The sequence below is a fragment of the Algoriphagus sp. CAU 1675 genome (assembly GCF_029222925.1).
Taxonomy (GTDB): domain Bacteria; phylum Bacteroidota; class Bacteroidia; order Cytophagales; family Cyclobacteriaceae; genus Algoriphagus.
Map to the genome: position 1 here is coordinate 577,749 of NZ_JARHUI010000003.1, position 57,671 is coordinate 635,419.

General features: G+C 40.9%; 46 protein-coding genes and 1 tRNA gene (2 of these 47 cut by a window edge). 23 read left to right on the forward strand and 24 right to left on the reverse strand.

Annotated features, from left to right (window positions below; all coding sequences use genetic code 11):
• Window positions 1-117, reverse strand: partial view of an HAD family phosphatase gene (locus tag P2G54_RS09670; RefSeq protein ID WP_275870554.1) — the start only. Its footprint begins 513 nt before the window's first position; the window shows 117 of its 630 coding nt (coding positions 1-117); its start codon is at window positions 115-117; the stop codon falls past the left edge of the window.
• A gap of 101 nt (window positions 118-218) precedes the next feature.
• Between P2G54_RS09670 and P2G54_RS09675 the strand changes: the two genes are divergently transcribed.
• Both P2G54_RS09675 and P2G54_RS09680 read left to right on the forward strand, forming a co-directional pair.
• Window positions 219-292 (forward strand) — tRNA-Ile (locus P2G54_RS09675).
• 152 nt (window positions 293-444) lie between these two features.
• Window positions 445-1,356, forward strand: coding sequence for a cation diffusion facilitator family transporter (locus P2G54_RS09680; RefSeq protein WP_275870556.1), 912 nt, complete (start codon window positions 445-447; stop codon window positions 1,354-1,356).
• On the opposite strand, the gene P2G54_RS09685 is transcribed toward P2G54_RS09680, so the two are convergent.
• Window positions 1,344-1,925: a uracil-DNA glycosylase family protein gene (locus tag P2G54_RS09685; RefSeq protein WP_275870558.1), complete on the reverse strand. Its 582-nt coding sequence runs from the start codon at window positions 1,923-1,925 to the stop codon at window positions 1,344-1,346. The genes P2G54_RS09680 and P2G54_RS09685 overlap by 13 nt on opposite strands.
• Window positions 1,926-2,210: 285 nt before the next feature.
• On the opposite strand from P2G54_RS09685, the gene P2G54_RS09690 reads away from it, so the two are divergent.
• Window positions 2,211-2,795 carry a DUF4136 domain-containing protein gene (locus P2G54_RS09690; RefSeq protein ID WP_275870560.1) on the forward strand — a complete coding sequence of 195 codons (585 nt, stop codon included), beginning with the start codon at window positions 2,211-2,213 and terminating at the stop codon, window positions 2,793-2,795.
• Window positions 2,796-2,857: 62 nt separating this feature from the next.
• Here P2G54_RS09690 and P2G54_RS09695 read toward each other — a convergent pair whose 3' ends face one another.
• The 7 genes from P2G54_RS09695 to P2G54_RS09725 all read right to left on the reverse strand — a co-directional run bounded on the left by P2G54_RS09695 (window position 2,858) and on the right by P2G54_RS09725 (window position 14,617).
• Window positions 2,858-4,198: a TolC family protein gene (locus P2G54_RS09695; RefSeq protein WP_275870562.1), complete on the reverse strand. Its 1,341-nt coding sequence runs from the start codon at window positions 4,196-4,198 to the stop codon at window positions 2,858-2,860.
• On the reverse strand, window positions 4,185-4,859 hold the full coding sequence (locus P2G54_RS09700) for an ABC transporter ATP-binding protein (RefSeq protein ID WP_275870564.1): 675 nt from the start codon (window positions 4,857-4,859) through the stop codon (window positions 4,185-4,187). The genes P2G54_RS09695 and P2G54_RS09700 overlap by 14 nt, the downstream gene beginning before the upstream one ends.
• A gap of 14 nt (window positions 4,860-4,873) precedes the next feature.
• The gene (locus P2G54_RS09705; RefSeq protein WP_275870565.1) at window positions 4,874-7,273 is read right to left on the reverse strand and encodes an FtsX-like permease family protein; all 2,400 of its coding nucleotides are present in this window, start codon (window positions 7,271-7,273) and stop codon (window positions 4,874-4,876) included.
• A gap of 188 nt (window positions 7,274-7,461) precedes the next feature.
• Window positions 7,462-8,814 (reverse strand): Gfo/Idh/MocA family oxidoreductase, encoded by a 1,353-nt coding sequence (locus tag P2G54_RS09710; protein WP_275870567.1) that lies wholly within the window; start codon window positions 8,812-8,814, stop codon window positions 7,462-7,464.
• 11 nt (window positions 8,815-8,825) lie between these two features.
• Window positions 8,826-9,500, reverse strand: a complete 675-nt coding sequence (locus P2G54_RS09715; RefSeq protein ID WP_275870568.1) for a DUF1080 domain-containing protein — start codon at window positions 9,498-9,500, stop codon at window positions 8,826-8,828.
• A 207-nt stretch (window positions 9,501-9,707) separates the two neighbouring features.
• Complete coding sequence (locus P2G54_RS09720) at window positions 9,708-12,119, reverse strand: ABC transporter permease (protein ID WP_275870570.1); 2,412 nt, start codon at window positions 12,117-12,119, stop codon at window positions 9,708-9,710.
• Between the two features lie 53 nt (window positions 12,120-12,172).
• On the reverse strand, window positions 12,173-14,617 hold the full coding sequence (locus P2G54_RS09725) for an ABC transporter permease (RefSeq protein WP_275870572.1): 2,445 nt from the start codon (window positions 14,615-14,617) through the stop codon (window positions 12,173-12,175).
• 204 nt (window positions 14,618-14,821) lie between these two features.
• Here P2G54_RS09725 and P2G54_RS09730 point away from each other — a divergent pair, with 204 nt between their 5' ends.
• Complete coding sequence (locus P2G54_RS09730) at window positions 14,822-15,808, forward strand: bestrophin family ion channel (protein WP_275870574.1); 987 nt, start codon at window positions 14,822-14,824, stop codon at window positions 15,806-15,808.
• Window positions 15,809-15,864: 56 nt separating this feature from the next.
• On the opposite strand, the gene P2G54_RS09735 is transcribed toward P2G54_RS09730, so the two are convergent.
• The 6 genes from P2G54_RS09735 to P2G54_RS09760 form a co-directional block, all read right to left on the reverse strand.
• Entirely contained in the window at window positions 15,865-18,291 is a 2,427-nt protein-coding gene (locus P2G54_RS09735; protein WP_275870576.1) for an ABC transporter permease, read from the reverse strand.
• 160 nt (window positions 18,292-18,451) lie between these two features.
• Window positions 18,452-19,144: a head GIN domain-containing protein gene (locus P2G54_RS09740; protein WP_275870578.1), complete on the reverse strand. Its 693-nt coding sequence runs from the start codon at window positions 19,142-19,144 to the stop codon at window positions 18,452-18,454.
• 329 nt (window positions 19,145-19,473) lie between these two features.
• Window positions 19,474-21,924, reverse strand: a complete 2,451-nt coding sequence (locus P2G54_RS09745; RefSeq protein WP_275870579.1) for an ABC transporter permease — start codon at window positions 21,922-21,924, stop codon at window positions 19,474-19,476.
• A gap of 125 nt (window positions 21,925-22,049) precedes the next feature.
• Window positions 22,050-24,410 carry an ABC transporter permease gene (locus P2G54_RS09750; protein WP_275870581.1) on the reverse strand — a complete coding sequence of 787 codons (2,361 nt, stop codon included), beginning with the start codon at window positions 24,408-24,410 and terminating at the stop codon, window positions 22,050-22,052.
• A 252-nt stretch (window positions 24,411-24,662) separates the two neighbouring features.
• Window positions 24,663-25,361 carry an ABC transporter ATP-binding protein gene (locus P2G54_RS09755; RefSeq protein ID WP_275870582.1) on the reverse strand — a complete coding sequence of 233 codons (699 nt, stop codon included), beginning with the start codon at window positions 25,359-25,361 and terminating at the stop codon, window positions 24,663-24,665.
• Between the two features lie 18 nt (window positions 25,362-25,379).
• The gene (locus P2G54_RS09760; protein ID WP_275870584.1) at window positions 25,380-26,630 is read right to left on the reverse strand and encodes an efflux RND transporter periplasmic adaptor subunit; all 1,251 of its coding nucleotides are present in this window, start codon (window positions 26,628-26,630) and stop codon (window positions 25,380-25,382) included.
• Between the two features lie 329 nt (window positions 26,631-26,959).
• Here P2G54_RS09760 and P2G54_RS09765 point away from each other — a divergent pair, with 329 nt between their 5' ends.
• The 3 genes from P2G54_RS09765 (at window position 26,960) to P2G54_RS09775 (ending at window position 30,331) form a co-directional block, all read left to right on the forward strand.
• On the forward strand, window positions 26,960-28,348 hold the full coding sequence (locus tag P2G54_RS09765; protein ID WP_275870585.1) for a sigma-54 dependent transcriptional regulator: 1,389 nt from the start codon (window positions 26,960-26,962) through the stop codon (window positions 28,346-28,348).
• Window positions 28,338-29,690: an ATP-binding protein gene (locus P2G54_RS09770; protein ID WP_275870587.1), complete on the forward strand. Its 1,353-nt coding sequence runs from the start codon at window positions 28,338-28,340 to the stop codon at window positions 29,688-29,690. Before P2G54_RS09765 ends, P2G54_RS09770 begins: the two co-directional genes overlap by 11 nt.
• A gap of 122 nt (window positions 29,691-29,812) precedes the next feature.
• Window positions 29,813-30,331: a hypothetical protein gene (locus tag P2G54_RS09775; RefSeq protein ID WP_275870589.1), complete on the forward strand. Its 519-nt coding sequence runs from the start codon at window positions 29,813-29,815 to the stop codon at window positions 30,329-30,331.
• A gap of 60 nt (window positions 30,332-30,391) precedes the next feature.
• On the opposite strand, the gene P2G54_RS09780 is transcribed toward P2G54_RS09775, so the two are convergent.
• From P2G54_RS09780 to P2G54_RS09800, 5 genes are all read right to left on the reverse strand, one after another.
• A complete protein-coding gene (locus P2G54_RS09780; protein ID WP_275870591.1) occupies window positions 30,392-32,803 on the reverse strand; it encodes a TonB-dependent receptor in 2,412 nt (803 codons plus the stop codon).
• Between the two features lie 95 nt (window positions 32,804-32,898).
• Window positions 32,899-33,465, reverse strand: a complete 567-nt coding sequence (locus tag P2G54_RS09785) for a hypothetical protein (protein ID WP_275870592.1) — start codon at window positions 33,463-33,465, stop codon at window positions 32,899-32,901.
• A gap of 86 nt (window positions 33,466-33,551) precedes the next feature.
• A complete protein-coding gene (gene bglX / locus P2G54_RS09790; RefSeq protein WP_275870594.1) occupies window positions 33,552-35,837 on the reverse strand; it encodes a beta-glucosidase BglX in 2,286 nt (761 codons plus the stop codon).
• A 144-nt stretch (window positions 35,838-35,981) separates the two neighbouring features.
• Entirely contained in the window at window positions 35,982-38,159 is a 2,178-nt protein-coding gene (locus tag P2G54_RS09795; RefSeq protein WP_275870596.1) for an acylase, read from the reverse strand.
• 78 nt (window positions 38,160-38,237) lie between these two features.
• Entirely contained in the window at window positions 38,238-39,128 is an 891-nt protein-coding gene (locus P2G54_RS09800) for an aldo/keto reductase (RefSeq protein ID WP_275870598.1), read from the reverse strand.
• Between the two features lie 132 nt (window positions 39,129-39,260).
• Between P2G54_RS09800 and pfkA the strand changes: the two genes are divergently transcribed.
• Window positions 39,261-40,235, forward strand: a complete 975-nt coding sequence (gene pfkA / locus P2G54_RS09805; protein ID WP_275870600.1) for a 6-phosphofructokinase — start codon at window positions 39,261-39,263, stop codon at window positions 40,233-40,235.
• 1 nt (window position 40,236) lies between these two features.
• Window positions 40,237-40,572, forward strand: coding sequence for a hypothetical protein (locus P2G54_RS09810; protein ID WP_275870602.1), 336 nt, complete (start codon window positions 40,237-40,239; stop codon window positions 40,570-40,572).
• On the opposite strand, the gene miaA is transcribed toward P2G54_RS09810, so the two are convergent.
• The gene (gene miaA, locus P2G54_RS09815) at window positions 40,560-41,468 is read right to left on the reverse strand and encodes a tRNA (adenosine(37)-N6)-dimethylallyltransferase MiaA (protein ID WP_275870604.1); all 909 of its coding nucleotides are present in this window, start codon (window positions 41,466-41,468) and stop codon (window positions 40,560-40,562) included. The genes P2G54_RS09810 and miaA overlap by 13 nt on opposite strands.
• Window positions 41,469-41,512: 44 nt before the next feature.
• Between miaA and P2G54_RS09820 the strand changes: the two genes are divergently transcribed.
• From P2G54_RS09820 to P2G54_RS09840, 5 genes are read left to right on the forward strand one after another with little or no spacing between them, the layout of a single operon-like run.
• Window positions 41,513-42,274: a hybrid sensor histidine kinase/response regulator gene (locus P2G54_RS09820; protein WP_275870606.1), complete on the forward strand. Its 762-nt coding sequence runs from the start codon at window positions 41,513-41,515 to the stop codon at window positions 42,272-42,274.
• The gene (locus tag P2G54_RS09825; RefSeq protein ID WP_275870607.1) at window positions 42,271-42,648 is read left to right on the forward strand and encodes a response regulator; all 378 of its coding nucleotides are present in this window, start codon (window positions 42,271-42,273) and stop codon (window positions 42,646-42,648) included. The genes P2G54_RS09820 and P2G54_RS09825 overlap by 4 nt, the downstream gene beginning before the upstream one ends.
• Before the next feature lies 1 nt (window position 42,649).
• Complete coding sequence (locus P2G54_RS09830) at window positions 42,650-42,928, forward strand: hypothetical protein (RefSeq protein ID WP_275870609.1); 279 nt, start codon at window positions 42,650-42,652, stop codon at window positions 42,926-42,928.
• Window positions 42,925-43,689 carry an MBL fold metallo-hydrolase gene (locus P2G54_RS09835; protein ID WP_275870610.1) on the forward strand — a complete coding sequence of 255 codons (765 nt, stop codon included), beginning with the start codon at window positions 42,925-42,927 and terminating at the stop codon, window positions 43,687-43,689. Before P2G54_RS09830 ends, P2G54_RS09835 begins: the two co-directional genes overlap by 4 nt.
• Window positions 43,689-45,272, forward strand: a complete 1,584-nt coding sequence (locus P2G54_RS09840) for an NFACT RNA binding domain-containing protein (protein WP_275870612.1) — start codon at window positions 43,689-43,691, stop codon at window positions 45,270-45,272. The genes P2G54_RS09835 and P2G54_RS09840 overlap by 1 nt, the downstream gene beginning before the upstream one ends.
• Before the next feature lie 64 nt (window positions 45,273-45,336).
• Here P2G54_RS09840 and pyk read toward each other — a convergent pair whose 3' ends face one another.
• Together pyk and P2G54_RS09850 are read right to left on the reverse strand one after the other, a co-directional pair.
• A complete protein-coding gene (gene pyk / locus P2G54_RS09845; RefSeq protein WP_275870615.1) occupies window positions 45,337-46,761 on the reverse strand; it encodes a pyruvate kinase in 1,425 nt (474 codons plus the stop codon).
• Window positions 46,762-46,764: 3 nt separating this feature from the next.
• Window positions 46,765-47,193 (reverse strand): IPExxxVDY family protein, encoded by a 429-nt coding sequence (locus P2G54_RS09850; RefSeq protein WP_275870616.1) that lies wholly within the window; start codon window positions 47,191-47,193, stop codon window positions 46,765-46,767.
• Between the two features lie 152 nt (window positions 47,194-47,345).
• On the opposite strand from P2G54_RS09850, the gene P2G54_RS09855 reads away from it, so the two are divergent.
• Genes P2G54_RS09855 through P2G54_RS09875 form a run of 5 tightly spaced genes read left to right on the forward strand, consistent with a single transcriptional unit; the run spans window position 47,346 to window position 52,579 of the window.
• A complete protein-coding gene (locus P2G54_RS09855) occupies window positions 47,346-47,582 on the forward strand; it encodes an acyl carrier protein (RefSeq protein ID WP_275870618.1) in 237 nt (78 codons plus the stop codon).
• Window positions 47,583-47,600: 18 nt separating this feature from the next.
• Window positions 47,601-48,851: a beta-ketoacyl-ACP synthase II gene (gene fabF, locus P2G54_RS09860; protein WP_275870620.1), complete on the forward strand. Its 1,251-nt coding sequence runs from the start codon at window positions 47,601-47,603 to the stop codon at window positions 48,849-48,851.
• A gap of 8 nt (window positions 48,852-48,859) precedes the next feature.
• Window positions 48,860-49,600, forward strand: coding sequence for a ribonuclease III (rnc, locus tag P2G54_RS09865; RefSeq protein ID WP_275870622.1), 741 nt, complete (start codon window positions 48,860-48,862; stop codon window positions 49,598-49,600).
• A 26-nt stretch (window positions 49,601-49,626) separates the two neighbouring features.
• Complete coding sequence (nadE, locus tag P2G54_RS09870; RefSeq protein ID WP_275870623.1) at window positions 49,627-51,465, forward strand: NAD(+) synthase; 1,839 nt, start codon at window positions 49,627-49,629, stop codon at window positions 51,463-51,465.
• A gap of 10 nt (window positions 51,466-51,475) precedes the next feature.
• Entirely contained in the window at window positions 51,476-52,579 is a 1,104-nt protein-coding gene (locus tag P2G54_RS09875) for a prolipoprotein diacylglyceryl transferase (RefSeq protein ID WP_275870625.1), read from the forward strand.
• Here the strand turns inward: P2G54_RS09875 and yidD are convergent.
• Entirely contained in the window at window positions 52,576-52,800 is a 225-nt protein-coding gene (yidD, locus tag P2G54_RS09880) for a membrane protein insertion efficiency factor YidD (RefSeq protein WP_275870627.1), read from the reverse strand. The two genes, P2G54_RS09875 and yidD, sit on opposite strands and share 4 nt — an antisense overlap.
• A 60-nt stretch (window positions 52,801-52,860) precedes the next feature.
• Here yidD and P2G54_RS09885 point away from each other — a divergent pair, with 60 nt between their 5' ends.
• From P2G54_RS09885 to P2G54_RS09900, 4 genes are all read left to right on the forward strand, one after another.
• Window positions 52,861-54,306, forward strand: a complete 1,446-nt coding sequence (locus tag P2G54_RS09885; RefSeq protein WP_275870629.1) for a BamA/TamA family outer membrane protein — start codon at window positions 52,861-52,863, stop codon at window positions 54,304-54,306.
• 81 nt (window positions 54,307-54,387) lie between these two features.
• Complete coding sequence (locus tag P2G54_RS09890; RefSeq protein ID WP_275870631.1) at window positions 54,388-55,209, forward strand: hypothetical protein; 822 nt, start codon at window positions 54,388-54,390, stop codon at window positions 55,207-55,209.
• A 44-nt stretch (window positions 55,210-55,253) separates the two neighbouring features.
• The gene (locus tag P2G54_RS09895) at window positions 55,254-57,299 is read left to right on the forward strand and encodes a helix-hairpin-helix domain-containing protein (RefSeq protein WP_275870633.1); all 2,046 of its coding nucleotides are present in this window, start codon (window positions 55,254-55,256) and stop codon (window positions 57,297-57,299) included.
• 62 nt (window positions 57,300-57,361) lie between these two features.
• Window positions 57,362-57,671 carry the beginning of a zinc-dependent metalloprotease gene (locus P2G54_RS09900; RefSeq protein WP_275870635.1) on the forward strand. Its footprint extends 2,126 nt past the window's final position, so the window shows 310 of its 2,436 coding nt (coding positions 1-310); it begins with the start codon at window positions 57,362-57,364; the stop codon falls past the right edge of the window.

The following is a 57,671-nucleotide window of genomic DNA, read 5'->3' on the forward strand; positions in this document are numbered from 1 at the left end:
ATGAATATGAAGTGGTAGCTCCGCTTTGATTAAATCCAAAGCCCGCTGATAATCAATATCTACGATTACGTTTCCAAGGTCAAAAATTAAAAAGTCAACATCTGGTGATTTTTTCATCCGAAAGATTGGTTGTGAATATGCCTTCAAATATGTAACATTGCACTCCCAAAACCAAGATTTAAAGTCATTAGAGGATAAAGATCGAAGTTTTACCCCCCGGGCCTATAGCTCAGCCGGTTAGAGCATCTGACTCATAATCAGGGGGTCCCTGGTTCGAGCCCAGGTGGGCCCACAGAGCCATCCATATTTATGGATGGCTTATTTTTTTAAAGAAAACCATCAAACTTGATTTTTTTAGCGGACAGGGTCAGATTCCTTTTCACTTCCTAACCATGGATGTCAGTCTTTTCGTAATTTGAGCCTAAGATTTTCCTATTTTCCAAAATGGCTCATCACCATAACCACCACCATCATTCGTCTGAAAAGGGCTTAAAGACGGCCTTCTTCCTAAATCTGGCATTTACGATACTGGAGATATTCGGCGGAATTTGGGTGAATTCCATCGCCATTCTTTCGGATGCCATCCATGATTTAGGTGATTCCATTTCCTTAGGATTGGCCTGGTTTCTGGACAGAAAATCAAAACAGGAAGCAAATGCAAGCTTTTCATTTGGCTACGGAAGATTTTCTCTTTTAGGTGCTCTGATCAATTCCTTACTATTGATTGGTGGATCAATTTTTATTATTTCTGAAGCCATACAACGATTTGCCAACCCGGAACCAAGCAATGCCCCCGGAATGATAGGTTTTGCAATCCTTGGAATTACAATCAATGCCTATGCAGCTTGGAAGGTAAGTCGTGGAAATTCCCAAAACGAAAAAGTAATCAGTTGGCATTTGATAGAGGATGTGCTGGGGTGGGCTGCAGTATTTATTGCCGGAATTGTCATGTACTTTTATGAAGTTCCTTGGCTGGATCCTGCATTGTCTTTGGCAATTTCAATTTTCATCCTTTGGAATGTATTCAAAAACCTCAGAGAAACGACATATATCTTTTTGCAGGCTGTACCCGAAAATATTTCACTGGAAGAGTTGAAAGCAAAAATCTGTGCACTTCCCCATGTAGAATCCATGCATCACACCCATTTATGGTCACTTGAAGGCTCCAACCACGTGTTTACTGCTCATATTCGTATGCAAAACATCCATACCTTAGAGGAGCTTAGAAATGCAAAAGAAGAAGTCAAATCCATTTTAAAGACCTACCCTTTCAGCCATTATACAGTGGAATGGGAACTTGAAAATGAACCTTGCAGCATGATGGAGGAAAGCCATCATCACCATCAGGACAAATAATCCAAAACCACCTTTCGCAACTCGGGAACAAGTTCCTCTTCAAACCAGGGATTTCTCCTCTGCCAGAGTCTGTTTCTCGGAGAAGGATGGACTAATGGAAAAAACTCGGGCAAATAAGTTGCAAAGGATTTTACTGTTTCAGTTAAGGTCCTTTTTTTATTTTTTTCCAAATAATGTGTCTGGGCATAAGAACCAATCAAAAGAGTAAGTTTGACCTCTGGCATCGTTTGGCGCAAAACTTCGTGCCATGTAGATGCGCATTCCGATCTGGGTGGCAAATCCCCGCTTTTTCCCCGCCCTGGATAACAAAATCCCATAGGCATAATGCCGAATACCTCCGGATCATAGAAAGTCTCTCGATCCACATCCAACCAGCGTCTCAACTCCTCTCCGCTGGGATCATTCCAAGGAATTCCAGTTGCATGAACCTTAGTCCCAGGAGCCTGCCCAATGACCAAAATTTTACTTTTTGGACTGATGGATAAAACCGGTCTGGGGCCCAAAGGCAGATGCTTTTCGCACAGCCTACAATCCCGAACTGCCTTGAGCAAATTTTCTGAATGTTGCATATTCATCGATTACCCTGAATACAAAATTATCAACATTGAAGTTCAGCTAACCGTATTTCAGCTCAATATTGAGAGTTCATCAAATCATTTTTAAAAACTCATCAACCTTTTTTCTAATCCAAACATGATAAAATCAGGCTGATCCACAAACAGAGAATTTAGAGGTATTTGGTAAATTGATAGAAAGTCCATTGAAAATCAGGATGATAAAACAATTGATATTGTTCTAGGTTTCAAATAGACAAGTTCTCCAGTCACGTTCTTCATAATTTATCCTAGTATCCTATGAAAAACACAACTACTTTTCTTTTGCTTCAATTGTTTATACTCACTGGATGTTTTACTCAAAGAGACTACATCACCGAGTATGATTACAATTACCAGGGTGCTTTCAAGCGGTATAAAACCTTTGCATTTGTAGAGCCAACTGAAAAAGACACCAGTCTTATCTCACCTGTATTGAACGCAACAATAGGTGCAAGATTGGGCTCCCAAGGCTTCCGGGAGAACAAGGCAAAACCAGATTTATTGGTCAGTTACAAGGTTTTTATGGATTCCATTCGATACAGAGGATATGTGCAACCTGAGTTTGATTATTGGCTGAAAAGAAGAGGCGTTGAAACCCTAGAAGATGAGCCTAAACCCATAGAAGATCTTGAAAAAGATGAAACCTACAACCAAGTCAAATACAAAGAAAATAACGGGATGTTGGTCATCTTTGTGATCGACTCTAAACGTGATAATACCATTTGGCAGGGATATACAGCTGCTAAATTTGACTTAGATTCTCCCAATATACAGTCCGAAATAACCCGTGCAGCCTACAGAGTTATGAATGAATTCAAGGTGGTCAATCGGTTTTTAGAATAAAGCCAACTAAAACAAAAAAATCCGGGCTAGTCCGGATTTTTTTGTTTTTAAAGTTCCAATATCTATCCATCTACTTCCAATGTACCTAGCGCAAACTTCATCAATACTTCTTGGAAATACAGTCTATACACTGCCTGAGCTTGATCCGCCTGTGCACTCACCAATTGCTGATTTGCGGTAGATAGATCCACAAAATTAGATAAACCCAAACGGAAACGTTCCTGGACTGAATTTTTAGCCTCTTGGGCAGCTAATACCTGAATACCGGTATTCTCCGCCTTTTGAACTGCAGCCTGATAATTTTGCCAGGCAAGCCTTACCTCCTGATATACTTTCCTATCCAACGCCTTTTCCTGCAGCTGTTGATTTTGATAGGCAACTTTGGCCCTACTATAGTTCAAACGACTCTGGAAATTGGAAAAAATAGGAATAGTTAGAGTCAGACCAACTGTATTCTGTGGGTAAATTTGAAACAACTGCTCACTAAAGCTTCTATTGTCCAAGGAAGTAAAAAAGGTACTGTAATTGTAAAAGGCATTAACTCTGGGGAAATACATGGCTTTCATTCCCTGCATGTTCTTTTTCGTGGAATTGACTAAAAGCTCTTGTTGCTTCAGGTCTTTTCTATTCGAAACAGCTAAATCATAAAGTTCCCCCAATGGCGTTTCTTTAAACAATTGCTCGGAACCACCTAGATCAACCGCTTCCAATTGAGGAACCACTTGAGGATCCAGCTGCAAATATTCTGAAAGACTCCATAGGTCATTTTCCAACTGAAGTTGAGCGTCAACCTTTACAGATTGAACTCTGGCTACTTCTGATCTTTGGTTGTACAAATCGGATACAGTTCTTAACCCTGCATCCACAAAGCCTTCAATTTGGGCCAATTGCTGCATTTGGTTTTCCAGGTTTTCACTGGCTATGCGCAAAAGCTCCTGATCCAGTAAGACCTGAAGATATCGCTGAGCCACATCAAAAACCACTTGTTGTCTCGCTCTTTCCAACCCATTTTCACCTGCCTCAAATGCCATTTTTGCTGATTGGGTATCCAATATTCTTTTTCCAGCATTAAAAACCGGCATGTTGAGACTCAAACCACCTGAAACAATTTCATTGGTCACGTTGGTCACTACGATCTCCCCTTCTATCTGTTGGAACTGCTGTCCGGTCTGTCGGGCAAGGTTGGAATTAATTCCTACAGAAGGCAAATGAGACAAAACCGCTACTTGTTTGGTTTTCTTCAGAATCTCAATATTATTCTGCTGGATCTGGTAGTCCAAATTGGCTTTCAGTCCCAACTCAACAGCTTCACCAAAATTCAACATCAGAGTTTCCTGGGCATAAATCGAATTCCCCAAAAAAGCATTTACACTAATGATTATTAACAATTTATATAATTTCATCTCTTTCAATTCTTCCATCCAATAAATTAATCAACCTAGTACCATAGTCGGCATTTTCCCGGGCATGAGTGGCCTGAATGATAGTAGTTCCTTCTTTATGTAATTCCTGAAAGACTTCCATGATTTCTTTAGCCTGAGCAGAATGTAAATTACCTGTCGGCTCATCCGCCAACAAAACCCTTGGCCTCCCAGCTATTGCTCTGGCAATTCCAACCAACTGTTGTTGTCCTCCAGAAAGTTGGGCAGGAAACAGGTCTTTTTTTGCGACCATGTTAAACCTATCCAATAAATCAGCTATAATACTTTTCCGCTCGGCTGAGGAAACATTTCTATAAAGCAAAGGAGTCTCTATATTTTCATAGACCGTCAACTCATCAATCAGGTGATAAGCTTGAAAAATATACCCAAACTCGCTTTTATGAAGCTTGGATAGATCCTTATCGCGCATTTTCCTGATGTTTTGGGTTCCATATAAATAACTGCCCTCATAATCTGAATCCAGTAGTCCGAGGATATTCAGTAAAGTAGATTTTCCGGCACCACTAGGTCCCATTAAGGTGATGAATTCACCTTCAGAGATGGTTAAATTGATCCCCTTCAGGATAAAAACCCGCTGAAAACGGGATTCTATAAATTTGTCAATTTCATTTAACTGAATCATTGCATTGATCGGTTTTAATCATTTTTAAGTGTCTCTGATGGGTTCAGGCTATAAACTTTCCAGCTTCGGTAAGCAATGGTTCCAAAAGCCAATACCAAAACGATCAGAATTGCCAATAAGTAAGGGATTACTCCAACCTCAGCCTGATTTGCAAATTCAGATAGCCAAGAGTCTGTAAACCAAATCCCAAATCCTACAGCAAGTAAAGCGGAAATGCCCAATAGCTTCAAAAAGTCGGCTGAAAGAGCAGTCAGTACATCTCCTTGGGTAGCCCCAAGAACTTTCCGAATTGAAATCTCGCGTGTTCTCCTTAAAGCCACATAACTAACCAGACCAAAAAGCCCCATACAAGCTATCAAAACCACGATCCCCGAGAACACTCCAAATATCAATCCTGAGCGTTGCTCTGATTGGTATTGCTGCTCATAGGCTTGGTCCACAAACTGGAAAGTGAAGGGTCTATCTGGCCAAATACCTTCCCAGGTCGCTTTAAGTTTATTGAGGTTACTTTGTACATCTCCCTCTGGTAATTTTACCAAAAAGACATTGGCTTGATTAGGGTCCAGAAAAACTGCTAAGGGATTGACTTCATAATGTAAAGAATTGAAATAAAAATTCTTTACAACTCCTTTGATCCTTGCCATGCTGCCTCCAAAATTCACCCGCTTCCCGATTGCTTCTTCAGCTGACCACCCCGTGGCTTTCAAAGCAGATTCATTTATTAAAACCGGAAAATCCACTCCCTCTTCATAGGCTTGACTTCTATTCAAGTCATTTCGATTTAAATCTACTCCAGCCAACAATTCCAATCCGATGGTCTTTGAAAGATCCTGGTCAACTGAGTATCCGGTAATCATGAATTCTCCCTGAAAGTCTCCTCCAGGAAAAACTTTATATCCTGCTTTAATGAAAACAGGCATGTCTGAAGCTATTGATGCTGAAACCGCGGCTCCGCTTCTGATCATTTCCTGCTTTGCGACCTCCACAGAGCCTTCCATTGAATTAGTATAATTTAAAGCGATTAAGTGCTCCTTCTCATACCCCAAGTTTACATCTTGCATAAAATTCAATTGGCTTTTCACTACAAAGGTGGCAATCAATAAACCTGTAGAAACAAAAAACTGAAATACAACCAAGCTCTTTCTTACCCATGCAGTTCCTCCGGTTTTCACTTTATTTCCAAGAGCTTTAATCGGTTGCATTCCCGCTAATAACAATGAAGGATAGAATCCGGCCAATATTCCGATAATCAGAACCAAGAAAATTAAAAATAAAATTCCCCCAGGAGTCAATAGCAAATCCGTTTTTAACTGAAATCCAACCAAATCAGATAAGCGGCTTCCCAACATAAAAACACACAGAATACTCAAACCCGTAGCTAAAAAACTCAAGATCATAGACTCTGAAACAAACTGCCCAAATAACTGCACCCGCTCAGCCCCCATCACTTTTCTCAAACCCACTTCCTTGTTCCGCTCGGTTGCTTCGGCTGTAGCCAGATTCACATAATTGATTACACCAATTGCGATAAGTAAAATGGCAACCACTCCAAATATGTATAAATATCGAACGTCTGACCCAGGTTTAATTGAACTCAAAGATTGATCCCCCAAATGGATTTCTGTCACTGGTTGGGTTAGAAAAGAGGTCTTAAAGCCATATTCCTCTTGAATATCCCCCAGATACTTTTCTACCATTTGAGGAAGCTTCGTTTCAAATTCAGCTCTATTGGAACCTTCTTTCAATTTGACATAGGAATAGTAATTACTGGGAGACCACTCTGGATTTTTCCCATGCCGATGAGTTTTAAAGGAAGCTAGAAAATCAAAATCCAAATGGCTATTACTTGGAAAATCTTCCATTACACCTGTCACTAAATATTCCTTTCCGTCAATTTTAAGTGCATTTTGAAAGGCAGCTTGAGCAAATCCAAAATACCGCTTAGCTGTAGATTCAGTAAGTACTAGTTGGTTTGGCTCATCCAATACTTTTGCCCCATCTCCTACCAAAAGTTCAAAATCAAATACCCTGAAAAAATTTTCGTCCACAAATGCAAAACTTTTTTCTTCTTGGCTTCCCTGTCCCCCATCCACAACCACGGATGAAAAAATCCCCAAATCAAAGACCAGTGTTCCCGTCTCTACTTCTGGAAATTCATCAATCAAAACCGGAATTAAAGAAGAAGGCGTACTTCCAACCAACTGCGTTTCTCCATTGGCAGCAAACTCCTGATTGAGTTTGTATATTCTCTCAGCCCCTGAATACATTCTGTCATAGTTCCACTCATGATGAATAAAGAGTGAAATGGATAAAAAACCGACAATGGCTATTGTCAATCCCAATAAATTTATTCCAGTATAAAGCTTCCGCTTTTTTAGGTTTCTATAAGATATCTTCAAATAATTTTTCCACATAAGAAAAAGGAATAAGCATCAAATGATCCTCGATCTAAATTTTACAAATCGAATTCGTAACAGTTATCCCTACTTTCGTGCCATAAAAAAAGCCCCTATTTTTCACATAGGGGCTGTTTTTCATAATATTCTCTAGAAATAACTCGAACATTTTCGTCCGCAAGCGGACGAAAGACATCTGGTCTTATTTAGAATTTTCTGTATTTACCATGCAGGTATTGATTGGCCTCTTTTTCCTCAAACTTTGCTTTTTTGCTATCCCAATGAAGGGTTTGATTAGGAAATCTTCCTGCAATCACCCCCAACAGAATGGTCTCTGTCAATCTAGAAGCATAGGAAAATGGTGCGGAGGTTTCATCCTTACCCAAAATCGCATCCACAAATTGATGGTAATGCTTCTTACTCTCAGAATCATAATCTTTAACAGGCTTGCCCAAGTTAAATTTCTCAATGTCCATTTCCTTATATTCCCCATCTACGATCAAGCGAGGAAGTTGCTGGAAATGAGGCAATAACAACCTTCCCTTTTCACCCATAAACATCGCACCCTGATCAGGAAGCTGGTCTCCATTTGGCAATTTCAAATCCTCATGCTCAGCAGGAGCACCTGACCCATCATACCACACCCATTTCAATGTTTCAGCAGTATAAGGAGTACTTGGAAACTCATAGGTTACAATATTATGCTCTGGGAATCCATATCCTGTCGGTTGGCGACATTCATTGACAATGGTTCTTGGCACATCCAATTGTAAGGCATTGTATGGGGTATCAAAAATATGAACCCCCATATCACCCAAGGTTCCACAACCAAAGTCCAACACCTTTCTCCAGTTACCCGGATGATATTCCCCTTCCTTGTAAGGCCGCTCTGGAGCAGTACCCAACCAAAGGTTCCAATCCAAGTTTGAAGGAACTGGATCACTTCCTACTGGAGTTGGCTCATCAGTTCCCCAATTTTTTGGAGACCAAGCACGAACAGTATGTACTTTCCCGATGATTCCCGACTGAATCAAAAGGGTCGCCAGTTTATAGTCATAAAAAGAATGAACCTGGATTCCCATTTGAGTGACCAATTTTTTCTTCTCGGCTAATCTTTTCATTTCCCTAGCCTCTGACACGTGATGGGTCAATGGCTTCTGGCAATACACCGGTTTATCCATGTGCATGGCCATTAAGGAAGCAGGAGCATGGGTGTGATCTGGGGTAGAAACCACCACAGCATCAATCTCATCTTCCATTTCTTTCAGCATTTCCCTGTAATCTGCATAGGTTTTTGCATTCGGGAACAAAGCTTTTGCTTTGGCAACCATATTGGAATCAACATCACAAAGAGCCACTACATCAACTGCCTCATGGGATGAAATGGCATCCAAATCAGCCATTCCCATCATTCCTAAGCCAATGTGGGCAGTTCTGATTCTACCGTTTGCCGTTTTGATTTCAGATAAAAGAGATGGTGCCAAAGCGGCACCAAGCAAACCAATACCACTTCTTTTAACAAAGTCTCTCCGGTTTATGCTGACTATTTTCTTGCTCATTTTTGGATCTATTATTTTGACGTTAATTCTTTAATTCTGATGTTTTTAAATCGGACCACATCCCCATGACCCAGGAAACCGATATGACCAGTGGATCTTTCGAGGCCAGGATGATCTTTCCCATCCAAAGTCCCATTTTTTGATGCTTCCAAATAGTCTCCTTCCAAAATAGTCTCACCATTGAGAATGATCTTGATTTTTGGATGCTCAACGATGACTTCCTCTTGGTTCCATTCCCCAACTGGTTTCAAGTATCCTTTTTTAGCGGCAATAACCCCATAAACAGAACCATGGTATTGATATTCGTGAAGCTGGGAATATTTTTCCGCCGTATTATCCAAAATCTGGAGCTCCTTGCCTTCATAGGCCGCATCCCCTTCCAAAGGAGCATGGATTCCTAATCCATTATTGGCTCCTGGTGTCAATTGGAACTCAAAACGAAGAACAAAATTCCCATATTCCTTTTCTGTATAGAGGTTACCTCCGCCCGTCCCTTTGGGATCAATGACAATCATCCCGTTTTCGGCCCTATAGGAAGTTTTGTTTCCTACCCAACCATCCAAATTAGTTCCGTTAAACAACTGGGTAAAACCTTGCTCACTGCCAAGACTTTGAGCAGAAACGCTAAAAGTGGGAATGACAAAAACCGCAAGGATAATTACGGCATTAACCAATTTTTTCAGCATAGAAAAAGGTCGTTTTAATAGTATTCAGAAAATAAACTTTCAGACAAGATAAGGCTCTCATCGGAATTTTACAGTATCTGACTTATTAAAAAAAATTTATTATTTGGTCAGTCTTTTCTGTTTTTTTCAAAATTCGAAAAATAAAAATACCACCAACCAAGCCTCCATTTTCTTCAATAGAATGTTCATGAATGGATCGGCACATTGCTATTCATCCTTCAAGACCTTTGCTGGGTTTTTCTTGGCCGCAGCTAAAGAATGTACTCCGACAATTACCAAACATAGAATCAATACACTCAAACCTCCAATTACAAAAAGTAGATACGGCATATCAATCTTGTAATTGAATCCATTTAGGTATTCCCGGGAAAGATAATAAGTAGGAATACTGGCCAATAAAAAGGAAATACCGATCAATAGAATATAATCTTTGGAAATCAGACTAAGAATTTGAAAAAGACTAGCTCCCAAAACTTTCCTAACGCTGATCTCTTTCATACGCTGGGTAATCGTAAAGGAGGATAATCCAAACAAGCCCATTCCTGAAATGAGCAAGGCCAAAAAGCAGGCAAAGCCCAATACATTTCGAATCCTAAAATCCTCCTCATAAAATCTATTCATTTCCAGGTCTAAAAATTTGAAGTCAGGTGTTTCGTAAGGATAAACTGCCAAGTATTCTGCTTTCAGGCTCTCAATCATTTCCGATAGGTTTCTCCCTTCAGCGAGCTTGGCAGAAATCACGTTTTGGTATTCGGGATTTTGAATCAAAACCATAGGCAGAATTCCTACTTTCAGACTTGATGAGTTAAAGTCATTAACCACTCCCACAATGGTCTGGCTTTTCCCTCCAAAGTCCACCTGTTTACCTACCGCTTCCTCAGGAAGTTTCCATCCCACCTCTTTTAAGAATTGCTGATTGACCAACAATTCTGAAGAGTGGTCTCCAAGATTTCGACCTGAAAGTAAGTTCAAGCCATTGACTGCAATAAATGAACTGTCAATATTCTTTACCTGGGTAAAAAATTTAAGCTCTGTAGTATCTTTGGGAACACTGATATCCGAGGTCCATAATCCAGTCGAAGAAACTGGATCTCCACTTAGGCTACTTCCTAGGATGTAAGATTTTTGAGCCAATCTTTCCCTAAGCTGGGTAGCCCTTTCCACTCCTGACCTAAAAGGAAGATAGGAATAGACTACCATATCATTGTTGAATCCAACAGGATGGCTGGTCACATAGCGAATCTGGAAACTAACAATCAGTACCAAAATGATGAAAGCGATAGAACTTGAAAATTGAAGGATGCTCAAGTTTTTTCTTAGAAAAACCCCAATCGAAAATTTCCCCGTCATGACCTTTTCCCCTTTTAAGGCCCGATGAGGCTGATAATTTGAAAGCACCAGCGAAGGATAAATACCTGCTATCAGTGTGATTCCAACTGTAAATAGGAACAAAAACAGAAAGTTATTCCCTGAAAAATAATCCATTGTGAAATTTTGAGGCAGATAACTCTGGAAGGTTTTAAAGATCAATTCTGAGAGAATTACCCCAAGTAGGGCCGCTATTAACACCATCAAATAGGTTTCTGCCAAAAACTGGAAAACCAACTGGCTTTTACCTCCTCCCAGGGTTTTTCGGATTCCGACTTCCTTAGCCCGGCCAATGGCATGTGCGGTTTCCAAATTGATAAAATTGAGACAGGCCAGAACCAAAATTATTCCTCCAACTACAAGAAGTCCCTTGAGTAATGCTTTGGAAATCCCTCCATTGGAATAGGAATCCGAAAAATGCATTTCGTAAAGTGACTCAAAGTCAAAAGTAGTCTTGCCGTCTTCCTCCTGATCAGCATAATACTTTTGCTCAATTGCCCTAAGGCCAAGTTTTAGTGACTCTACCTGCGCTTCCGGATTTTTCTTGAAAAACAACTGACTACTGGAGTTAACGTTATTCCAGCTACCCAGATTATACAAACTCTCCTTTTTATTTCTCTGGGCTGTGACATAGGAAATAAATTCCCGATAGGTTAATTCTGTATTTTCTTTAAAATCTGAAACTACACCGGAAACGGTGACAAAAATAGAATCCACATCTACAAAAAGCATTTCCTTTCCAAGCACCTGGGCAGGTGATAAACCTGGAAAGTAGGATTTCATACTTTCCTCTGTGATGACCACCTGATTGGGTTCGGAAAGTGCTTCCTTAGGATTCCCGGAAAGCCACTCTCTGGGAAAAAGCCGGAAAAACCCCTCATCAGCAAAAGTCACATGATTTTCCCTCCCAAAAACCTGATTGCTTTCCGGTAAAGCAATCAAGGTTTGATACAAAGTATACAACCTTCCTGATTGCTCAACTCCTGCTACTTCATCCCTTAGTACCTCACCCAAAGGTCCCGGAGCTCCAGGAGAACTATACTTCATTGCACCAAAATCAGTGGTAGTCATCACTCTAAAGATCTGATCTCCATCCGGGTGAAACCTGTCAAAACTATGGGCATGCCAAACCACATTGAAGATTAGGAAACAAATGGAAATACCCATTGCCAGTCCCAAGACATGTATGATAGTCCTGACCCTGTTTCGAAGAATATTCCTAAAAGCGATTTTGAAATAGTTTTTTAGCATGTCTTATACAGAATAATATTTAAAAACTTGAAACAGGCCCTCATCTCTTTTCTTTATTCATCCTTGAGCGTTTCCACTGGATTTAATCTGGTGGCTTTCAAGGCTTGAAAAGCAACAATCAAAAGCGTAAAAATCACTCCTCCTACAACTAATAGCACAAAACTCACCCAGGAAGGCCATTCCTTAACTGCAAATTGGGAAAGCCAAGACTGCATCAGATACCCGCTTAAAGGAATAGCTACAAACACCCCGATCAAAGTGATACTCAAAAATTCCTTTCCGAACATCCAGGATATCCCCCATTCCGAAGCTCCCAATACTTTCCGGATCCCGATTTCCTTGGTTCTTCCAGCTATCGCAAGAGCCACCATGGCAAACAAGCCCATGGAAGCAATCAAAATGGCGATTAAGGCTGCCATTAATACCATCTTCCCCAATCTTTCATCATTTGCATATTGGGACTGAACTGTCTCATCCAAAAACCTAAATTCAAATGTCTCCCCGGGGAAGTTTTTGTTCCACTCCCCTTCTAGCATGGCTTTGGTTCTTTCAAAATTCCCCGAATTCAACTTAACCAATACTCTAGGGTTGGTATTGGATCGGATCATCAAATTGGAAATACCGCTCAAAACTGCATCAGGTGATTTGGCAAAAAGAATTGGCTCTATCGGTGAATAAAGAGAAGCATGATGGTAATCCTTGACCACCCCAACTATCTGATGGGAATCAAAACGAGATGCATGCAACTGTTCGGCTAGAGGGTCTTCCCAGTTCAAAGCTTTGGCAAAGGTTTCATTGATCACCATGGCACTACTGTCCATTCCAGGATCGGGATTCAACCCTCTTCCTTCCACCAATTCCAACCCAAGGGTTTCCAAATAGTCTCCACCTACAAAATTCACATAAAAATCAAACAGACTTCCGTCTTCCCTAGGAAATGAAACTCGCCAAAAGGCATTATCCCCATAGGTTCCGACTGAAATTGCTGTGGATAACACCTCGGTTTGGGAAGACAACACTTGCCTGAAGGACTCAGCTTTCGAAAAACTCTCTTTAAGCGATTTTACAAAGCTCGTGGAGGGAACATCTGGAATCTCAATTACAACAACTTGCTCCTGATTGAATCCCAATTCGAAGTTTCGGATCGCATTCATTTGATTGACCATGATCAGAGTAGACGCGATCAGTAAAAAGGAAATGAAAAATTGAAAAGCTACCAGACCTTTTCTCAAACCCTGCTTCCCAAAATGGATTGAAAGATTCCCTTTTAAAACCTTGATTGGTCTGAGTCCGGATAGAAAAAATGCCGGATAGGCACCAGCCATAGCAGTGATCAACAGAATCAAACCTGCCAATATCCCCAATTGTATAGGTCCATAAACCAGATTCAGCTCTTTTTCGAAAAGGGTATTAAAAGTTGGCAAAATCAATTCAGCCAAAACAACTCCCAAAATTGTGGCGGCCAAGGTGGTCAAAAATGCCTCCGTTAAAAACTGAAAAATCAACTGGGGAAAATTGGCCCCCATGGTCTTTCTAACTCCTACTTCCCTAGCGCGTGTAGTCGCCCTTCCGATGGCCATGGTGGTAAAATTGATACAGGCAATCAGCAATACCAAAAATGCAATCCCTGCCAAAATCCAAAGTAAAGAGGCCTTGGTGGTTTCCAACCCACCGTTTCCAGCGGCTTCGGAAAAATGCATTTCCGAGATCGGAACCAAAGAATAATAGAATTCCCCAGGCACATATTCTTCCCCGAGGGATTTTTTCATCAGGGCCTCCATACCCCTGTGGATACTAGCCACCTGGTCCTCAGATTGAAGCTTGACAATATTACTGCCCCATACATTATACCAAGAATTCATACCTTCCTCATCTGTGAAAAAGTCCATATTTTCTATTGGCATCAACATATCAAACCTCAAAGAAGAATTGGCCGGAACATCTTCCAAAAGTCCACTCACAACATACTCTTGGTAATTTTCACCCATTTTCATTCGAATCGACTTTCCGATCGGATTTGCCTCTCCAAAATATTTTTTAGCCAAAGCCTCTGTGACCAAAACGCTGTATTTATCCTTCAGCTGAGTGGATGGATCTCCCTGCAACAACTGAAAATCAAAAATTTTCAGAAAATCGGGGTTAACCATCAAAAACGGCTGATTCTGGGAGCTCTCGTCCGGTAGTTTTGCCTGAACCGCACTTCCTACCATACCCGAAATCGCCTCAATTTGTGGAAATTCATTTCGAAAGGTTGGCTCCAAAATCATGGGAGATGAAAAAGATTCCGTCATTTCTCCATCCACCATTTCATGGCTTTTTACCCGGTAAATCCGCTCACTTCCGGGATGGAAATTATCAAAGCTCAATTCAAACTGGACAAAAAAGAGAATCAGAATTCCAACTCCAATACCCAGAGACAAGCCAATCAAATTGATACCGGTATGCAACTTGTATTTTAGAAGATTTCGAAATGAAATTTTAAGGTAATTCTTGATCATGGGTAGTTGCACTTTTTTTGATTCATTCCCTTATTCTAGGATTATGCCAGAAAAACCAGCCCAAAATGGCTAAAAAGGCCACTTTCCCTCCAATTCTATTTTCAATTCGAACAATATTGTCCGTCATCGGGCAATCCCAATTTCCTGACTCTTTTTAATTCTGAAAATTTGACCAGAATTCCCTAGCTTACTATAAAAAACGGCATGTACGCAAATAGGCATTATAGCTTATGGATGACGGTGCGTTGGTCCAAAAAATCCTTGGTCAATGGATTGATTTATTCCGCCATTATCGTCATCCTCTATGAAATCACCAAAATTCCTTTTTCCCTGCCTTGGCAGCCTATTTCTGTAATAGGTGTAGCAGTGGCCTTTTTCTTGGGTTTCAAAAACAACTCTTCCTACGACAGGGCCTGGGAAGCGCGCAAAATCTGGGGGGCAATCGTGAACGACAGCAGAACCTTTGCAACAGCCATCCTGTCTTTACCCAATCAGGAGGTTCCTTCCTCTTGGAAAAAAAAGATGATCTTTCGGCATCTGGCCTGGCTAATTTCCCTAAAACATGCCATGCGGAAAGGGAAGCCTTGGGAGCACAATCTCCCGGTCGAAAAAATGGTCTTTACTCCAGGTTTTAAGGAAGAAATGGCCAAAGGATTGGTTGAAGAGGTCAACAGATACCTTTCTGAGGAAGAACTTAAATCCCTTCACTCCTATACGAATATGCCCAGCCAACTACTCAAAAACCAAAGTTTGGATCTTGAGAAACTCCATTCGGATAAAGGGATTAGTGAATTTAAACAAGTCTGGATTCATCAACTGATCTCCCGTTTTTACGATCACCAAGGGAAGAGTGAAAGAATAAAAAACTTCCCTTTTCCCAGACAATATGCCTCCACAGGTCTTTGGATTAACTACATCTTTTGTGCCTTGATACCTTTTGGGCTTTTGGACATTTTTGAGCAGTCCACAGAACTGCATTACTATATGACTGTTCCATTTTCAGGAATTATCATCTGGATTTTCTTTTTGGTAGACCGAATCGGGGACTATTCAGAAAACCCATTCGAAGCCGGTTACAACGATATACCGATTTCATCCATTACCCGGGTTGTAGAAATTGACCTTTTGGAAATGTTGAATGAAAAAGACATCCCCAAACCTTATCCAGTCGAAAACGGATTTTTGATGTAACCCAAAAAAGGAGAAGCCACTTGAGCTTCTCCTTTTTAATAATTGTGGTTTTCAGTTTATTCGTTTTTGATGCTTTTAACTGGATTGGCCCAAGCCGCCTTGAGGGTTTGAGAGGTCACAGTCAAGGCAGCAATTAAACCAGCAATCAGCCCTGCCCAGAGAAAAACGGTCCAATTGATCCCTGTACGATATGCAAAATCATCCAGCCATTCGCTCATTCCAAACCAAGAAACCGGAATAGCTATTAGAAATCCAATCCCAACCAATTTGAGAAAGTCCTTTCCCAGCAAAATCAGGATATTGGAGGTTTCCGCCCCCATCACTTTTCTGATTCCAATTTCCCGGGTTCGCTGCTCAGTTGCAAAAGTCACCAATCCTAAAAGCCCCAAAACAGAAATAACGATAGCCAAGGTTGAAAAGAAAGAGAAAATGGTTTTTACCCTGGCCTCGGCCTCATATTGCCTATTGAATCCTTCATCCATAAAAAGAGGTTCAAAGGGAAAATCAGGCCTAAATTCAGTCCATTCTTCCCTTAAAAATGCAAGAACTTCATCCCGCTTTTCCGAATCAATTCGAATACTTACCTGATTGCTTCTGTCCTGGGATATCAGGAAAACAATTGGAACTATTGGCTGGTGGAGGCTTTCAAAATGAAAGTCCTTCATGACCCCTGTCACAAACCCCCTTCTTCCCCCATACAAAAATTGCTTTCCAACTGCTTCTTCAGGGCTATTCCAACCAATTTCCTTTACCGCAGTCTCATTAAGGATAAAAGCCTCGGTAGAATCGCTGGCTCTCTCAAAATCAAAATCCCTTCCTGAAATGATCGGGATTCCATAGGTTTTGATAAAGTCATGACCTACATGGATATCCGCAATACGGATATTCAATTGGCTCATTTCCCCATTGACTTCAGCTGTAGCACCCTGGGAATCCAACAATCTCCCAGATGGCACTCTGCTGGAAATACTTACTGCCTGGATCCCGGGGTGATTTTCCAAACGGTCTTTGATTATCCTGTAATTATCATTGATTTTCGAATTACTGGGTAAGACTACCATATCCTCTTTCTTGAATCCCAGATCCTTATTTTGCATGTAATTCAGCTGCCTAATCACTACCAGAACCGCTACAATTAGAACAACAGAAATAGCAAATTGGCCGATAACAAGTAATGCTCTGAATTTTTCATGACCCTTTCCGGCTTTAAATGCTCCTTTCAACACTTTGGCTGGTGAAAAACCTGAAAGAAATAAGGCTGGGTAGCTTCCTGATACCAAGCCAACAAACACCACCAAACCAAATATCCAAAGCAGATAATCGGGGTGTTGGAAAAAGTTTATGCTTAAGGGCTTTTCCGCAAAATCAGAGAAAACGGGTAAAAACAGGAATACCAAAATCAGGGCTAAAACTAAGGACAAAAACGTCATCACAAAGGACTCACCCATAAACTGTTTCACAAGCAAGGTCTTATCTGCCCCCATCACTTTTCTTAACCCTACCTCCATGGAACGGAGCGAGGAGCGGGCGGTAGAAAGATTCATGAAATTGATACAGGCAATTAACAGAATAAACAATGCCACTGCCAGATAGATATATACGTAATCAATATTCCCATTAGGCTCAATTTCTGAGTCAAGGTTTGAATTCAAGTGGATATCTGCTATTGGCCAAAGAAACAACTGGGTTCCTTTTGAATAAGGAATCCCCGCACTGGTTTCACCCATATGCCTGTCAATCATAGAAGGCAGCTTTTCTTCAAAATTTTCAGGATCTACCCCTTGGGCCAATTTGATATAGGTGGAAAAATTATTGGATCCATAATTTGACATAAAAGCATCCTGACCTCCATAAAACTGAACAACTGGAAGCATGGAAGCCAAGAAATCAACATGAAAATGGGAGTTCTCAGGCATATCTTCCATGACTCCCCTCACCTGCATGGTGAATTCCATCCCCGCAATTTCAAGGATCAAATCCTTCCCAATAGCAGACTCATTTCCAAAATACCGGTCGGCTGTACTTTTAGAAAGGATAAGTCCATCGGCTTCAGTCAGGGCTTTTTTGGATTCCCCTTCCAAAATCTTCCAGGAGAATACATCAAAAGCTTCGGGATCTGCAAAGAAAAAACGATCTTCTACAAAAGCATTGGAACCGGACTTAATTAGCGGATCAGCATTCATCAGGCGGGCTGATACTTCCACATCCTCTGGAAAATCGGTATCAATCAAATTGGCAAAAGGCGGAGCGGTATGTCCCAAATGAAGGCTAATTTCCCCATCTGGGTTAAACCATGCCCTGGAAACCCTGTAAATCCTCTCAGAATCAGGGTAATGCTTGTCGTAGCTTACCTCATATCGTACATAAAGTAGAATGACTATACTAACGGCCATGCCAACAGCCAAACCAAATAAATTGATCAACACATAAAGTGGATTCTTTTTGGCATTTCTTATGACAATTTTGAAGTAGTTTTTAAACATCAGGATTGTGGATTAAGATGAAAACATATACCCGTACTTGGAAAAGAAAAACAATGAAAGCTGTAGAAGAGCCTATAATTGAACCAGACTAAAAAAGAAAAGTACCGATTAATGACGCTAATCGATACTTTCTCTTCATTCTACTGGGTTGTTAGTGATTTTACTTTTTGATCAGCTTGGTGGATCCGCTCATTGCGATCCCTCTCATTTCAGGATTACCTCGGTAGTAAATATTACCAGATCCGGAAGAAGCTACTTTCATGCTTTCTTGAACGGAAATCCAAGTTTCACCAGAACCGGATTTACCTATTTTCACGGAACCTGCTACCAAATCAATTCCCTCAAAATCTCCGGAACCGGACTGTCCAACTTCCAATTCCTCAACTTCTCCACCTTCAATTTGAACATCTCCCGAACCGCTAATGCCCACGCTCAATTTGCCTGCATTGAGATCCTGCATCTTGATCAAGCCTGATCCTGAAACTCCAATAGCCATCCGATCTGTAGTGACGTCAGACTCTACAAAAATGGCCCCAGAACCAGAAGCACCTAGACCTTCAAGGTCTCTTACAGTGACATAAAAAGTAAGATCCACATTGCGGTAATTCCCTCTTTCCAAACCCAATTTCAGTCTTCCGTCATTTACTTCCGTGATCACCTTATCCAAGGCTATGTTTCCGGATTCGACCCGAACTTCGTCCCTGTTTCCGATTTTCACATATACCTCCCAACTTCCTCCGGATTCAATTTTGGTGAAATTTCCCGGAGTTCGGGTTTCTGTCCCCTGAGCGTTGACTGTGTAGCCCATTAGGAATAAAAGAAAGATTAGAGCAGTGGTTTTGATAGTTTTCATAATTTTTTGAGATATAGATTGGTATTACATATTATTCCAGAGACTATGCCAAGAGAAAAAAACCAGCTTTTTAAGCGCTATTGCCACTTTCCATAAAAAGAACTGTCCGACTTATCTAAGTTTCGACCGTATGCGGACAAACATTCCAAACAAAAACTGGGGGGCCTTCCTAAAATTCAAGCCTTTCATTTCTTGGACTTTAAGCTCTCTAAGTATTAGATGCAGTCGGATTTTAAAAGGTTGCATTCAAAACCTAGGTAAATCAAATAGAAAAAGGTCCCTTGAGGACCTTTTATATTACAGAGTGCTTCGCTTTTCTAAATACCTTGCTATTCACTTTTCAATGAGTTCACTGGATTGGCTGTTGCAGCTTTAATTGACTGGTAACTCGTAGTCAGCAAAGCAATTACAACAGCAAACAACCCCGCCCCTAAAAACACCTGCCAGCCTAATTCCTGTTTAAATTGATAGTCCTTTAACCATTGATTCATAATCCACCATGCGATTGGAGAAGCAATCAAAAAGGCAATCACTACCAGCTTGGTAAATTCCTTGGAAAGCAACACGATAATGCTTCCAATAGTCGATCCCAATACTTTTCTAATTCCGATTTCTTTGGTTCTCTGTTCAGCTGTAAATGCTGTCAAGGCAAACAAACCCAGGCAGGCAATAAGAATAGCAAAACCGGCAAAAATCCCAAAAACCTTTCCTAAACGAACTTCGGATGCATACATTTTTCCAAATCGGTCATCCAAAAAGGAGTAAGTAAAAGGCTGACCCGGGGCCAATTCCTTCCACTTAGCACCAATTAACTCAACAACATCATTTGTATTGGCGGAATTGAAGCGGAAGGAAGCTATCCCCCTTGGGCGATTACTCAAGAAAATCATGACAGGACCAATGTTCTCCTTCAAGGATTCGAAATGAAAATTCTCCACCACCCCGACCACTGTTTTTCCCTGCAAATTGTCCAAGTTCAATTCGTCAAAATCTGCCAAAGCGTAAATTCTTTTTCCAACAGGGTCCCCATCAAAATTGAAGTTACGGGCAGCGGTTTCGTTCAGAATCACTGCATTGGAATCAGAAGGAAAGTCCAAGGAGAAATTCCTTCCTTCCACAATATTCATCCCCATAGTTTCTATGTAATCAAAATCAACTGCCCAGTTTTGAAGACTCACTAGATTTTCGGTTTGCTTTGGGTCTTTTCCTTCCGACCACCATGGAGAATCACTCCTCCAAGTACCCGAAACTGGCAAATACCCTGTAATTGTCCCTGCATCAATCATACTGTTGGCCAAAATTTCTCTTTTGAATGTTTCAACTTGGTCCCCCAATGCATAGACATCATCCACAGTGATGATTTGTTCCTTATTGAAACCTATTTTTTTGTTTTGGATATAATTCAGCTGGTTGAAAACCGCAATGGTGGCAATGATCAGAATAATGGAAATAGAAAACTGAAACACCACCAATGAGCTGCGAATAATCCCACTTTTCAAACCTAAGGACATATTTCCCTTCAAAATGCTGATCGGCTTAAAACCGGAAAGGAAGAAAGCAGGATACGTACCCGCTAAAAAGCCAACAGCTATGGCCCCAAATATCAAAACTCCATAAAACCCACCGGCAGCAAATGGAATTTGAAGAGATCGGCCCGATAATTCATTAAAAACAGGAAGTAAAACCCCTACCAAAGGAATTGCAATCAGGAAGGACACTCCACTCAAAAGAATGGATTCCATTAAAAACTGACGGATCAAATGGGATCTGTAGGAACCCATTACTTTTCGAATCCCTACCTCCTTAGCCCTATTGGAGGATCTTGCAGTGGAAAGGTTCATGAAGTTGATACAGGCTATGATCAAAATAAACAGTGCAATGGATATAAAAAGGTATCCATAGGTTAAGTTGAAATTAGGTTCAAACTCACCTAGAAAATCACTTTTAAGGTGGATATCATTCAAGGCCTGGAGATTGAACTCAACCTTGTCCCCATTGCCATTCATGGCCTCAATGGTTGCACCCTCTCCAAACAAATGACTAAGTTCGGGTTCAAAATACTTTTTGATCAGAGAAGGAAATTTTGCATCCATTGCCTCAGGGCTAGCACCTTCTCTCAGCTTGACATACGTTTGAAAATTATTACTTAACCAAGTGTTGCTTTGAGCCTCCTCCAATCCTTCTGCTGCCAACAAAAAACCAAAATGAAAATGGGTATTCTCTGGAAAATCCTGATACACTGCCGTAATTCGAAAATCTAATCGATTGTCGAAATTGAGGAATTTTCCTACTGCACTTTCTCCCGGAAAATACTTTTCTGCAATACGCTGACTGATCGCCATAGTATTGGGCTCGGCAAGCGGGTTTTCCTGGTCCCCTTCTAAAATGGGCTGTTCAAAAACCTTAAAAAAATCCTTTCCTGCCCATACCGCATCATTTTCCTTGATGCTCTCATCCTCCTTCTTTACCAGATAAGAGCCCTGCTGTCTGAAATGGACTGCAGCTTCTACTTCTGGAAACTCCTCCGGCAAGGTCTCCGCCATAGGAGCGGGTGCATATACCATATCCCAATTATGCCCCCCAAAAATGATGTCACCATGGATCCTATAAATCCGGTCTGAATCTTTGAAGTGCTTGTCATAACTGAGTTCATTGATAACAAAAAGAGTAATGATCATACAAACTGCCACCCCTACGGACAATCCCAGTATATTGATGAAGGTGTAAAACTTATGCTTCATCAGGTTTCTAAATGCTATTTTGATGTAATTTTTAAACATGGCTCAGTTTATTTGAGATAGGTATCTTTTGAATCCAGAGCAGGTATCAAACTCCTGTCTAAGGCTTCTTTTTAGTTTTTATCGTTTTAGGAGAAATTCTCCCAATTCATGCTTTACTACTCTTCTTATTCACTGCGAAGAGAAGTCACCGGGTTAGCAGTGGCAGCTTTGAAAGCCTGATACCCCACTGTCAAAAGTGAGATCAGTACCAATACCAATCCAGCACCGGCAAAAATCCACCAGTTCAAATCCGTCCTAAACGCATAGCTTTCCAACCAGATATTGGAAAAATACCAAGCAATAGGAGATGCAATGACAATTGAAATTAGAATCAAGCCCACAAAATCTCTGGACACCAAAGACAAAATCCCAAAGGTTGATGCTCCCATTACTTTGCGTACACCGATTTCCTTTTTCCTCTTCTCTGCTGTAAATGCAGCCAATCCAAACAATCCCAAGCAGGAAAGGAAAATGGCAGAAGCACCGAAATAGTTGGCAAGTTTGAGTGTTCTCTGTTCGGATGCATAGAGGCTCTGATAATCCTCATCCATGAATTTGTAATTCAAGGTTTGACCGGAGATACCTTCATAGACTTGACTAATTCCGGCAATGGTTTGAGCTTGATTTTCGGATTCTATCCGAATCAGGATTTTTTGGGCAAAATCCGAGTCGTATTTCAGAAAAGCCGGCTTGACTGTTTCTTTCAAGGACTCAAAATGAAAATCCTTGATCACTCCAATTACCTCCATATCATTACCCCAAAGGTTAACGATCTGACCTACAGGATCCAGAAAACCAATGGTTTTTACAGCGGCTTCATTGAGGATGATTTTGCTTTGTTCCTCTCCGAAATCAGGTGAAAAGGACCTTCCTTGAAGAATCTGAAATCCCATAGTCTCAATGAGTCCCATATTGACTGTAATATTCTCAAATTTTATTTGATCTTCAGGATCTTTTCCATCCCAACTTAAACCAATGGTAGAACTTGACAAACCCACCAATGGATGAGAAAGACTTGAGGCATTGGAAACACCGGGAACAGTTTTTACCTGCTCCAATAAGGCCTCCAATTTTTGCGGATCTACTGAGGAGGAATTGAGTTCCAACAAATGAGCTTGATCATATCCCAAGTTTTGGCTTTGTACAAAAGACATCTGCTTCCCTAAAACAGCGATTCCAATGATCAATAGCAAGGAAATTCCAAATTGAAAAACAACCAGTCCTTTTCTGGCCAGGAGCTCTCCGAAACTCCCTTTCACATTGGATTTCATAACTTCCACTGGCTTAAACCTGGATAAATAAACGGCTGGATAAATCCCTGCCATCAATCCGGTTACCACCCAAATTCCAAATAAAATCAGGGTCACATCGAGTTGAAATGCAAGCTCCAAAGATTTGGAAGTAAGTTGATTGAAAAGTGGCTGCAGAAGAAAAGTCGCTAACAATGCCAAAAGCAATGCGAATAAAGATAACATCAGGGACTCTGTGATAAATTGGGTAAAAAGTCCACCCCTGCTGGCACCCATTGACTTCTTTACCCCAATTTCTTTTAAGCGGCTCATGGATCTGGCAGTAGTCAGATTCATGAAATTGATACAGGCGATGAGAAGGATAAATACCGCAATCCCTGAAAATATCCTCACATAGGAAATCCTTCCACCTGCTATCTTTCCCTCTTCATAGCTTCCATAGAGGTAGGTATCTCCAAATGGCTGGACAAAAGCCGAAACATTGGATTGAGCATTCTTGGACTTTATAAAGCCGTGGATTTGCTCATTAAACTGCTCCACATCACTTCCTTTCCTGAGCAAAAGGTGTATTGAGGAGTTAAAATTATCCCAATGTGCACCATCCCCCAGCATTTTTAGAAAGTAAGGGAAAGCCAGTAGGTATTCGGGTTTTCGGATGTCCAAATCACCATAATCCCGATAAACACCCGTCACCTCCACTTCATTTTGAAAATCAAACACCTGCCAGTGAAGTGACTTACCCAACGCCTGGGCCGGACTTCCAAACAACTTGGAGGCAAGTGATTCAGACAATACCACTGAATTAATTCCGGTAAGTGCATTTTCCTTGCTACCGGCTAAAAAATCTATATCAAAAATCCCAAAATAGTCCTGATCAACGAAGTAGCCTTCAGCCTCCATACTGTTCTCACCGCTTTCAAACATCACTCCATCGATGTAAGGAGAAAGTCCAGTAGCCAATTCAACCTGCGGAAACTCTTCCTTTAAGGCCTCTGCCATTGGGGCTGGTGTATAATCAATAGTAATCAGACCATTGGCATTGTTATGATTGGTAAGCACAGAATAGATCCTGTCGATCTTGTTGTGGTATCGATTGATACTGAGTTCATCTTTGACCCAAAACATGATCAAAACAACCGTTGTAAGACCTGTAGTCAGACCAAAAAGATTAATAAGGAAAATGTGCTTGTGCTTCAAAAAGCCCCTAAAGGCCAAAAGAATCTGATGGCGTAACATAACTTGAATTTTTGGATTTTTTCCTTGGGATGTACTTTTAGAAAACGGGAAAAGCCCTAGTAATTGGAATCTGATTTACCGTTAATTTTCAAATCCCATAGGCATAGTCTGACAAGGCATAAGGAAATCCAAGTCTCCCTGATGCCCACCATTCGGTACTGGGGAAGTCTCCACAAATCAGAAACCTTACTCCTTAAACCCAGCAAAACAGGAGTGAACTATCCCTTCTCGCTAAAAATCTAAGGGGTTGAATTATACGTGAAACTGCTCGCGAATATTCTCGGTAACTACCTTACCATCGAAGAGATTGATCACTCTATGCGCATAATTGGCATCATAGGGTGAGTGAGTTACCATCACAATGGTAGTCCCTTCATTATTCAGCTCTTCCAATAGCCTCATCACTTCTTCCCCGTTTTTGGAGTCCAAATTACCAGTAGGTTCATCCGCCAGAATTACAGAAGGCTTGGCAACAATAGCCCGGGCAATAGCCACACGCTGCTGCTGACCTCCGGAAAGTTGCTGAGGAAAGTGATTTCTCCTGTGCATGATATTCATGCGTGTCAAAACTTCCTCTACCCTTTTTTTTCGTTCATCGGCAGGAATCTTCAAATACAGAAGGGGCAACTCCACATTTTCAAATACTGTAAGTTCATCGATCAAATTGAAGCTTTGAAAAACAAAGCCAATATTTCCTTTTCTGAGGGAAGAGCGCTGTCTTTCAGAAAATTTAGAGACTTCCTGGTCCAAGAAATAATAAGCTCCTTCATCGGGGTTGTCCAAAAGTCCTATAATGTTTAGCAAGGTGGATTTTCCACAGCCGGATGGACCCATAATAGCTACAAACTCACCTTTTTTAACTTCAATTTGGATTCCGTCCAAGGCGGTTGTTTCAACTTCCTCCGTCGTGTACAGTTTCCGGAGATTGACAGTCTTGATTACATTAGTCATGTTTGAGTAGTTAATGGTTTATCTCAGTTCTAATACTTCATTGTTTCCAAAATTCTCATAGCCGGAGACGATGACTTTCTCTCCTTCCACCAATCCTTCCAATACCTCATAGTATTCCGGATTTTTCCTTCCCAGACGGATGGTTCTTTTTTCTGCATTTCCGGTTGTTGGATTGATCACAAATACCCAATTGCCACCGGTATCCTTGAAAAATCCTCCAGTTGGCAAAAGCAAACTCTGCTCACTATCTCCCAATTCCAAGCGAATCCTCACACTTTGTCCTCTACGGATTCCCTGAGGACTTTCCCCCGTAAAAGCCATATCCACCTCAAATCGTCCATTAGTGATCGTTGGATACAGTTTTATGATTTCAAGTTCATGTTCCTGGCCACTTAGTGTAAACTTCCCTCTTAAACCTTTTCCTATACGAGGCAGATACAATTCATCAATTGGTACTCTCACCTTAAATTCATCCAGAATATCTATTTGTCCATATCTCTGCCCTGAGTTGATGGCCTGTCCTATTTCAATTTGTTCCATAGCCAGCTGTCCAGCAATTGGAGCAGTGATGACAAGGTTATTTAAAATTCTCCCTACTCCGTTTAGAGAAGCTTGCATGCGGTTCTCGGACTGACGAAGTTGATTCAATTGGATAGATCGGGCTATCGAATCATTTTTATAAGAAGTATAGGTGAGTTTCCTGCGCTTCAGGTTGTATTCATATTGCTCTTTGACTTCCTCAAACTCACGATCAGAAACCAGTTTCTTTTCATGAAGCTCCTTGAAACGTTGGTATTGGGGCTCTAGCAAACTGATTTGATAATCTATTTCTGCCAATTGGCCCTGCTGGTTCAAATCATTTTGATCCAAGAGCAGACGGGTCTGCCGAAGATTATTGATTTGCTCATAAAGCATAGTTTCCCTTTGCATCACATCCAATTGAAGATTGGAATTAGTCAGAGCCAAAATCGTATCTCCCCTTTCAACCAAAGCACCTGACTCCCGAACTACATTTGCCACCATTCCCCCCTCTATCGCATCCAGATAAAAAGTCTGTGCCGGTTCAATTTGACCAGAAACCAAAATGTAATCTGTAAACTCCCCAGTTTTAACCGAGGCAATACTCAACCTGTCCTCTTCCACGTTCATCGTAGAGCGATGATCTGCAAAGCCCAATTGGTAAACAACTCCGGCAAGCAAAACGACTCCGCCAAATCCCCACGCAATCCGTTTCAGGGTCCAAGTCTTCTTTTCAATTTTTCTATCCATATTACTAATGCCATCATTCTTTGGCTATTCCTTTTATGCCAAATGATGTGCCATGAAGAAAAAGGCTTTTTGAGGGCTTTTTGCAGGTTTTACAAAAAATGGCACCTACAAGTCTCGAACAATTTCGTCCGCCAGCGAACAAAGATGAATCAAACTGAATTTTTTATTCTTAACTTTTGATGACGGGGAATGTAAAAAAAACCGGTCAAAAACGTCCGAAAATGACCCTTTTTTGAAATTTACGCCTCATAAAATATTTCGGCAGGCTTTTGGAACAAAGGATTGCATCTGAAAAAAGGACAATTAATTCATGATTTAAACCATTTATAATGAACGAGCAAAGAATTGGTAAAATCCTGATCATAGATGACAATGAAGATCTTCTAAAAGCAGCGAAAATTTTTTTGAAAAGGCATTTTGCACAAGTAGATACAGAGACCAATCCGGACCTGATTCCTATCCTTATTCATAATGAACAATATGATGTCATCTTGTTAGATATGAATTTCACTAAAGATGTGAGTTCGGGACAGGAAGGCTTTTATTGGTTGGACCGAATTCTGGAACTTGACCCCTCTGCAGTGGTAGTATTGATCACAGCCTATGGGGATGTCAACCTAGCCGTAAAAGCGATAAAAGAAGGAGCAACAGACTTTGTCCTAAAACCCTGGGAAAACGAACGCCTACTGGCCACACTCAATGCTGCCCTTCAGTTGCGACAGAAAAAATTGGAAATAAACCTCCTAAAAGACCAACAACAAACCCTCCAACAGGATATTGACAATAAATTCAGGGACATTATCGGTCAAAGCCCTTCAATGCAAAAGGTTTTTGAAACCATTGAGCGAGTTGCAAATACAGATGCAAATGTCTTGATTTTAGGAGAAAATGGAACCGGAAAGGAACTGATAGCAAGAGCCATTCATAGGCACTCCAGAAGAAACAGGGAAACTTTTGTGGGTGTGGACCTCGGATCTATTACCCAAACCCTGTTTGAGTCTGAATTATTTGGACATAAAAAAGGCGCATTTACAGATGCTAAAGAAGACAGGGCAGGAAGATTTGAGCAGGCGCACAAAGGAACCCTGTTTTTGGATGAAATCGGAAACCTTCCCTTGCCTTTACAGGCCAAGTTATTGGCAGCTCTTCAAAACCGTCAAGTGACACGGGTTGGTGCCAACCGAGCAGTTGATGTCAATATCAGGTTGATCTCTGCTACAAATATGCCCATTTACGATATGGTCTATGACAACAGCTTCCGTCAAGATCTTTTGTACCGTATCAATACCATTGAAATCCTGCTCCCTCCACTCCGAGAGCGGGTGGATGACATTCCTTTGCTTACGGAACATTTTATTTCTTTCTATTCCAAAAAATACAATAAGGACATTAGAAAAGCATCCGATCCCTTACTCAAGCGAATGTTGAAATACCACTGGCCCGGAAATATCCGGGAACTGCAACATAGCATTGAGCGGGCGGTGATCATGAGCAACCACAACATTCTTCAGCCAGAGGATTTATTTCTTCAAAAAATGAATCAGCCTGAAAAACAGGAAGAAAATGTAAGCTTGGAGCATTTGAACATAGAGGATGTAGAGCGGATTCTGATACGAAAAGCCTTGCAAAAACATAACGGTCATATCACCCGGGCTGCAGAGGAGTTGGGACTGACCAGATCCTCCTTATACAGAAGACTTGAGAAATATGGTCTATAGAAGGTTCTCTGTTGGTATAATCATCCGAATTTTAGGAATAACCCTTTGTTTATTTTTAGGGATATGGCTGCATTTCAGCCAAGGACTTTGGTTGGCCCCCATGATTTTGGGATTAGTGGTGGCGGCTTTGGCGGGTGAAATGATTTATTATGTCAATTCCATCAATCACAAGCTTGCCCGCTTTCTGGATTCAATACGCTTTACCGATTTCTCCTCTTCTTTTTCTTCTGACAGTAAAATGGGAAGCTCATTTCGAGAAGTCAATATGGCTTTCAATGAGGTGATGGAAGCTTTTAAGCAGACTCGTGCAGAAAAAGAAGAGCAAATGCTTTTTCTACAAGTTATTATTCAGCACATCAATACTGGGATTTTGTCTTTCAATTCCCAAGGTAAAATCGGGGTGATCAACAATGCAGCAAAACATCTGCTTCAAATTCCACAGTTCCGGGATATTACGGATTTGGGTAAGCTTTCTCCAACTTTGTTGAAAGAAGTACTTGAGATAAAACCCGGACAGCGGATTTCCTATAAAGTAAACCCGAGTCTTTACCTGATCATCCAGTCCACCTCCCTGAAAATGGAAGGACAAAGTTGGACCTTATTGTCTTTGCAGAATATCAATGCCGAACTTCAGGCAAATGAACTGGAAGCCTGGCAAAACCTGACCAAGGTTCTGCGACATGAAATCATGAATTCCATTACTCCGATTTCCAGTTTGGTAGAATCTCTGCGCACTATTTTGGATGAGGACAGCTATGTGCAGCAGGAAGGCTTCTTGGTCAAAAAAGAAGGTTTTCAGGATATTCAGGAAGGATTGGATACAATTGCCAACCGTAGCAAAGGCTTGGTGAATTTTGTCAATGCCTACAGGGATTACACCAATATCCCTCAGCCCAGGAAAGAGTTAGTTCGAGTTGATTTATTATTTGACCACGTGTATGGGTTGATGAAGGAGGAGTTGAAATCCCAGGAAATTGAATTCATAAAAAAGGTGGAGCCCAAAGAGTTGGAGGTACTTTGTGACCAGGATCAAATCACCATGATCTTGATTAACCTGGTCAAGAATGCCTATGAATCCCTACAAAATCAGTACTCTCCCCAAATTACACTTTCCGCAGTTGGGCAAGGGGATATGGGAACATTAATACATGTAGAAGATAATGGGCCCGGAATTGTTCCAGAGGCATTAGAAAGAATATTTGTACCCTTTTTCACCACAAAAAAAACCGGTTCGGGAATTGGATTGGCCATTTCCAGACAAATCATGAATCTCCATCGGGGAAGTTTGAATGTGTATTCCGAACTTGGAGAAAAAACCGTATTCACACTTTCTTTTAAATAATTTTCTATCCTTCATGGTTTCTTTGATTTTCGAGCCATTAATGGAAAATAAAGAATCCCTATTATTACTTAAAAGCCTCAAAGATTTGTATATTACTACTAGTCAATTAACTAGGTTTGGCCATGAATATCAACCCAAAAATCACAAAGGCTTTTAATCATTTCAAGGGGATTATCCACGCCATAGGCTCTGATGGAGTGGTTACCAGAAATGAATACAATGATTTAAAACTATGGTGCAAAGCCCATGAAGGAATCTGCACTGACCCTCCCTTCAATCTTTTTTATCAGGAGGTAAAAACAATTATTGACACCGGAATAATGACTTCAGAGGAATTGCATGACATGATTGGAATCATGCAGCGTTTTGAATCCAAATTTCAAATTGGAGAAGAATCCAACAGGCATCTCCATTACTTACAAGGCTTATGCTATGGCATTCTCGCCGATGATCAAATCAACAAATATGAGATTGAGCTTCTACAAAAATGGCTGGAAAACAACGGGCATTATTTGGAAAAACCACAGTTCAAACACTTATACGGCTTACTCCTTCAAATGAATGACATCACAGCATTGAATCCCGAGCAGCATAAACTAGTGCGGAATTCACTTACCGAAATCGTGCAAATGGAGGATTGATTGATTCGGAAAAATGAAAGAGCCTGAAGTCTAATCATTGTGAACTTCAGGCTCTTTTTTTTAAAATTTCCCGGTTAGTGAAAGGACCCAATTCCTACCCGGACCGGAAATCCCCGAACTGTAAGAACGATAGCGTTGATCAGTGATATTCTCCAATCCAAGATTAAAAGAAATATACTGGTTCAGAGAATACATCCCTTTGAAATTCAAAGTATACCAAGAAGGAGAATAGTTGTTTCCATTGGCATCTTTGGCGTAAATCTCTGATTTGGAGCGTTCCTCTACAGGCAGTTCATTGAAACTTTTTTCCGCTTGGTAAAAGGCATTAAGTTCTAAGCGAAGTTTCTTTCGACTATAAGTCAACCTACTTACCCCAAACAAAGGAGCAGCATGTCGGGAAGGGCTGATACTTCCATCATCCAATTCCTCCTCTCCTTTTTGGAAATTTAAATCGGATGTGATCCCAAAACCACCTGGCAAATCCACCTCAATACCAGCCTGAACCCCATAAACTCTTGCTACAGCTGCATTCTGAATTGCTTGAACCTGACTCAACTCCCCTTCATATAGAATGCTGTCCAAACCATTCAACTGGTAATTTCTCCGGACGAGGGCATTTTGAAGGTTGGTATAGTAAGCCGTCAAATCCAATTTGACCGTTTCTCCAAGAAGTTTAGCCAGTCCAAAATCGATATTGTAGGCATTTTCAGCCTTGAGATCAGGATTGGGAACAGTAACGCTTCCTGGCTCAGAATCGAAAATTTTACCTATATCATCCACATTGGGCGAACGAAATGCAGTCCCGAAATTGGTACTGATAATCCAACTCTTCGATGGCTTCCATACTGCACCTATACTACCGCTCAACGCTCCGTCGGAAGTATAAGCTTCTGTGAAGGGAAATGGATAATAGGGAAGATTATTGCTAAAATCGGCATCTAGAACAAATACATTGTATCTCAATCCTCCCTGCATGGTTACTTTTTCAGAAATACGATACTCATCATTCACGTAGACACCAAATGATTTCCATGTAGAAATTGGATAACGAGAGGCGCCATTTTCCTCAATGTTGGTTGTAATATCCGTGACATATCCCTTAGAGTTTACATCATCGACCACATATTCAGCTCCGTAAAATAGCGTATGCTTCCCATCCAAGGCCTTCGTGAAATCCCAATTCAATGAATAAGCCTCCACCTTTTCCACTTGGATGCTTCTGATCTTCTTGTTCAATGAGCGGTCAATCCTACTTTCTTCAAAATATTGCTGTGCCAGACGAATGTTCATTCGGTCATACACTTTCGCATTGCCTTGGTGAGTAATGCTCAGGTTATTCATCATCCACTTTTGTGGTCCGTAATCCCATTCTGCATATCGAGGCAATCCATCTCTCAGGCGGTTATGGCGGTCATAACGCCCATATTTTGAAGTTTCTGAATAGTGAAAACCATATTGAAAGTCCCAATTGTCATTTGGCTTAAAGCGAACTTTTTGCATCAAATTAAGCTGGGAATAAGCGGAAGGTACTTGAAGCAAAGGATCTTTTTGCTGGATCACTACATCTTCTCCATTTTGCCTGATCATATGGAAAGGCTTGAGGTAATCTACAGGACCATTGCTTCCCTGTCTCAAGTCATCATAATCCCAATGGCTAACACTTGTAGCTAAGGCCCATTTATCCCAGCCCAAATTCACATCAAAATGTCCCGTCTTTTCCTTATTGGCAGAGGAGTATCTGGTGATAGCATTTCCATTTACCTGAAGTTTGTCAGAACCGGAAAACTTTGGACTCAGGGTCTGAAAACTCATCACCCCTCCTATTGCATCACTACCATAGATCACTGAACCCGGGCCAAAAAACACCTCTGTTTTTTCAATGGCAAAAGGATCTAGGTTGATCACATTCTGAATATTGCCTCCACGAAAGATGGCCGTATTCATACGTACCCCATCTACGGAGTATAATAAGCGATTGGTAGCAAAACCCCGAATCATAGGACTTCCTCCTCCTTGTTGACTCTTTTGAATGTAAACTTTCCCTGAAATCCCTAACAAATCAGCAGCAGTCTGGGGGTTTTGAAAGGCAATGTTTTCTGCTGAAACTGCGGAGATTCGGGAAGGGATGTTCTCGGAACTTTGCACCCAGCGCGTCGCCGAAACCACTGTTTCAGAAAGATTTAGACTACTGGGTTCGAGGAAAAGAACGAAACCCAAATCTTTCAATTCATGATAGGTCTTTACCTGTTTTTTATATCCAAGTAAGCGAAATTCTATTTTTTCACTTGACTCAAACTTAGAAATATCAACCTGACCTTTAACATCGGTATAGGCGAAGTTTTCCGGACTCGAATTGCTGACCAATACCAGCTCTAAAGGAATTCCGGATTCCTTCTCTTTGACTGTCAGTGTTTGGGCATGAGCCATGAAGGCATAACTCAACATCCAACAGACAAAAATCAATCTGTACATTAGAATAAAATTAAGTTAAACGATTTGAATGGGCTTTTGGAAATACAAAACCAGTCCCGAAATAAACACCGGGAAAAAGCCTTTTTAAGGAAAGTTTAACTCAATTTAGGAGGCATAAAAATGGGGGAAACCACCAAAGAGACCCAATTAAAGACGTAAGTAGAAAAATGGCTCTCAGGAGTATCTAAAACGGAAAAAAAATGACCAAAAACAATTGGAAGATAAAGGGTTCTGTAAAAGTTTTGAATGACGTCCAGAGAATCATGGTCCAATGGTCCTTCCCCGAAAAGACTGTTTGAAACCTCCTCTATTTTCTTTTTTAGGGCGGTCTCCTCTTGGTCCCACCAGACTGTATAAATGACGGAGTCCCCTGTTATTTCACTGGAAACGATATCATACATTTCACCGCGGTACTCAAATTCCCTTTCATGTTCCCATCGAAGTTCCTCTTCGCTCTCTTTTCGGGAAAATTTTAAAATCAATAACCTATCCTCCTCTATTCCCTCTTCCAATTTGGCCTTGACTTCGGACTTCACACTTTCCTGACGAAAATGCAATACAGTCAAAATCAATGTCCCCGGTAAGGTCATGAGAATGAGCAGCGATATGGAGATGATTTTAAGATTCACCTGGTCGTAGGAATCCAACAATATCGGACTCAATTCAAAATTTTAAAACCTTCCTTACACTGATCAGCTATTAAATCATTTAAGCATAGATTTTCCGGTTTTGAATAAATAAGGAGCACTCATTCAAAATATAAATCCGCATTCAAGTCACAGGTTGAATCCCCACCTACAAAAAGCTTAAATTGACCGCCCTCTACTACCCAATCACCAAAATTGGTATAGAATCCCAAACTTTGTTCACTGATGGTAAATTTCACCAGTTTGGATTCACCTGGTTCCAGTTCGATTTGTTGGAAACCCTTCAATTCCCGAACAGGTCGACTGATCGAAGCCACCATATCACGGATATATAGTTGAACTGTTTCTTTTCCTTTAAGCTTTCCTGTATTCTTCACCAAAACACTCAATTCAATTTCCCCGCCCTTTGAAAGCCGATCGGAACTCAACTTTAAATCTTGATATTCAAAGGAAGTGTAACTCAATCCATAGCCAAATGGAAACAATGGTTCATTTGGAGAATCAATGTAATGAGACCAAAAAACCACATTATTGCCTGGATTGGTCGGTCTACCGGTATTTTTATAGTTATAGTAAATCGGAACTTGTCCCACATTTCTGGGAAAAGTCATGGGGAGTTTACCACTAGGATTATAATCTCCATGCAGTACAGAAGCAATGGCATGCCCACTTTCACTTCCCAAGTGCCAGGCTTCAACAATGGCTGGAATATGATTTGCTGCCCATTCAATAGCTAAAGGTCGACCATTCATCAAAACCAAAACGATGTTTTGGTTGACTTTATAAACCTCTTCCAACAACTCTTGCTGCAAACCGGGCAGCCCCAAATCCGCACGGCTTCTCGCCTCTCCTGATTGGAAACCATTTTCTCCCAATACCATTACCACAACATCAGCCTCCTTAGCCATGCTAACAGCTTCAGATAGACCATCCCTGTTATCAGTGTTTATTTTTACTTCAATGGCAAAGTTCGGTGTTCCTTCCACCAACACAGGGCCTTCTGCATATCGAATTTCATTTTCACCGAGAGCATTCAGCCCTTCCAAAACTGAAACAGCTGAATTGGGTTCAACCATCGCTCTCCAACTTCCCAAGGGACTATCCTTATCCTTGGCCAAAGAACCTATCAATGCAATGGTTTTTCCCTTTTTTGGAAGGGGAAGCAGATTTCCTTCATTTTTCAAAAGGACAATTGACTTTTGTGCCATATCTAAGGAAGCCCTTTTAATTTGATCACTTCCAACAATATCTCTTTCCCTTTCTGGGTCACAATAGCGATAAGGGTCCTCAAAAAGTCCCAATTCAAACTTTATTCTTAAAATCCTTCTTACCGCATCATCAATATCGCTTTCCTTGACTTTCCCTTCCCGTACCAAATCAACTAAATGCTCCACATACAAGACGGATTCCATATCCATATCAGATCCTGCATTTGCCGCAATTTGTGCTGCTTGCTTTCCATCTCGAGCTACCCCATGTGGGATCATTTCAGCAATTGATCCCCAATCCGATACCACAAAGCCATCAAACTCCCATTTTCCTTTTAATATTTCACGCTGAAGAAATGAGTTTCCAGTAGCAGGAATTCCATTCAGCACATTAAAGGAATTCATAAAAGTCCTCACATTGGCATCCAAAGTTGCCCTGAATGGAGGAAATATTTCATTGTATAAAGTGGAGGTTCCCACATCTACGGTATTGTAATCTCGGCCTGATTCTGAAAATCCGTATCCTGCAAAGTGCTTTGCTGTAGCTATAATCGTATGAGGTTGGGAAAGGTCATCCCCCTGAAAGCCTTTTACACGTTCAAAGGCAATCCTGCTTCCCAAATAAGGATCTTCCCCAGCTCCTTCCATCACTCTGCCCCATCGGGCGTCCCGGGAAACATCTACCATTGGAGCAAAAGTCCAATGGATTCCAGCAGCACTTGCTTCCAAGGCTGCCATCTCTGCAGATTTTCTAATCGCATTCATATCCCAACTTGCCGCCTCAGCAAGAGGGATTGGGCTCAAGGTTTTAAAACCGTGAATTACATCATATCCAATGATCAAAGGAATCCCAAGCCTGGTTTCCTCCACCGCTATTCGTTGCACTGTACGGACATTTTCAACACCAGTTACATTGAGCATGGATCCGACCCATCCCTTTCGCAGATGTTCATATTTTCTTGCAGCATCCCCATCCTGAGGAGCTGGGCCTGTCACTTCCCAAAATCCATTATACTGATTCATTTGACCAACTTTTTCCTCCAAAGTCATCAAAGCCAGCAAGGAATCCACACGGGATTCTATCGAAACATCTTTTTGGATTGTTGAAGTCGGGTGCTGGAATCGGAAGGAAACAAAGAGGAACAACAGGGATACAAAAGCTATACTGAAGTATTTCATAACGTATGGGGTTTTGCCTAACTCTCGAGTACCTTCAAAAAGAAAGAAGGTACACCAAGGTACCCCCTCTTTCCAATAGTTTACCAATCAATAATTAGTTGAAATCCTGACAATTATCAGTTTAAATTAAAAAAACTTTCAGCATCATCTATTTCCGGGATGATATCTCTCCTCCGCTTTAGCTTCCACATCCTCTTTATAGAAAGCCACTTCTTTGAAATTTGCATCGGCATACCGTTGGGCTTGATCCAGAAAATGTGGAGAATCAGGATGCCCACTTTGACCTCCTGCCAAAATACTTTTTGCACGGACTTTTTCACCAAACTCCACTACGGCGACAAAACTGTTTCCAGAGCTTCCATAAAGTCTTTTTGTACCCTCTTTGATACTGGAACCATAGCTTGCCAATGCTCCCCAACGTCCGGAACCCAAACCAATTGGAATATATGGTTTATCATCGTCATATTTCAGATCAATATCTCCTGTAAGCCTCTGAAACCGGTTCACTTCTCCCCATGGCACATTCCAATTTCCAAAATCTGCAGTCATTTGATCTATGGTTTCCTCAAACACCTCCAGCATTTCCTTTTGCACCTCAGGTTCTGAATGTTCCGCTAATTTTTCATTCTCCACCAAATCAAAAAGGTTTCTAAATTTCTGCTGGTAATTCATCCCATAAAAATGGGCAAGACTCATCGCTACAGATTCTTTGGAGGTTCGGAAATCCCAAGCCTTCAGAACCCCAATGGCCTCTGCCAATTCATTCGATCCACCTTGATTTTCAAATGCGGATACCAATGGAGGAATCAAACGCTCAAATGCGGGAATAAAGGGATCATATGCCAACTCCTGAAAACTATCCAATGTCAAATCATGGGCATCTTGAAGAACTTTGACCGCATGAATACCTCTAAAATTCTCTCTATCCGGAGCCATGTAAACCGGATAATCTTCTTGTTTTGGACTGAACTCACCAGCTGCTGTAAATGGGGTTGAATTACAATTTTGAATCCAACCGGTTTCTGGATTTAATAGGTGAATACTTTCATCCACAGTATGAAGCCCTTGCCAGTCTGTAGCCGGATTTGAACCATCAACTGGTTTTGAAAAATCAAACTCTGCATTCCTTCGAGGGATGAAGTTCCCGTGGAAATAGGCAATATTCCCTTCCGAATCCGCAAAAACCGTATTATTTGAAGAATTGGTACGGATATCCATCATCGCCCGAAACTCTTGGTAGTTATTCAATTTTGTCCTGGTAAAACTTTGGATCAAAGCATTCACGGGGTCCCAGTTAATTTTTGTAGCTACCCATTTTCCGTCCAACATATGGGTAATGGGCCCGTGATGAGTTCTGTAAAAGGTAAATTCCTTTTCTCCAATGGCATCCCCCTCCTTATATTTCAGCTTGATTTTTTGGGATTGCACATCCCTAAATTCCTCCCCGTATTTGTATTGAATTTTCCCTTCCTGTTCAACGATTTCTTCCTGAAACTCATCGATAAAATCCACAAAAGTGGAAGTATGAATCCAGCCGGTTTTTTCATTGAATCCCTGATAGACAAAGAACTGTCCCCAGGTAACTGCCCCGTAGGCATTTAAACCTTCTTCACTAACTACGTGAACTTCTGGGCGGAAATAAAATGAAGTATGAGGGTTGATCAGAAGCATGGCATTCCCTGATTGGGTTAATTTCCCTGAAACCGCAATTCCATTAGAACCTTTTGGTTCCTCATAGGGATCCGGATGTACTAAACCATCACCAAAGTCCGACATGGACAAAGCTTTATTTTCCTCATAAAAGGCTTGGATTCTTTCTGTGGAAATCCGCTCAATATCCCCACCAATTGAACCTTCAAAAAAGTACATGGGGAACCAGGGTTCATAATGGGTAATTACTTGTGGTTTTACTTCCGGATGTGTAGCCAAATAATAATTGATCCCATCTGCGAAGCCTTGACACAATTCTTTCAACCAATCAGGAGCTGATTGAAATGCCGCAATGGCTTCATCCTCGGTCATATACATCCGGGCACGAAGATCACTATAAATAGACTTTTCTCCTTCCAACTCTGCCAGGCGCCCTATAGCCCAGACATAATTTCTCTCAACCCTACGGAAGTCATCCTCACATTGGGCATATAAAAGCCCAAAAACAGCATCCGCGTCGGTTTTTCCATAAATATGTGGAACACCAAAATCATCTCTGATAATTTCTACATTTTGGGCACGAGCTTCCATTCTCTCCTCCTCAGATTGGGGCGAGGATTGGCAGGAATAAATCCAAAAAGGCAACAGATAAAGGAATAATCTCTTTTTCATAGTATGTTTATTTCTTAAGGAGGGGTGTAAATAGCGAAGGAAAATACAAGAAAACGCTTGCCAGGACAATCCGAATTTTTAGCGGTGTTCGTGATAGTTATTAGCGGGCAATTTTCTTCTTAACTGAGAAATGAATTCAGGTGAAATTGAAAAACCTTCCTCCCACGCTATAAAAATTTGTTCGATTTGTTGTACCGAGCTGGCTCCTATTACCAAGGAAGCAACCGCTTTTTGATCCAAACCAAAACGGATTAAAACAGCCTCCGGAGAATATCCATGGGACTGAATTTCCTTCCTAAAAGAAACCACTTTCTCAGCATTGTAATTTAAATAAGGCCGTTCAGGTTTATTAATGAGCATTCCCTTTGCCAAAGCTCCTCTAACCAAAACCCGGGTCTTGGATTGCTCCAGTACAGGAAACACCGTTTCTTCTGGTCGCCTATCCAAAGGGTTGTATTGCATCATAAAGGTTACTGGCGGATTCATTTCCATAACTTTTCGGATCACATTGGGACGGATAGAAGAGATACCAAAAGCCCGGATTTTACCCTGAGTTTTCAACAGTTCAAATGCTTCAAGAGTCTCTTCCCATGGATCATCCAAGGTACCTCCATGCAATTGATAGAGATCAATGTAATCCGTTTGAAGTCTTTTTAGACTTTTCTCCACTGCTTCCAAAATGTACTTTTTGCTGGGATTCCAGTCCCAGCCGCTCCCATCTTCTCTTATTTGATTTCCCACTTTGGTAGCTAGGATCAAATCCTTTCGCCGGGATTGAATGGCAAAACCAACCGATTCTTCATTCAGTCCATTCTGATACAAATCAGCCGTATCCAGCATTGTAATTCCACCAGCAATGGCTGCATCAATGATGTTTAAATCGCTTCTTTTATCCCCTGAAAGAGACATACAGCCCAACGCAATTTGAGAAACTTCAAAATTGGCCAAGGGTAATTTCACTTTTTCCATTTGATTTTCAGCAGGTTGACATCTTCAAACAATCTGAATTAGAAGAAGAGGTTTTTTTTACAGTTTAATAATTCAAGAAACTACTGCATTCCTTCTTAAATCCCTATTTTTGGGTGCTTAAAACCTATGAAAATGAAAAAAATTGCTGTTTTCACTTCTGGAGGAGATAGTCCGGGAATGAATGCCTGCATTCGGGCAGTAGTTCGAACTGCCATCTATAAAGGACTTGAAGTATACGGAATCAGCCGTGGGTATGAGGGAATGATTGATGGAGACATCAAGCGTATGCACTCCCATTCGGTGAGTAATATCGTTCAGCGCGGCGGTACTATTTTGAAGTCCGCCAGATCTATGGAATTCCGAACTCCCGAAGGCAGAAAAAAAGCCTACGACAATCTAACTAAGCTTGGAATCGAAGGTATCGTTGCTATTGGTGGAGACGGTACTTTCACCGGGGCAAAAGTTTTCTTTGAGGAATTCGGAATCCCGACCATTGGCTGTCCCGGAACAATAGACAACGATCTATATGGCACCGATTATACCATTGGGTTTGATACTGCGGTCAATACTGCTTTGGAAGCAATCGATAAAATCAGAGATACAGCTGCCGCTCATGACCGAATATTCTTTATTGAGGTAATGGGAAGAGATGCAGGATTTATTGCGGTAGAATCCGGTATTGGTGGCGGAGCTGAGTTTGTGATGGTACCTGAAACAAAAACGGACCTCAACAATGTCGTTAAATCCCTGAAAAACCTTAGAAAAACCAAAACCTCCTCCATCATTGTGGTGGCTGAAGGTGATGATGAAGGCAATGCGGAGACCATCATGAAGAAGGTCAAAGAAAAAATAAAAGATTCCCACAAAGAATTCAAGGTAACAACCCTAGGTCATATTCAAAGAGGAGGAAATCCTACAGCCCGTGACCGTGTATTGGCAAGCCGATGCGGAATGGCAGCAGTGGAAGGACTTTTGTTGGGACATCAATATCATATGGCCGGTGTAATGAACCAAGAAGTCGTTTATACGCCTTTTGCTGATTGTATCGGAAAAACCAAGCCTTTGATCAAGGATCATTTAAAACTAATCGAAATTCTAAGCATATAAAATGGGCTATATCCCTGTATTTGTAACTGTAACGGCTGCCTGCATCCTGTTTTTTCTGACGGTGAAAAACTCCCTTCAGAAAAAACTGAACAGGCAGGGAGAACTACATGCTCAACTCAGGAATCTTCTTCCCGAATTGGAAACTGAAGAAAGCGAGATTTCTGACCCTGAAATCATAATTGAAAAACTGAAGTTGAAAAAAACAGAGAAAAAACTTCTCTCTGATGCCCTCAAAATAATCAGAGAGCTTAAAATCAATAGACTCCAGTACAACCAACTGATCAAAAAAGCCCCTTACAATTGGGTGGCAAAAATCAGTGGATTTCAGGCAATCTGACTTTCAATCCATTCCAAAATTTCTTTTTCCTGACTGGGATGGAACCATTGGATTTCTTGGTCTCTTCGAAACCAGGTCATCTGTCGCTTGGCATAGCGTCTGGAATTTCTTTTCAGGAGACGATCGGCTTCTTTCTTATCATATTTCCCCTCCAAATACCCAAAAATTTCCTGATATCCCACTGTTTGGAGAGCGTTAAGATTTCTCTTGTCAAAAAACTGCGCAGCTTCCTCAAACAGCCCTGCTTCAATCATTTGATCCATTCTCAGGTCTATTCTTTGGTATAATTCTTCCCTGTCCCTAGTCAAACCTACTTTGATGATCTTGAAAGGTCTTTGGACAATAGTCTTTCTTCTAAAACTGCTGAAAGGCATGCCCGTACCCCGGTAAACTTCCAAGGCTCTCATTAATCTTTGTGGATTTTGAACATCTACCTGACTGTAGTATTCTGGGTCCAATCGCTGCACTTCTTTCTGCAAAAACTCCAATCCCTTCTGTTCGTACTCTTGAATCAATTGGGAACGAATCTCGGGATCAATATCAGGGATTTCATCAAAGCCCCTCGTGATGGCATCCGCAAAAAGCCCCGACCCACCAGTCATGATGACAACCTGATGCTTTTGGAACAAATGATCCAAAATCAACAATGCATCTTCTTCAAATTTTTTCACATCATAGTCCTCCTCAATGGAAAGACTATTGATCAAATGATGAGGCACTTCTGACAACTCTTTCGGGCTTGGCTTGGCGGTTCCCAAATTCAATTCCCTATAAAACTGCCTGCTATCGCAAGAGACAATTTCTGTATTGAATTTTTTGGCTAGATTTAAACACAAATCCGTTTTACCTACGGCGGTCGGCCCAACAACAAGTATCAAATAAGTAGAATTAGACAAAGGCGTATATCTTAAGCTGAAATTCAAAAATCCAAAGTAAAGGAATGAAAAGCAAAAGAGTCTTGATTGTAGACGACAATGATCTAAACAGGAAGTTGTTTGAAAACCTGATCGGTCAGCTTTGGACTTTTGAAAGTGCGCACAATGGGCTGGAAGCGATTGAAATGGCAAGCACAGGTAAATTTGACCTGATTCTGATGGACATTCAGATGCCGCAGCTTGACGGGATTTCCGCAATGAAAAAAATTAGGGAAAAGGAATTCAAACCCTGTCCCATCATTGCTGTGACCGCCTTTGCGGATGAATCCGACCGGCAAACCTTTCTGGAAGAGGGATTTGACGGCTTCGTTACCAAGCCCATCCGTCCAAGAGGGTTCCTGGAATTGTTGAGAGGGCATTTGGAGGGAAATGACACTACAAGAAAATCAGAAGAAAAACCTCAGGAAGAAGAAATAGCCGAAGTGATTTTGGACAAAAAAGTACTGAACCAATTGATGAAGTACAATAATCCTTTGGCTATAAAGAAGATATTCCTCGATTTCAACCTAGAGGCGACAGAATTATGCAATAAGGCTATCCTCGCGGCTAAAAATGAGGATTTGGAACTTGTCCGGACCTCAATCCATACCATCAAAGGAAACTCTGGAACTTTAGGAATCAACAGGGTTTATTTGAAGGCCCAAAAGGTCGAGCTTCTTGCCAGATCGGGAGAAAAAGATAGATTGAAGAAAAGTCTGGAAGAGCTTCAATTTGAAATACAATCATTTAATCAATTTATAAAGGAAGAGGCTATTTTTGAATCATGAGCAATAGCAAAAAAATACTGGTTGGAGAAGATAGCTCCATCATCATAAACCTGACAAAGAATGTACTTGCATTCGAAAATTACAAAATGACTGCTGCCCGAAATGGACAACAAGTCCTGGACAAGCTGGCAAATGAGGATTTTGATCTGATCTTGATGGATATAAGCATGCCTGTATTGGACGGTATAGCCTGTACCAAAGCTATACGGGAAATGAAAGATGAGAAGAAATCAAAAATACCCATCATTGCCATTTCAGGGAATATTCTCAATATGACCATGGATGAATTCAGAAAAGCAGGCTTTGACGATTTTATTCAAAAGCCACTGGATTACGACAAAGTCTTAGCCACCGTAAAAAAATTCCTGAGTTAATATGGCCGTAAAATACACCAAGCACTTTTTGGATAAACTTGAAAATCTCTTTGCAGGCTCTGATTACATGCTTCGCTATGAGAAGGGAAATTTCAAATCCGGCTATTGTGTATTAAAAGACACCAAAATCGTCATCGTCAATAAATATTTCCCTTTGGAAGGAAAAATCAACGTTCTGATAGATATACTCGGTGAGTTAAACTTGAACCCTGCTGATTTCAAAGATAAATCAAATCAGGACTTCCTCAACGAGTTGAGACAAACCCAATTGAAGTTTTGAAAGTAACATTTCTAGGTACCGGAACCTCCCAGGGAGTGCCTGTCATTGGATGTGCCTGCGAAGTTTGTAAATCACTGGATTTCAGAGACAAAAGATTCAGATCCTCAATTCATTTTGAGATAAATGGCAAAAGTCTGGTTGTAGATACAGGACCAGATTTTCGCAGCCAAATGCTCCGACAAGACATCAAGCGTCTTGATGCAGTTTTGTTTACACACGAGCACAAAGACCATACGGCTGGTTTGGATGATATTCGTCCCTTCAACTTTTCACAGCAAATGGATATCCCCATTTTCGGAAGAGAACAGGTTTTGGACCAAATACGAAGGGAGTTTTCCTATATTTTTTCAAGCAAGAAATACCCGGGAGTTCCCCAAGTGGAAACCATCCTTATTGATGAAGAGCCTTTTACTTTTGAGGGAATTACAATTACTCCTATCCCGGTAGTACATTACAAACTTCCCGTCTTGGGGTTTAGAATTGGTGATTTCACCTATATCACGGATGCAAACCATATTCCGGAGTCCTCAATAGACTTGGTTAGAGGCTCGGAAATTGTCGTCCTTAATGCCCTTCAGAGAACTTCCCATATTTCACATTTCACTTTGGAAGAAGCCATAGAAATGGCTGAGGTCTTGGGGGGAAAAAAAACTTATTTCACGCACATTTCACACAAATTGGGATTGCATAGTGAGGTAGAAAAAGAACTTCCTGAAGGAATATTCCTTGCACATGATGGCCTTCAGCTATCTTTGCCTTAATGCATCTCAATTATCATTTTCTACGGTATCTTTGTCCAGTACTCGATCAAGCTTTTTGTGGAAGAAAAATTTCCGCCTGCTTTTCTCAGAGCAAAGACGAGTTAATCATCCAAACGGAACTGGGAGAAGACAGCCTCTTTATCAGAGCGCATTTCCTTCCCCCACAGGTTTATTATAGTTTCCCTGAGAATTTCAAAAGAGCAAAAAGGAACAGTATTGATCTTTTTCCGGAATTAATCGGGGATGTAATCATTGGCTGCAAAGTCATTCCGTTCGAGCGGGCATTTTATTTTGAGCTCAACTCTGGAGCAATCCTGCTGTTGAAGCTTCATGGAAACCGAAGTAATATCCTGCTTTACCAAAATGGGGCAAGCAGTCCTTCCCGATTATTTAGAAATGAGATTTCTGAGGATAAAGAATTGGATTGGAAAAGTCTGATTCATAACCTGACTCTTGATAAGGACAGGTTTCGAGAATTGGAAGGCAATGCTTCAAAATTTCTCCCAACATTAGGAAGTATTCCCAGAAATTGGCTAAAGGAAAAGGAATATCCTACTGCAGAATTTGAGAAAAAATGGGCTCTCATGCAGGAACTTTTGGACATTCTGGATACTCCTCTATTTTCCTTGGTAGAAAAAAACGATGAGGTCCACCTCAGTTTATTGCCAGAAGATGGAGCAATTCAGACTTTTTCTGACCCTATACAAGCCCTTAACACACTTTTCTTTAAGGCTCTGGTTCAGGGAAACTTTGAAAAAGAAAAAAGAGACCTGATCAAACGCTATGGGGATCAACTGAAAAGAAATAAAAATTACGTAGATAAGGCGAGCCAAAAACTTGAGGACCTAAAAAACTCGGCTCCTCCTTCCCAGTTAGCCGATGTGATCATGGCCAACTTGCATCTATTTGGACCAAAATCCCAAGAGGTGGAGCTATTTGACTTTTATACCAACCAGCAAGTACAGATTAAACTTAAACCGAATCAAAAAGCCCAGGATTATGCAAGCCAGTTGTACCGTAAAAACAAAAACCGGCAACTGGAACTGGATCAAATCGAAAAAACCATCCACGCCAAACTTGGACAGATTAAAGAGCTGGAAACGGTTTTGGAAGAACTGGAAAGCCTTTCAGACTTTAGACAGTTAAAACGTTTCCAAAAGGAGCACAAACAGGACAAAAGCATTCAACGAGAAGTATCGGGACTTCCTTTCAAAAATTTTGAATTTGATGGTTTCCAAATTTGGGTAGGGAAATCTGCCAAAGACAATGATGAAATGCTCCGTAATTTTGCACATAAGGATGATATTTGGCTCCATGCACGCCAAGTCCCTGGCTCTCATGTAATCATCAAAACCAAGGGGCATAAAACTGTTCCTCCGAGGGTTTTAGAAAGAGCGGCCTCTCTGGCAGCCTTTTATTCCAAATACAAAACGGAACATTTAGCACCTGTTATCCATACAGAAGTAAAGTATGTAAGGAAAGTCAAGGGCTCAGCACCTGGATCCGTTATGGTTGATCGAGAAAGTGTAATCATGGTGGGTCCAGCAGGTCCGGATGAAAACACGGCATTGGATAAAAATTAGTTTTTCTCTTCGAGAAATAAAAAAAGGCCCAAATTGGGCCTTTTATATTTTGATTAACTGGCGTTTAGCTAACCAAATGAACTTTAAGCATATTGGTTCTTCCCTTTTCTTTCAAAGGCATACTTGCCGTATTGATGATCACATCTCCAGTGACTACATGTCCATCATTTTTTAGAGTGTTTTCAATATCCTCAAAAGTAGCGTCTGTGGAAACCCGGTTATTATAGTAATAAGCACGAACCCCCCAAACCAAGCTCATCTGAGTGATCAGAGACTTGTTACGAGTGAAGATGAAAATATTGGCTAAAGGTCTGTGAGAAGAGATCCTGAATCCAGTAAAACCAGAGGATGTAATACCTACAATTGCTTTCGCTTTTACATTTCTTGAAAGTCTGGCTGCCATCAGGATGAGGTTGTTGCTCAAGAATGTCTCATCACTTTCATCTATTTTGTAGAGGTTGTGATAGATCTCAGCATTCTGCTCCAAATAGCTAATAATACTGCTCATGGCCTTCACCGCATTCACAGGATAGCTTCCGGAAGCCGTCTCTGCAGAAAGCATCACTGCATCTGCACCGTCCAAAACCGCATTAGCCACATCATTGGTCTCCGCTCTTGTTGGTCTAGGATTGACGATCATACTTTCCATCATCTGAGTAGCGATAATAACAGGCTTACAAGCCAATTTACATTTAGCTACCATTCTCTTTTGCCAAAGTGGAACGATTTCCATTGGAACTTCCACACCCAAATCCCCTCTAGCTACCATGATTGCATCTGTTGCTTCTATGATGGCATCGATGTTTTCAAGTGCCTCCGGTTTTTCGATTTTGGCTACGATTTTACAAACCTTACCGGCCTTTTCAATCCGCTGGCGAAGGTCCAAAATATCATCTGCAGAACGAACAAAGGAAAGGGCAATCCAATCTACCTCCTGCTCCAAACCAAACACTAGATCTTCAAGGTCTTTTTCAGTAAGAGAAGGTGCACTTACTTTCGTATTGGGAAGGTTGATTCCTTTTCTGGATTTAAGAATTCCCCCATGTATTACAGTACAGTTTACATTTTTTCCATCCGTGTCATTCACAACCAACTCCAAGTTTCCATCATCAATAAGGATTCTATCCCCAGGGATTACATCATTTGGTAGATTCTGATAAACCGTACTTACAAGATTGCTTGTGCCGACTACAGGATCATTGGTAATTGTAATAGGGTCACCAGGTTTTATTTCAACTCCATTATTTTCAACCTCTCCTACCCGGATCTTTGGACCTTGCAAGTCCTGAAGTATACCCAAATTGAGTCCCATTTCTTCATTGATCTGACGGATAATCTGGATCACTTCCTTGTGAACCTCATGGGTTCCATGGGAAAAGTTCAATCTGAAAACATTTGCTCCGGCAGCTGCCAAACTTTTTATTACATCATATTTATTGGAAGCGGGGCCTATTGTTGCTAATATTTTGGTTTTGTTAAAATGACTCATTAATTAATAAGTTAATAGGTTTTCTTTTGATTTAAGTTTTTGAACATCGAGTTTCATCACACTTTGAATAAACGGGTTCTCGGACAACTTAGAAACAAAGTTAGTCAAGCTGACTTCACAAGTTTCATCCTGAACCAAAAGAAAATAATCCACGGTCCTGAGTTCAGGAATTAAATAGGAAACTTGATGATTCGAATTGACAGCTTTGTTTTTAAGCAACTGCACGAAACCATGCGGTAAAGAAAGGAAAAATTGACTAATTTTCAGATTAGGGCCTGAAAGAAACTCTATTTCCAGATCAGACCATTTCACCATGTCCATTTGCAATTCACGATTAATCAACCAGGCCATTTTGTAGTCCTTCACTGGGGACACTAGGCCTAGAATTTCAAAATCGTAAGTATGTTCAATTTCTAATTTTACCTTCTTCATGCAGGAAGAAAATGGAGCAAGTCAAAGTTAGGAATTAAAATTCAACCAATAGAAAGAGTTCACACTATTAAAATTTACTTGAATCTTTTCTTTGCCTATTAAGTATTAAATATATTTCTTTGCGGAGTGTTATTAACTAAACTGATCACAAAATGTCTGAAATTGCACAAAAAGTAAAAGCCATCATTGTTGACAAACTGGGCGTAGAAGAGTCTGAAGTAACTATGGAAGCTAGCTTCACCAATGACCTTGGAGCTGACTCTTTGGATACCGTAGAGTTGATTATGGAATTCGAAAAAGAATTCAATATCTCTATTCCAGATGATCAGGCTGAGCAAATCGGCACGGTAGGACAAGCAGTTACCTACCTTGAGGCTAACGTAAAATAATAACCCTAAATTCATTCTATGAATTTAAAACGAGTTGTTGTAACAGGTATTGGTGCGCTTACACCCATTGGCAATACTGCAGATGAATTCTGGAGAGGATTGGTAGCGGGTGTAAGTGGCGCTGCGCCTATTACCAAATTCGATGCTTCACTTTTTAAGACACAATTTGCTTGTGAATTAAAAAATCTTGATGTAGAGCAATTTATTGACAGAAAAGAAGCCAGAAAGATGGATCCTTTCACTCAATATGCCATGATCTCAGCTGATGAGGCAATGGCAGATTCTGGTTTGGATCTTGAAAAAATCGATAAATCCCGTGCAGGTGTTATTTGGGGATCCGGCATCGGAGGCTTGAGAACTTTCCAGGATGAAGTCACTGACTTTGCAAGAGGTGATGGAACCCCAAGGTTCAACCCCTTCTTTATCCCCAAAATGATTGCGGATATTAGTGCAGGGTTCATTTCTATCAAATATGGATTTCGAGGTCCTAATTTTTGTACGGTTTCAGCTTGTGCTTCCGCTACAAATGCCCTAATTGACGCCTTTAATTACATCCGTTTAGGTAAGGCTGATATCTTTATCAGCGGAGGATCTGAAGCAGCTGTAACTGAAGCCGGGATCGGTGGATTTAATGCAATGAAAGCTTTGTCTCAAAGAAATGAATCTCCAGAGACGGCATCCAGACCTTTTGACAAAGACCGTGACGGTTTTGTATTGGGAGAAGGTGCAGGAGCGCTAATACTTGAGGAATATGAACACGCCAAAGCCCGAGGAGCAAAGATTTATGCCGAGCTCGTGGGAGGAGGTATGTCCGCTGATGCAAACCACATCACTGCTCCACATCCAGAAGGATTAGGGGCCAGCAGTGTAATGAAATTTGCACTGGAAGATGCAGGGCTACAGCCTGAGGCTATCGATTACATCAATGTCCACGGGACTTCTACTCCACTGGGCGATGTTAGTGAAACTAAAGCTATTCAAAAAGTATTTGGGGAACATGCTTTTAAAATGAATATCAGCAGTACCAAATCAATGACCGGACACCTTTTGGGTGCTGCCGGGGCAGTTGAAGCTATTGCTTCTATTCTTGCTATAAAGCATGGAATCGTTCCTCCTACGATCAATCACTTCACTGATGATGAAGCTTTTGATCCAAGATTGAATTTGACTTTCAATAAGGCGCAGGAAAGAGAGATCAATTACGCGCTGAGTAATACCTTTGGATTTGGCGGGCACAACTGCTCAGTCATCTTCAAAAAATATAACTAATTAGGGTTTTGAAACTCTTTCAAAGACTCGGATTACATTTTCTCTTTCTAAGTAAAAATGAAAAAAGGCTTGCTGCCTCCATCAAATTGATGATAGGCAGCAGGCCTTTTAACATTTCTCTGTATAGACTCGCACTGACCCCTGCAGGACTTGGAGAAGAAACCTCACAGGGTTTCCGAATTTCAAACGAAAGGCTTGAGTTTTTGGGTGATGCAATTCTCGGTTCAGTCATTGCTGAATACCTTTTCCAAAAATATCCCTTTAGAGATGAAGGTTTCTTGACAGAAACCCGATCCAAACTGGTCAACAGAGAAAGTCTGAACGAAACCGGTAAAAAAATAGGCTTAAAAAAGATTCTGGAACAGGAAATAGGAAACCGCAGTTTCACTGCCAATAAATCCCTCTATGGGGATATCTTGGAGGCGTTTTTGGGAGCAATGTATCTTGACAAAGGTTATACCTTTACCAAAAAATTTATCCTCCACAGAATCTTACTCCACTTTGATCTAGAGGGAATGATTGCCACCACCACTAACTTTAAAAGTAAGATCATAGAGTGGTCTCAAAAAGAAAACAAACAGGTGGAATTCAAGGTATTGAAAGTACATGGAAATCAGCGATTCAAGGAATTTGTAGTAGCCCTTGAGGTGGATTCCGTAGAGGTGGCACAAGGAAAAGGAGGAACCAAGAAAAAAGCCGAACAAGATGCTTCCAAAATTGCCTACGAGGCCCTTCAAATCAACATTTGATTTATCTACCCTAATTTTGTAAAGCCATGCCCGCAATTAAAATCGCTGGAGCCACCGTCAATCAGACACCACTGGATTGGTCTGGAAATTTAAAAAGGATAGAGAATTGCATCATTTCAGCGAAAAAAGAAGGCGTTGAACTTCTTTGTTTCCCTGAACTTACCATTACCGGCTATGGTTCCGAGGACCTATTTTTAAGTTATTGGTATCCCAAAAAGGCTCTCGAACAACTCAGAAAAGTAATATCCATCTGCACCGACATCACCGTTGCTATAGGACTGCCGGTTCGGATAGAAGACAAGGTTTACAATACCATGGCCATCATTGAAAATGGGGTTTTGAATGGAATTGTTGCCAAGCAATATATGGCCATAGATGGAGTCCATTATGAATTTCGCTGGTTCACTCCCTGGAAAGCGAATGAGGTCATTGAATTTGATTTCTTTGGGGAAAAAGTACCAATGGGAGATCTTACATTTTATCATAAGGATATTCATTACGGATTTGAAATTTGTGAAGATGCTTGGAGAGGCAAAGACCGACCGGGTTACCGACTTCATCAACGAAAAGTAGATTTGGTCTTCAACCCCAGTGCCAGTCATTTTGCAATGGGAAAGACAAAAGAAAGACTGGATCTAATGGTCAATAGCTCCAAAATTTTTGACTGCTATTATTGCTATACCAACCTGTTGGGCAATGAAAGCGGCAGGATGATTTTTGACGGGGAGATATTGCTGACGAAATCCGGAAAGTTGCTGGCCCGAAATCAGTTGCTTTCTTATGAGGATTATCAGGTAGTTTCTTTTGATTTGGAACCAAAAGAACAAGCAATTGCGCCGATACATGAAAAAGAATGGGAATTTGTTCAGGCTACATCCCTTGGCCTTTTTGATTATTTGAGAAAAAGCCGAAGCAAAGGCTTTGTGCTTTCCCTATCCGGCGGTGCGGATTCATCCACAATTGCGGTTTTAGTAGCTGAATTGGTCAGAAGAGGGACTTCCGAACTGGGGCTTGAGAGATTTTTGAAAAAACTGGGAAAAGACTTCACTCCACAATCAGATGATCCAGAAAAGGAAATCGTTGGAGAAATCCTGACCACCGCCTACCAAGGAACAAAAAATTCATCCGAAGACACTTATAACAGTGCCAAAAGCCTCGCAGAAAGCCTTGGTGCCAAATTCCATTATTGGACCATTGATGAGGAGGTCAACTCTTACATTGGAAAAATAGAACAGGCAATCGGAAGAAAGCTTACCTGGGAAAAGGACGACATCACGCTCCAGAATATTCAGGCAAGAAGTCGCTCTCCAATTATTTGGATGTTGGCAAATATCAATCATTCCCTGTTGCTTTCCACTTCCAACCGCAGCGAAGGAGATGTAGGCTACGCAACTATGGATGGTGACACGAGTGGAAGCATTTCTCCTATCGCCGCAGTGGATAAATCTTTTATCCTTCACTGGTTACAATGGGCAGAGCAAAACCTAGATAGACCCGGATTGGCTTTAGTCAATTCCCTGCAACCCAGTGCGGAACTGAGGCCTATTGAACGTTCCCAGACTGATGAAAAGGACTTAATGCCTTACTCATTGATTGTGGAAATCGAAAAACTTGCCATTCGGGATCGCCGTTCACCTATGGACGTATTTTTGATTTTGAAAGAAGAATTGGAAATTGACCCAAATCAGTTGAAAGCTTATATTAAAAAATTCTTCCAACTTTGGTCTCGCAATCAATGGAAAAGAGAAAGGCTTGCCCCATCTTTCCATCTGGATCAATTCAATATTGACCCCAAAACATGGTATAGATTCCCGATTCTCTCCGGTGGCTATACCGAAGAACTAGAACAATTAGATCAACTCTGAAAATAACAGCATGCTATCATTTATTTTGGACTATGTAGTTTGGGATCCTAATCCCGCAGTTTTTGCAGGTTTTGACAGGCTCCGCTGGTACAGCCTTATGTTTGCTTTAGGCTTTATCATCTCTCAGCAATTCATGGTATATTTTTTTAGAAAAGAAGGTCAAAATGAAGCATTGGTGGACAAGCTGACTATTTATATGGTTTTGGCCACCATCATTGGAGCCAGGTTGGGACATGTTTTATTTTATGAGCCTGAAAAATACCTAAGCAATCCAATTGATATCCTGAAAGTATGGGAAGGTGGACTTGCTTCCCATGGAGCCGCCATTGCCATCCTTTTTGCACTTTGGTTGTACTCCAAACGAACCCCAGGACAAAGTTACCTTTGGGTTGTCGATAGAATTGTAATCGTCACAGCAATGACCGGAGCATTGATCCGATTTGGCAATCTGATGAATTCCGAAATTGGGGGAAAGGAAACTCACTCAGATTATGGATTTGTATTTGCAAGAGATATAGAAGAAATCCTTCAATCCTTGCGAGTTCCTGTAGAATCCATCGATGCCTATAAACCAGAGGACAGGACGAATGAACTGCAGGGAAACGGAATCGTCCCACTGAACATAGCGTTAGAAATCAATAAAGGAAATTTCAGCAAAGAGGATCTGGAGGCTACTTTAAGAGGAGATGTCAAATATGCTTTGACCCAATTCAACTCCTCAAAAGAGTACCTGGCAGAACCAATTGAAACTCCGCTGGACCTGACTTTGACTGAAAATAAAAATGGATATTTAGCAACTATCAGGACCTTCGGAAAAGCCAAACATCCAACTCAAATCTATGAGTCTATCTCCTATTTTGTGATTTTCCTGATTTTGCTCGGAATCTGGGCCAAATACAAGGAACAAGTACCGGAAGGACTCCTTTTAGGCCTTTTCCTTATTTCTGTTTTTGGGATGAGATTTGTTTGGGAATTTCTTAAAGAAAATCAAGTATCTTTTGAGGACTCTATGCAGTTTAACATGGGGCAACTCCTCAGCATACCGTTAGTAATAACGGGTGTAATACTAACGATTAGAGCACTGAAAAACGGACTGAAGCCGAAAAACAACTAAGGGACAGGATCATGACCATGCCCACCCCAAGGATGACAGCGGCCAATCCTTTTAAATCCCAAAATCCCTCCTTTGAGCGGACCATGTTTTAAGATCGCCTCTTTCATATATTGGCTGCATGTGGGAGTAAAACGGCAACTGGCTGGAAATAATGGAGAAATGGTATACTGGTAAACCAATACAGGGAAAATGAAAATTTTTCTAATCAAGTTTTTGAACATTTGATTCATTATTGCGGGGGCTCCAATCGGTTAACCAAAAGTACTACATACAGATTCCAATTGACCAAAAAAAGTTTACATATAGCGTTTACTATTCTATTCCTAACATTGGGAATAATCACTCCTGGTCTGGCACAGGAAAATGACTTCTCCTCTTTTCAGGAGGGATTTCCCGACAGTATCAAGGTCAACAACATCTATATTATTGGAAATCAGAAAACCCAGAAAAACGTAATTCTAAGAGAGCTTGATTTCGCAACCAATTATTATTATCCATGGGAGCTATTTTTAGAAATCTTAGAAGCAGACCAAAAGAAAATATATAATCTACGGCTATTTACTTCAGTAGAAGTCACACCACTTTTTACCGGTCCACAGGAAGTAGAAATTCTGATTTCAGTTAAGGAGCGATGGTATGTAGTGCCTTCCCTTATTTTCCAGCTTGCCGATCGAAACTTTTCGGAATGGTGGACCAACCAAAACAGGGATTTTTCCAGAGTCAACTTTGGAATGCGCCTCAGTCATGGAAATGTCGCAGGAAGAAATGAAAAGCTTCGGTTTTCAGGCCAATTGGGTTTTACCAGAGCCTTGGATTTTCAATACAGCAAACCTTACATAGACAAAAAGCAAAAACATGGGCTTGCTGCTCAGGTTACTTTCTATGAAAATAAGACCATACCACTCAAATCTGAGTTTAACCGTCAGGTTTTCTACACCAATGAAAATGAGGAAGTATTAAGAAGAAACATGTCCTTAGCCTTGAGGTATACCTTCAGGAGGACATTCTACAACTTTCATTTTTTCACATTGGGCTACAATTACACCTGGATAAATCAGGATGTCTTACTACAAAACCCCTCCTATTTTCAGCATGATGGGAATAGTCTCAAATACATGTTCTTATCGTATTCCTTTAGACATGACAAGAGAGATAATAATTCCTATGCGACCGACGGCGAGCTTTTACAACTTACTGCCACAAAATATGGAGTCTTTTCAGTAGAGAATATGGATGAAGTGGAGGTAAACCTTACTGCCAACCGGTACCTCAAACTTTCTGACAGTTTTCATTTTGCTACAGGCTTGACCGCCAACTGGTTTTTGAGTCCAAACCAACCTTATACCCTTGTCCGTGGTATTGGCTATACCCCCAATTTTATTAGAGGCTATGAATTAAATGTAATTGAAGGACAGCAACTTTATGTACATAAAAACAGCCTTCGCTGGAAGTTTATAGACTGGAAATTCGATATTTCCAACACCATTGCATTGGACCAATTTAATACCATTCCACTTAGACTTTATCTCAGTGCCAATTTTGACCACGGGTATGTCAAAGACAGGAATCAAATTCCGGAGAATGCCTTACTAGCAAATAAATACCTTTTTGGATATGGTGTGGGATTAGATATGGTATGGATTTATGATGCCGTGTTTCGCTTTGAATATTCTATCAATAATAACCGCGGAGCCAATTTCTTTTTCAACATAAAGGCTCCTTTCTAATCCCTTAAAACTTTAACTTCCTGAATTTCAGTTTTTACAAAAGTTTTAACTAACTTATGTTTTCACTTTTTCTAAAAACTCATGCGGGCTTTTATTTTTTCCTTCCTGCTTTTTGGACTATCTGTTCAGAGCTTTGCTCAACTTGATCCACTGACCCAGGCTCATGGAGCTAGAAGTCAGGGACTGGGAAATATCAAAACCCATATTTGGGACACTTGGGCTGTTTTCAACAATATTGGTGCTTTGGACCGAATCGAACAATCCGAAATTGGATTGGGCATTGACCAACGCTACGGATTAAAGGAACTATCCACTCTTGATTTAACACTTGCCTTCAAAAATCAACTCGGAACGATTGGAATTGGAGTTTCAAGGTTTGGAGGAAAACTATTCAACCAGCAATCCTTTGGGTTGGGATTTTCCAACCAATTGGGAATTGTGAGTTTTGGAGCCAAACTAGATTGGTACCAAACCCAGCAAGAAGGCTTCGGAAGTGCCGGCACTCTCTTATTTAGTTTAGGAGGAGTCGCTGAATTAAGTCCGGATTTATGGATTGGAGCACATTTTTCAAATATCAATCGGGGAAAAATAAGTCCAGAAAGCTCTTATCGTCTACCTACAGCCATACAGATGGGAGTACATTACCGTCCCGGTGAAAACCTAAGTTTATTCACTGAACTTGAGAAAGACATTTCTATCCAACCCATCCTAAAGTTCGGTCTGGAATACCAACTTCAGGATTGGATTCAACTGCGAACTGGATTCAATAGCAATCCGGGAAGATTGTTTTTTGGTCTGGGTTTATTACCCGGAAAATTTACGATTCACTATGCCTATGGGCAAAATGCCGCACTAGGAACATCGCATCACTTGAGTCTTGGAATAAAATGGAAGGAAAACTAAAACTCCTAGGTAGCCTTTGGTTCTTTTTCATCCTTTCCTGGGTCATGGCTCAGAGCCCCCCTATTCCCGAAATCAATCAGGAAGAATTGATCGAGCGCCTTTTCCCGATACAGGACGAAGAAATGGACTATGAATCTGTTTATGAAATGCTTCTCCAACTGTATTTAAATCCAATCAATATCAACTTTGCAGATAGCGAAACCCTACAAAGCACCTACCTTCTGAGTCCAACCCAAATCAACAACCTTATCCAATACAGGCAAGTAAACGGGCCGTTGATTTCCCTTTATGAACTTCAGGCTATTCCAGGATTTGATCTGGAAACTATTGAAAAACTTCTCCCCTTTGTAATTATTGAATCAAGTCCCCAAAAAACGAAAAGGTTTATTGAAAGGCTTAAAAGTGAAGAACAGTCCTATTTTCTTTTTCGGCACAGAAAGGTCTGGGAAAACCGAAGGGGCTTTCTTCCACCTGATACCAGTAGAAACGGAACATTATCCACTCGGTACCTGGGAGATCCAAACGACCTTTATCTGAGATTCAGAGTTCAACATTCCAGAGATTTCAGTATTGGATTTACAATGGATAAAGATGCTGGAGAACAATTTATTTGGGACAGAAAAACAGCCCGATTTGGCTTCAACTTTCTATCTTATCATTTTACCCGATATGAAGTCGGGAAGTGGAAAACAATTTCCATAGGTGATTTTCAAGCTTCATTTGGACAGGGATTGGTTTTTGGAGCTGGATATTCTCTTGGAAAAGGTGCCGAAACTGTACCCATTGTCAAAAGAAATACGAATGGAATTATCCCCTATACCGCCTCAATGGAATTTGGTTTTTTTCGTGGAATAGGTACTACCTACTCCCATAAAAATTGGCTTTTTAGCCTCATCGCTTCCAATACCTCCAGAGATGGCAGAGGATCAGTTTCCTTGGACTCACTGGAAAATGAATTCAATCATATCAATTCTTTCAACCAAAGTGGTCTCCATCGAACTCCCAGCGAAATCTCCACCAAAAGACAGTTTAGGGAATATAATTTGGGCACAAATATCCAATATCTTCACAGATCAGGGAAATTCAACTCAGGAATCAATTATTTGATGACCAAATTTGACAGGTCATGGATCAGAGATCCCAGACCTTACAATCATTTTGAATTTGCTGGTCAGATCAATCAAATTGGAAGCATTTATTCTAATTTCAGTTGGAAGAATTTTTTGTTTTTCGGAGAATCAGGTATTTCCAAATCCGGAGGAATGGGAAGTGTTTTCGGTTTCATCAGCAGCCTCAATCCAAAAATTGATTTTTCACTTCTCTGGAGGAAATATGATCGTGATTTTCACAGCTTCTATGGCAATTCCTTCTCTGAGGGAACTCGCCCAATCAACGAACAGGGAACCTATCTTGGGCTTGAAATCAGACCTGCAAAACAATGGAAAGTAAATGGTTACTTTGACTTTTTCAGATTCCCCTGGCTAAAATATAGATTATACGCACCTTCTTCAGGACATGAGATGCTCTTACGCCTGGCCTTTTCTCCGAGAAAAGACCTGAGAGCGTTTATTCAAATTCGGGAGGAACAAAAAGACAGAAATCTTTCGGACAGTGGAGAGCCGTCTTTACCCTATCGTGTCACAACTCTTAAAAAACTGAACGGGTTAATAAGTCTAGAATACAACATCTATAAAAACCTGTTCTGGAGATCCCGGATTTTATTTAGCCGAGTGAATGATCAGTTCGCCATAACTAGAGGATTTATGGTGTTGCAAGACTTAAACTTTAAAAAAGAGCGATGGAAAATCACGGGTCGGTTTGCCTTGTTTGATACGGATAATTACGATACCAGAATCTATGCCTTCGAAAACAATGTTCTATGGACTTTTTCCATTCCTGCTTTCAGTGGCCAAGGGCAGCGGTATTACCTACTTGGAGAGTTTGATTTGAACCCAAAAATCACCGCCTACCTAAGATTTGCCAAAACCAGTTATACCGACAGAGAAAGTATTGGAACTGGTCTTCAAACCATAGAAGGAACAGGAATAACCGAAACCACTTTTCTGATCCGATATTTCCTAAACCGGTAAAATTCCATCAATGGTCCCAAAATAATTCTCTTTTTTAATAATTTGAGTGCAAAGAAACCTCTATGAAAAAAATACTACAAACCACCTTCCTTTTCCTTCTTACTTTGGGGATAGCTACTGCCCAAAACTTGGACTTGAGCAAGCTCAGCAAAAAAGAAGGATTTGTTCCATTTTACCTCGATGAGGAAAAAGGGAAAATTTATCTTGAAATCGATAAACTGGATTTCGAATTCCTGTATGTCAATTCACTCACAGCTGGGGTTGGATCCAATGACATTGGACTGGACCGAGGCCAATTGGGCGATACCCGAATTGTGGAATTCAGAAAAACTGGAAACAAAGTATTTCTTGTTCATAAAAATTATGATTTCC

Coding starts and splice junctions, on each gene's coding strand:
- P2G54_RS09680 (WP_275870556.1), top strand. CDS start 445: ATGGCTCATCACCATAACCACCACCATCATTCGTCTGAAAAGGGCTTA.
- P2G54_RS09685 (WP_275870558.1), bottom strand. CDS start 1,925: ATGCAACATTCAGAAAATTTGCTCAAGGCAGTTCGGGATTGTAGGCTG.
- P2G54_RS09690 (WP_275870560.1), top strand. CDS start 2,211: ATGAAAAACACAACTACTTTTCTTTTGCTTCAATTGTTTATACTCACT.
- P2G54_RS09695 (WP_275870562.1), bottom strand. CDS start 4,198: ATGAAATTATATAAATTGTTAATAATCATTAGTGTAAATGCTTTTTTG.
- P2G54_RS09700 (WP_275870564.1), bottom strand. CDS start 4,859: ATGATTCAGTTAAATGAAATTGACAAATTTATAGAATCCCGTTTTCAG.
- P2G54_RS09705 (WP_275870565.1), bottom strand. CDS start 7,273: ATGTGGAAAAATTATTTGAAGATATCTTATAGAAACCTAAAAAAGCGG.
- P2G54_RS09710 (WP_275870567.1), bottom strand. CDS start 8,814: ATGAGCAAGAAAATAGTCAGCATAAACCGGAGAGACTTTGTTAAAAGA.
- P2G54_RS09715 (WP_275870568.1), bottom strand. CDS start 9,500: ATGCTGAAAAAATTGGTTAATGCCGTAATTATCCTTGCGGTTTTTGTC.
- P2G54_RS09720 (WP_275870570.1), bottom strand. CDS start 12,119: ATGCTAAAAAACTATTTCAAAATCGCTTTTAGGAATATTCTTCGAAAC.
- P2G54_RS09725 (WP_275870572.1), bottom strand. CDS start 14,617: ATGATCAAGAATTACCTTAAAATTTCATTTCGAAATCTTCTAAAATAC.
- P2G54_RS09730 (WP_275870574.1), top strand. CDS start 14,822: ATGTACGCAAATAGGCATTATAGCTTATGGATGACGGTGCGTTGGTCC.
- P2G54_RS09735 (WP_275870576.1), bottom strand. CDS start 18,291: ATGTTTAAAAACTACTTCAAAATTGTCATAAGAAATGCCAAAAAGAAT.
- P2G54_RS09740 (WP_275870578.1), bottom strand. CDS start 19,144: ATGAAAACTATCAAAACCACTGCTCTAATCTTTCTTTTATTCCTAATG.
- P2G54_RS09745 (WP_275870579.1), bottom strand. CDS start 21,924: ATGTTTAAAAATTACATCAAAATAGCATTTAGAAACCTGATGAAGCAT.
- P2G54_RS09750 (WP_275870581.1), bottom strand. CDS start 24,410: ATGTTACGCCATCAGATTCTTTTGGCCTTTAGGGGCTTTTTGAAGCAC.
- P2G54_RS09755 (WP_275870582.1), bottom strand. CDS start 25,361: ATGACTAATGTAATCAAGACTGTCAATCTCCGGAAACTGTACACGACG.
- P2G54_RS09760 (WP_275870584.1), bottom strand. CDS start 26,630: ATGGATAGAAAAATTGAAAAGAAGACTTGGACCCTGAAACGGATTGCG.
- P2G54_RS09765 (WP_275870585.1), top strand. CDS start 26,960: ATGAACGAGCAAAGAATTGGTAAAATCCTGATCATAGATGACAATGAA.
- P2G54_RS09770 (WP_275870587.1), top strand. CDS start 28,338: ATGGTCTATAGAAGGTTCTCTGTTGGTATAATCATCCGAATTTTAGGA.
- P2G54_RS09775 (WP_275870589.1), top strand. CDS start 29,813: ATGAATATCAACCCAAAAATCACAAAGGCTTTTAATCATTTCAAGGGG.
- P2G54_RS09780 (WP_275870591.1), bottom strand. CDS start 32,803: ATGTACAGATTGATTTTTGTCTGTTGGATGTTGAGTTATGCCTTCATG.
- bglX (WP_275870594.1), bottom strand. CDS start 35,837: ATGAAATACTTCAGTATAGCTTTTGTATCCCTGTTGTTCCTCTTTGTT.
- P2G54_RS09795 (WP_275870596.1), bottom strand. CDS start 38,159: ATGAAAAAGAGATTATTCCTTTATCTGTTGCCTTTTTGGATTTATTCC.
- P2G54_RS09800 (WP_275870598.1), bottom strand. CDS start 39,128: ATGGAAAAAGTGAAATTACCCTTGGCCAATTTTGAAGTTTCTCAAATT.
- pfkA (WP_275870600.1), top strand. CDS start 39,261: ATGAAAAAAATTGCTGTTTTCACTTCTGGAGGAGATAGTCCGGGAATG.
- P2G54_RS09810 (WP_275870602.1), top strand. CDS start 40,237: ATGGGCTATATCCCTGTATTTGTAACTGTAACGGCTGCCTGCATCCTG.
- P2G54_RS09820 (WP_275870606.1), top strand. CDS start 41,513: ATGAAAAGCAAAAGAGTCTTGATTGTAGACGACAATGATCTAAACAGG.
- P2G54_RS09825 (WP_275870607.1), top strand. CDS start 42,271: ATGAGCAATAGCAAAAAAATACTGGTTGGAGAAGATAGCTCCATCATC.
- P2G54_RS09830 (WP_275870609.1), top strand. CDS start 42,650: ATGGCCGTAAAATACACCAAGCACTTTTTGGATAAACTTGAAAATCTC.
- P2G54_RS09840 (WP_275870612.1), top strand. CDS start 43,689: ATGCATCTCAATTATCATTTTCTACGGTATCTTTGTCCAGTACTCGAT.
- pyk (WP_275870615.1), bottom strand. CDS start 46,761: ATGAGTCATTTTAACAAAACCAAAATATTAGCAACAATAGGCCCCGCT.
- P2G54_RS09850 (WP_275870616.1), bottom strand. CDS start 47,193: ATGAAGAAGGTAAAATTAGAAATTGAACATACTTACGATTTTGAAATT.
- P2G54_RS09855 (WP_275870618.1), top strand. CDS start 47,346: ATGTCTGAAATTGCACAAAAAGTAAAAGCCATCATTGTTGACAAACTG.
- fabF (WP_275870620.1), top strand. CDS start 47,601: ATGAATTTAAAACGAGTTGTTGTAACAGGTATTGGTGCGCTTACACCC.
- nadE (WP_275870623.1), top strand. CDS start 49,627: ATGCCCGCAATTAAAATCGCTGGAGCCACCGTCAATCAGACACCACTG.
- P2G54_RS09875 (WP_275870625.1), top strand. CDS start 51,476: ATGCTATCATTTATTTTGGACTATGTAGTTTGGGATCCTAATCCCGCA.
- yidD (WP_275870627.1), bottom strand. CDS start 52,800: ATGTTCAAAAACTTGATTAGAAAAATTTTCATTTTCCCTGTATTGGTT.
- P2G54_RS09890 (WP_275870631.1), top strand. CDS start 54,388: ATGCGGGCTTTTATTTTTTCCTTCCTGCTTTTTGGACTATCTGTTCAG.
- P2G54_RS09895 (WP_275870633.1), top strand. CDS start 55,254: ATGGCTCAGAGCCCCCCTATTCCCGAAATCAATCAGGAAGAATTGATC.